This window comes from Halomonas sp. GFAJ-1 (assembly GCA_002966495.1).
GTDB lineage: Bacteria > Pseudomonadota > Gammaproteobacteria > Pseudomonadales > Halomonadaceae > Vreelandella.
Window position 1 is genome coordinate 2,418,950 of sequence record CP016490.1, and the last position, 57,671, is coordinate 2,476,620.

The following is a 57,671-nucleotide window of genomic DNA, read 5'->3' on the forward strand; positions in this document are numbered from 1 at the left end:
TCTTGGTAGTGCTTGGCGCAGCCGCGGCAGCAGGTGGTTACGTCTATTGGCAAAGCCGATTAGAGGCGCCATTAACCCTTGATGAACCTACTCTCTACCAAGTGCCAGCAGGCGCCGGTTTTAATCAGGTGGTGGGGGAGCTAGAGGCACAGGGAATTATTAGTGATGCGTGGGCCTTTCAGCTAATGGCACGAATGGAGCCCGAGCGCGTGCCGCGGCTAAGGGTGGGGGAGTACCAGCTTACGCCGGGCATGAGCGGGTTAGAGATGGTCGCGTTATTAGGTAGCAATAACGTTGTGACCTATCCGCTTACCATTCCCGAAGGCTGGACGTTTCGCCAGATGCGTGGTTTGCTCAGCGTGGCACCTAAGCTAGAGCAGCGCACCGCTGAATTAAGCGATGAAGAGGTGATGTCGCTATTAGGTCGTGAAGGTACCTTTCCCGAAGGCTGGTTTTTCCCTGACACCTACCGCTACCACCTGGGGATGAGCGATGTTGATATTTTGCGTCAGGCGCTTACTCGCATGGAACGTATCCTAGAAGAGGTATGGGAGGGTCGTGATGATGACCTTACGATTGATACGCCTTATGAAGCCCTGATTATGGCCTCATTAATTGAGCGTGAGACCGGCGCGCCCGAAGAGCGTCGTGAAATTGCCGGCGTATTTAAGCGGCGAATGGAGCAAGGAATGCGCCTGCAAACCGACCCCACGATTATTTATGGCATGGGGGAGCGTTATGAGGGACGTATTACTCGTGCGGATATACGCGAGGCCACGCCGTATAACACCTACGTGATCGATGGTATGCCACCCACGCCGATCGCAATGCCTGGGCGTGCCGCGCTAGAAGCCGCGGTTAATCCACTGCCTGGCGAGACGCTCTATTTTGTATCGCGAGGCGATGGTACGCACCATTTCTCCCGCACGCTGCGTGAGCACAATAACGCTGTTAATCGCTATATCCGTAACCGATGATTTTTTGAATACGATTTTATAAGCAGACTATTTTATGGTGTATCTGGCTAGTAAGGGGCTGCAATGACCAAGCGCGGACGCTTCATCACGCTAGAGGGTGGAGAGGGGGTAGGCAAATCTACCAATGTGGCGTTTGTGGAGGCTTGGCTAAAGGCGCGTGGCGTGGACGTGGTGCTCACCCGGGAGCCTGGAGGCACGCCGAGGGCCGAGGCGATTCGTGGGCTGCTGCTTGATCCCACGCAAGAAGAGCCACTTAATAGCGACGCTGAGCTACTGTTAATGTTTGCTGCCCGAGCCCAGCACTTGGCCCAAAAAATTGTGCCTGCGCTTGAGCGCGGTGCTTGGGTGGTTTGCGACCGGTTCACCGATGCCACCTTTGCCTATCAAGGCGGCGGCCGTGGCATTGCCCCTTCTCGCATTGCTCAGTTGGAGCAGTTTGTGCAAAAGGGGCTCTCGCCAGACCTGACACTTTTGCTGGATATGTCTCCTGCCGCTGCAAAAACGCGCTTAGAAGGGCGGCTACGTGACCAACACACCCAGCGTGACCGCTTTGAGCAAGAGCAGGAAAGTTTTTTTGAAGCGGTACAGCAGGCCTACCTAAGCCGAGCAGCGGCAGCGCCAGAAAGGTTTGCGATAATCAATGCCGAGCAGGCCCTTGACGACGTGCAGGCAGCGCTGGCAACAGTGCTGGAAGAGCGGTTAGCGCTATGGCGTTAACGGATGTGCTGCCCTGGCACTATGACACCTGGAAGCAGTTCGTTCGCTTAGCGAATGATGATCGTATGCCCCATGCATTGCTTATCAGTGGTGCACATGGCGTCGGGAAACAGCAGCTAGCGGACGCCTTAGTGGCGAAAACACTCTGCGCAAAGCCGACAGAACAAGCCTGCGGCCAGTGCCATAGCTGTGCCATGCTCGCCTCGGGCTATCATCCTGACTTGCTGCGCATCTCTCCTGAAGAGGGTAAGCGGCAGATTCGGATTGATCCGATACGTGATGTTAATCGCTTTGTGTCACAAACCGCACAGCAGGGCGGTTACCGGGTGATTGTCATATCCCCCGCTGAAGCGATGAACACTGCAGCGGCCAACGCCTTACTTAAAAGTTTGGAAGAGCCGGGTGAAAAAACGCTGTTTATTTTGCTCTCGGACGTACCCTCGCGGACGCTGCCTACTATCCGTTCCCGGTGTCAGCAGTGGCCGTTGGCAAGTGTGCCTTTTGAGGCGTGCCAAGGCTGGTTGACCGAGAAGCTGGGAAGCGACGAAGCGCTCTTTTGGTGGCGAGTATCTGGAGGGTTGCCACTGTTGGCTATAGAGTTGGCAATGCCTGATGAAAGGGCATTGCGCCACCAAATTCACGACTGCTTTGAGCAGTTGGTGCGCGGCGCAGAACCCGTTTCCGAGGCAGCAAGGCTCGATCGCCAAGCGATAGATGCCATCCTATGGTACGGTATTGCATGGCTTGAAGATCTCATTCGATTAGGCCTATCAGGCGAAACCACAGCGCTGCATAACCCTGATTTAGAGCCGCTTTATCGCCAAGCGGTTAAAAACGCCCGTGTACAAGACTGGTTTCGGCTATTGGATTATGCCCGCGAGCAGCGCCGCCTGCTGGCTGTGGGCGCCAACCCTAACCCACAGCTCGTCCTTGAAGCATGGCTGGTGCGTTGGTCGGCGCTGTTGCGCTCATAACTCCATTAGCTGCCAAGCGAGGTTATGATGGCTGCTCAAAAAGCTCTCTCTTTGACATTACCCGATGTGCCGACGCTGCTATCCGCTTATATGCCTTTTCTTGATCGGGGAGGCATTTTTGTGCCCACTAAAACGCCTTATGCCCTTGGCCAAGAAGTATTTTTGTTACTGACGCTGCCTGGGGAGAGCGAGCGGCTTTCGGTCACCGGGAAAGTGATTTGGGTCTCCCCGGAAGGGGTGAGCGGTCGCCGCATTCCTGGGATTGGTGTGCACTTCAGCCAGCAGGATTATTCGGTGCGAGATCGCATTGAAACACTCCTGGCAGGCCAGTTAGATAAAGCTCCTCCGTCGTTTACGCTGTGAATTGACGTAAGCGACACTTATTTATTCAAAAGCGAGACCTGTATGTTTGTTGACTCACACTGCCACCTGGACCGCTTATCTGAGCATACCCATGGCGGCGATATTTCGGCTACCCTAGCGGCGGCCCGGTCTGCCAATGTCAGCCAGTTTCTCGCTATTTCGGTGACCTTAGAAGAGCTGCCTGGTTTAGCAGCGATTGCCAGAGAGCACCCGGATGTGGCTATTTCTGCAGGCTTACACCCTCTGCACACCACGCCCAACGAACCGAGCGTTGACGATATTGTTGAGGCCGCTGAACAGTACGGTGCAGTAGCGATAGGTGAAACTGGGCTTGATTATCACTACCAAGACAGCGTCCCTATTGATATCCAACATGAGCGCTTTAAGCGTCATTTGCTGGCGGCGCGAGAACTGGAGTTGCCGGTTATTGTTCATACTCGCGATGCCAAACAAGAAACGCTCTCTCTATTGCGCGAGTATAGTAACCCCAAGGTGGGCGGTGTATTACACTGCTTCACAGAAGATATCGAGATGGCGCGGGAAGCGGTGCGCTTAGGTTTCTATATTTCGTTATCGGGCATTATTACCTTTCGCAATGCCGCCTCGCTTCGCGAACTGGCGCGACAGTTGCCGCTAGATCGCCTATTGATTGAGACTGATAGCCCCTATTTGGCACCTGTGCCTTATCGTGGAAAGCCCAACGAACCCGCTTGGGTGGTTGAAGTTGCTGCGTGTATTGCAGAGGCTCGGGGTATCAGCGTAGATGAGGTGGCTATGCAAACCACGGCTAACTTCTATCACTTGTTCCGCGCTGCTGCTCCAGATGCTCCAGAGAGTGTTAAGCAGGCGTTAGCGCAATCAGGCCTGTTGGTGTAGGTCGTCATTGTCACGAGGTGTGGACGGATGAATATTGATCGACTGCTACAGCATCAGCCAGGTTCGGCATCCATACCACCCGTTGACGAGTGGCAGCCGGCCCTTTCCGGGGATATCGATATTTTAATTAAGGCCGATGGCACTTGGCAGCACGAAGGACAGCCTTTTGCCCGAACGGCCATACCACGGTTACTGGCCAGCCTATTGCGGCACGATAGCGACGGCTACTGCCTGGTGACTCCTGTGGAGCGATGGCGCTTAAAGGTAGAGGATCTGCCGCTGGTCGCGGTAGAAGCGGATTTCCATGATGATGCCTGGTGGTTTACCACGCAGTTTGATGATGTTGTGCGTTTAGATGACCAGCACCCTATGACGCTGAGTACTACGCCTGAAGGCGAGCAGGTGCCTGAAATTGCTGTGCGCTTTGGGCTTGGCGCTCGCCTGCACCGTAATGTTTATTACCGTTTAATCGAGCAGGCTACGCCCTGTGTTGTTGCAAACGGCGGGACTCAACTACGTCTGTACAGCGCTGGCAACCCTTACCTGCTAGGGGAGCTAGCGCAAGAGATCGATGCCGATGATGTACCCAGCGAGGCGCCGTGAAGTTAACAGCTGAACAGCAAGCGGTAGTGACTCACAGCAAAGGGCACGCAAGGGTAGCCGCGGTGGCTGGGGCAGGCAAAACCACCACAATGGCAGCCCGTGTGCTGCATCTCCTGGCTAACGATGTCTCGCCAAAACGCATCCTAGTGCTGATGTTTAACCGCTCTGCCCGGGATGATTTTCAGCGCCGCTTATCTAGTATGGCCCCGAAAGGGCAGCCATTACCCGACGTGCGAACCTTCCATTCATTAGGGCATCGGCTGACACAGAGCCTATGTCGGTGGGGAGCGTTGGCGCCCCGACGTCTGCTCTCTGCCGAGTGGCAGCTGGAAAGGCTGCTTCGTCAGGCAAGCTTGAACGTACTTAGCGATGCGGTAGAGCGGCGTGATGCGGCCCTTGAGGGGGATCGCTTGGAAGCGCTGGCTCACTTTTGTGGCTTGGTAAAAGCGGAAATGCTGCCCGCCAACGCGTTATATGATCGCCTGAGCTATGAGCCGGATACCGACTATTTTCCAGCGGCGTTTGACGAGGCCGAGCGACTACTGCAAGCCGAAGGGGTGATGACATATGCCGACTTGCTCTATCGACCGCTCCAAACGCTCGAAGCGGATGGTGCTTTACGCCGCCGGGTGGAAGGCTTTCTAGATCATGTCATCATTGATGAGTACCAGGATATCAATACCGCCCAGCAGCGGCTGCTGGCGGTGTTGGCCGGACAAAGCGCGGATGTAATGGCCGTTGGCGACGCTAACCAGTGTATATATGAGTGGCGTGGCGCGCGGCCAGACACCATGTTGGAAAACTTTACCGCCACCTTTGGTGCTGCAACCGATTACCCGCTCTCTACCACCTTCCGGCATGGCCATGCACTAGCGCTAGCCGCTAATCACGCCATCATGCCTAATCTACGCCGTCCTGATCAACTCTGTTTGGCGGACGCTAATAACCCAGAAACGCGGATATCGGTTGGCCAAGGCAGTCGGTTGCTGCTGGACGCACTGATGGACTGGCAGGCCCAGGGGCGGGCGTTAAGCGAGGCTAGCCTGCTAGTGCGTAGCTGGGCGCTTTCGGTGCCCTTTCAACTGGCGTTATTGCAGGCTGGCATCCCATTTCGGCTGCTACGGGAAGACCGCTTTGTGTTTCGGCTGCCGCTGGTGCAAGCGTTGGCGGGTTATTTAAAACTGTCCCGCCGCCCGGAATTGCTGCATGACCCAGCACAGTTGCTGCTGCTTCTTTCACAGCCAACGCCGTTTGTCGCTCGTGAGCGGCTGCAACAGTTAGCGAATCAGTTGGCCACCACCCAGCGCTGGCCTGAGCGCCACGAGCCAGTGCTAGCAGCGCTCAAGCCGCTGCAGCGTCGTACCTTAAAAAAGCGCTGGGGGTTGTTATGCGAGCTTCCAAAACTCAGCGCATGGTCGCCCGCAAAGCTACTAAGCCATGTAGTAGAAACTATCGACGCGGAAAAAACCCTTAAGCGTGCTGCTGCAAGGCGAGATAAAGGCGAGGAGGATGTGCGCTTATTGGATGTGCTCATTGAGCAGGCAGAGAGCGTGCAAAACCCTGATGCATTTATTGAGCTGCTAGAACGCCCGGTAGAAAACCAAGCGAATGGAGTACTGATTAGTACGGTACATGGCGCAAAGGGGCTTGAGTGGCCGCTCGTGGCGGTGGCAGCCGTTAATGAGGAGGACTTTCCTCATTACAGCCGCGACAATCCGCTGAACGATGAGCGATTGGAAGAGGAGCGTCGACTTTTTTACGTGGCCATTACTCGCGCTCAGGAGCAGCTGCTGATGCTTCATGATGGTGGCGTCCACCGGCCAAGCCGTTTTATTGCTGAAAGTGCTTGGCAGGACAGTATGCGGGTAGCTGGCTGTTTGGCAACGGCTCGCCCGCCAGAGGCTGCTGTTCAGGTCGCTTCACCTGGTTTGGTTAAGCGTTATCTGGATCGACTGGACAGAGGGGATATCGAACTGGCGCCCCCGCAGGTGCAGGAGGCGAGTGCTGAGTACCGCGTTAATACGCATTTTTATCCAGGCCAGCGCCTGCTGCATGCTGTGTTTGGAGAGGGAGAGGTGGCTGCGGTCGAAGGAAACCCGTCAGACCCGGTTATTGATGTGCGCTTTGCCCAGGCTGGTCGTCGGCGGTTGATTGCTCGCCGTGCACCGATAGAACTATTAGAAGTAGGCTCAGTGCTAGTTAGATAAAAATTAGGTTAATTAGAGGACTGTTTTATTTAACCTACTTTTATCCGGATGTTTTATACCTCATTAATCATTTGACTTAGGGTAGGCCTGACGATTTAATGCTTTATAATTAATAGATATTTAATAAGAAGGTATTGTGCATGGTTAGGCAAGTTGCTCTGTTTTGCGTTGTTCTCCTCATAGCCTATACCAGCTCCGGAGTTGCTGATGACACTCATCCACGAGTAATATTTAATGGTTTTGGTACTTTAGGCGTGGTTCACTCTGACGAGTCCCATGCTGATTATGTGTCTGATATTTTCGCATCAAAAGGTGCCGGATATAGCGATGACTGGAGCGCACAGGTAGACAGCCGATTAGGGCTTCAGGCTACGCTACACGTAACGCCAAAAATTACCTCTATCGTTCAGGTGGCTAGCGAAAAACGCTATGATGGTTCTTACGCACCGGGTATTGAGTGGGCTAACATTCAATATGATTTAACCCCTAATTTTAATTTACGTGTAGGCCGCATGGTGCAAGGTACGTTCATGGCATCCGAGCATCGTAAAATTAACTATGCCACTCCCTGGGTACGACCGCCGCAAGAGGTGTATCGTTTAATTCCTGTCGCATATTTCGATGGTGTGGATATGCGCTATCAATATGCTGCAGGCGAAACTACCAATGAGCTACGTTTGAGCTATGGTGGGGGCAGCGTTGATTACCCAACTGGCAGTATAGATGCCTCCGATTCATGGGGGATCTCACATCGCACGCAATGGGGAGCCACCACGCTCTTTGCTAGCTACGGTGAGCTAAAAGTAAGCGTTGATGAGCTTTCCCAGTTTTTCGACATTTATCGATCATTTGGCCCCCCAGGAGAGTTAATTGCTAATCGGTATGAGGTTGAGGGAAAGCGGTCCAGTGTGATTAGTCTCGGAGTTGGCTATGATCCTGGCCCATGGTTTGTGATGGGAGAGTGGGCACGTTCTACATCGTCATCTGTGTTGGGTGATAATGAGGGCAGCTATCTTACCGCTGGATACCGTATTGCTAGCTGGACACCCTTTGTAGGTATATCGCGTGCAAGGGTAACTAGTAATACTTCTGAAGAGGGGCTAAATGCAGCGCTTTATCCTTCTCCATTTGCAGAAGGTGCAGTGCTACTCAATGATATTTTGAATGACGTGCTTGCTAGTGGCATGCAGCAACGAGGCGTGACACTGGGAACACGCTGGGACTTACGGCCGGGCATGGCGCTTACTGCTCAATATGACTATATCGATATGCGCTCAGATTCGCCAGGCGGGCTCATTAATCAACAACCGAAGTTTGATCCCGGTGGGCATATTAACCTGTTTAGCCTTGCGCTCGACTTTGTATTTTAAGGAGAGTGGCAATGCTTAAGCGACTTAATATGCTTGGTGCAAGTGTTTTGCTTAGTGTTATTGGGCATGCTGCGACAGCCGATGTTTTACTCGTAACCTCAGTTGAGGCACCTTTTACACGTTTGACCAGTAGTGAATTAACAGATATTTATTTAGGCCGACGCACACAAATCGGTAAAGGATTGGCAGTAATACCCTTGGATCAGTCAGGAAGCTCAATAGAGCGTGAAGTGTTTTACACTCGTTATATTGGGCAAACACCAGCACAGATTAAAGCGCACTGGGCTCGGCTTATTTTTACTGGACGAGGACAGCCTCCTCAAACATTTCGCGATAGCCAAGCAGTTATAGATAGGCTCGTTAGTGATAAAGCTGCGTTGGGTTATATTAATGCTGCTTACTTTGACGACCGGTTAAGAGTGGTACAAGTTGAGTAATCCCTTTTATTCACAAAACCCAAAAGCGGAGAGTGCGGCTCGGGCCCATGCTCATCGTCGGTTGCACCACCTTGCTAGTCCAGTCTGGCTGCTTAGCATGTTGGCATTGTTGCTATTGATCATTATTTGGTCGGGTACCTACTACTTAGTTAAAAAAGAGCAGTCAGCTGTTGAGCGACAAGCAGCGTTATCTGTAGGTGAAATTTTAGATACCTATGAAGCTCGCGTTGTGAGAGCGCTTCGGGAAATTGACACAACACTGAAGCTAGTCCGCTTCACTGCCAATAGTGTTGACAGTGAAGCGGCGCTAGATGTTTTACAGGCTCAAGAGCTTTTACCTCCAGCACTATTATTTACGGTAGGTGTAGTTAATAAGCAGGGGGTTGTTGTTGGAAGCACCAATTCATTATTGATTGAACAGCATTATATGCTGCCAATGCAGTCAGGGCGAGTTGACGACACTTTAGCAGTGGATCGAGTGATAACTGATGATGTGGTGCAGCTGATGTTTACTCGGCCACTAATTTCTGACCATGAAACAGTGTTGGGTTGGATTTTTGTTTCAGTCGAAGCTGACTTTTTTGTTAGTAGCTACGCAACTCGCTCTATGGGGCACCAGGGTATGTTAGCCGTGGTAGGAGAAGACGGCTTAGCACATGTTGCTAGAGCAGGCAGTGAAATTTATTCAGATGACGTTTTAGAGTTAACTCCATGGGTGAAGGGTGAGGGCGATACAGGTCAACCGCTCTTTCTGACAACTTGGAGGGACGAGGAACGCTATACAATGGTAAGAGAACTTTATAGTTTTCCTTTATCTGTCGTTGTCGGCCTTTCTAAAAATGAACAATTGGCGTCTGCACAGGCTATAGCCAAAAAATATTGGCAGCGGGCTAGCTGGGCAAGTGGTTTATTGCTTGCTGTTTTTACATCGCTAGGGCTCTTTAGTTGGAAGCTACAGCGAGAGCGTCAACGTGTAATAGAGGAGCGTATTTTACACGCTGAGCAGGTTGAGCACTTGGCGTTTCATGATGCGTTAACAGAGCTACCTAACCGAGCTTTTTTTAGTTATTTGGTGACACAGGCGGTCAGGCTTGGCGAACGCCATGGGGAGCCTTTTGCGCTGCTCTTTTTGGATCTTGATCGTTTCAAGCTTATCAATGATTCTTTGGGTCATGAGGCGGGTGACCATCTTTTACAGGAAACGGCTAAGCGTCTTACATCAGCGGTTCGTGCCAGTGATGTTGTAGCTCGGTTGGGCGGTGATGAGTTTGTCATTATCATGCATAAGGTTGATAGCCAGGCTTGTGTTAAGCCTGTTGCTGAAAAAATACTCGATTCCATCAGAGAGCCTTTTTCTCTAGCAGGGCACGAGTACCATGTTTCAGTCAGTATTGGAGTATCCTTGTTTCCCGTTGATGGGCTTGATGAGCAAACATTAATAAAAAATGCCGATGTGGCCATGTATAAAGCAAAGCAAGCAGGAAAAAATACCGCCTGCTTTTACACTGAAGAGCTTGGGTTGGAAACAGATGTTCGTTTAATGCTGGAGTCGGGTCTCCAGCGAGCGCTAGACCAAAAAGAACTTAAGTTGATCTATAAGACTAAGCATAACTCAAGTGATGGCGAGGTTATTGGTATTGAAGCGTTGTTGCGCTGGCAACATCCGACACTTGGTTTGCTCGAGCCATCACAATTTATTTCAATGGCTGAAGAGAGTGGTTTGATCGTTTCTATTGGTAGCTGGGCAATAGAACAAGCCTGTAAACAGAGTATGTTATGGCAAGAGCAAGGCGCACCAGCGCTAACAATAGCTGTAGATGTCTATGAACGGCAGTTTTATGATGAGGCTTTTGTGAAGAGCGTGAACGATATTGTAACCACTACGCAAATGATACCGGAATTGCTTGAGCTACAGGTTGCTGAAAGTACAATTTTGAAAGACGTCGAGTACACTGCTAAGGTCTTTGAAGAAATTAAAAAGATAGATGTTAAAATTATTGTAGATGATTTTGGGGTTAAGTATTCAAAGCTATCCAATTTAAAGGTTTTGCCACTTGATGTGTTAAATGTAGATACTGCGTTAGTTGATGGTTTGTCAGGCACTGATAACGATCAGCAGCTATCATTTGCTGTTATCAAGCTTGGTCAGTGCTTAAGTCCAAAAATATTTGCTAAAGAGGTAGGCTTCCAGCGCCAATCGGTGCTTATGCATGATTTGACTGCTCTTCAATTGAATGGTTTTTACAGCAGTGAAGCTTTTGAGAACAGAAAATTTTGAATAGTTCTAAGTGATTCTAAATAGACCGGTGTAAGACTGTATTTAATCAATAGGTGTGCTAAAAATGCCTCCTAGGCATATAATGCACAGGAGGCATAGACGTTGCTTTAAATGTTTCTTTACCTGCTACATATTAGGATAGTTGGGGCCGCCGCCACCTTCGGGTGCCACCCAGGTAATGTTTTGGGCGGGGTCTTTGATGTCGCAGGTTTTACAGTGGACGCAGTTCTGGAAGTTGATCTGGAACTTAGGCGCACCCTGCGCATCCTCAACGACTTCATAAACGCCTGCAGGGCAGTAGCGCTGCGCAGGTTCGGCGTATTCAGGCAAGTTGTCGCGAATGGGCAGCTCGGGGTCTGCTAAGCGCAGATGACAAGGCTGATCCTCTTCGTGATTGGTATTGGATAAAAATACCGAGGTTGGCTTGTCGAAAGAGAGCTTGCCGTCGGGCCTTGGGTAATCGATCTTTTCAAACTTGGCGGCAGGCTTCAGCGCACCGTGGTCGGTGGTGGTGTCATGCACGTTGGGAAGCTTATTGCCCAGCAACTGATTAACAAAGTTGTAGGCGCCGCCTCCAACGGTACCGTATTTATGAATGGCAGGGCCGAAGCTCGCGCTCTCTTTTAGCTCTTCATAGGCCCAGCTGGCTTCCCACTTAGTGGTGAAACTTGTCAGCTCTTGAGCGCCCTCGTCGCCGCCTTTAATAGCTTCAAAAACACTCTCCGCGGCTACCAAGCCCGACTTCATCGCCGTGTGCAGGCCCTTGATCTTGGAGAAGTTGAGCGTGCCTGCATCGCAGCCAATTAGCAGGCCACCTGGAAAAGTCATTTTGGGTAGGCAGTTAAGCCCCCCTTTGGTAATGGCCCGCGCGCCATAAGCTACCCGCTTACCGCCAGACAAGTACTGGCTGATAGTGGGGTGATGTTTTAGACGCTGAAACTCATCAAAGGGAGAGAGCCACGGATTTTGGTAGCTAAGGTCCATAATCAGGCCCACGACGACCTGCTGATTCTCTGCGTGATAGAGGAACCAGCCGCCGTGGGTGTTTTTATCCAGTGGCCAGCCAGACCCGTGTGCCACAAGCCCAGGCTCATGTTGCTCGGCGGGTACATCCCACAGCTCTTTAAGGCCAATACCGTAATGCTGTGGGTCGCGACCAGCATCGAGGGAGTACTCTTGAATTAACCGTTTGCCAAGGTGTCCGCGGGCGCCTTCAGCAAATAGCGTGTATTTTGCGCGCAGCTCCATACCCGGCATATGGCCGTCTTTCGGAGTGCCATCGGCGCTAACGCCCATATCACCTATTAGAATGCCGCGAACAACACCCTCTTCAATAATTACTTCCTGGGCAGCAAAACCAGGGAAAATCTCAACCCCGAGTGCTTCGGCCTGTTCGCCAAGCCAGCGACTCAAGTTCCCCGCGCTAATGACATAACGAGTAAGCTCGCCACCCGTGTTGTGCATGCTTTTTGGCACTAAAGCGTTGGGGATTTTCTGTGCTTTCTCAGCATCTTTAAGCAAGTAAACATCATCCCGGGTGGCGGGGGTGTTTAGCGGTGCACCGCGCTCTTCCCAATCGGGGAACAGCTCAGCTAATGCGCGAGGTTCAAAAACCGCGCCAGATAGAATATGAGCGCCTACTTCTGAGCCTTTCTCCACTACGCAGACCGTAAGCTCTTGCTCAGCCTCGTTAGCCTGTTGCATTAAGCGACATGCGGCAGACAGTCCAGAAGGGCCGGCTCCCACAATCACCACATCAAAGTCCATTACATCGCGTTCAACGTTTTCCACCCGGTTTCTCCTTATTCTCTTAACGGCCAACTTAACGATAAGTTAGCTGTGAGAACTAGCTTATGAAAAGCTGGTCTTAATTTAAAACGGTCGTTTGCTTCTGGTTATGCCCCATGATAGGCATAATACCCCTGTCAGGTCACCCCTACGATGGCAAAAGCAGCATTTCTCGATCGATCCTGGTCAACACCCGGGTTGGCTCATTGCGAATTAAGGTGGATTGATAGCAGCTACGACCAAGGCCGTAGACGATGAGTGTTGTTGCCCATAGGGTGGTTGTGGCAAATTGATGGGGTTTTTCATTTACAGACCTATCAAACGCTTGCATGAATTTTTTAAGCGGTGCTAATCGTCTTGCGCCGCTCCTATTTTTCATCGGTATCTTTTTTCGGTGCCGGGTCAGGTTAACGGCTTCTACGACAAGCCAAGCGAGGAACCTATGAAAGTACTCGTCGCGGTTAAACGCGTCATTGACTATAACGTCAAAATCCGTGTGAAAGCGGACCACTCTGACGTCGATCTTACCAACGTCAAAATGGCCATGAACCCTTTCTGCGAAATTGCTGTAGAAGAAGCGGTGCGCCTGAAAGAGAAGGGTGTTGCTACCGAAGTGGTTGCCGTGACGGTTGGCCCTAAAGCCGCCCAAGAGCAGCTGCGTACCGCGCTAGCGCTGGGCGCAGACCGCGCTATTCATATTGAAACCGACGAGCGGGTAGAGTCACTTGTCGTGGCCAAGCTGCTGGCCAAAGTTGTTGAAGAAGAGCAGCCAGGTTTGGTGGTGCTAGGTAAGCAGGCCATCGATACCGACAATAATCAGACTGGCCAAATGCTTGCTGCATTGACCAATCTGCCCCAAGGCACCTTCGCATCCGACGTCACGGTAGACGGCGACAAAGTTAATGTGACCCGGGAAATCGACGGTGGCCTGCAAACCATCGCGCTAACGCTACCCGCTATCGTCACGACGGACCTGCGCTTGAACGAGCCGCGCTACGCCAAACTGCCAGATATCATGAAGGCTAAGAAAAAGCCGCTGGATGTGAAAACCCCCGCCGATTACGGCGTTGAGGTGGCTTCCAAGGTGTCCCTGGTGAAAGTGGAATCGCCGGCTGAACGTAAAGGCGGTGTCAAAGTTGCCTCGGTAGATGAATTGATCGACAAACTGAAAAACGAAGCCAAAGTGCTTTAATAGGAGCTGATCTCATGAGCATTCTGGTACTTGCCGACCTCCATGAAGGTCAGCTTGCGGGCGCGACAGCCCACGTAGTTGCTGCTGCTAAGGCGATTGGTGGTGACATCGACGTGCTTGTTGCCGGTGAAGGCGTACAAGCCGCTGCTGAAGCGGCCGCGAAGCTTGATGGCGTAAGCAAGGTTCGTCTAGCGGACAACGCGGTATACGCCCATCAGCTTGCCGAACCAATGGGCGCTCTACTGGTTGAGCTGGCAGGCGCTTATACCCACGTGCTGGCTAGCGCCTCTACGACTGGCAAAAACGTACTGCCACGCTTAGCTGCACTAAAAGATGTTAGCCAGCTTTCCGACGTAATTGGTGTTGAGAGCGCTGATACCTTCCTGCGTCCCATTTACGCAGGTAACGCTATCGCCACGGTAAAAAGTGACGACGCGCTCAAGGTAATTACCGTGCGCACTACTGGCTTTGATGCAGTGGGCGCTGGCGGCAGTGCCGCTATCGAGACGGTTGACGTTGTGGTTGAAAACGCTCAGTCCAGCTTCGTAAAAGAAGAGCTGGCGCAGTCTGATCGCCCAGAGCTTGGCGGTGCTAAGGTAGTGGTTTCTGGCGGCCGCGGTATGGGCAACGGCGACAATTTCAAACTGCTCGATGGCATTGCCGACAAGCTGGGGGCTGCCATTGGTGCCTCGCGGGCAGCCGTTGATGCAGGCTTTGTGCCTAACGATATGCAGGTTGGTCAGACCGGCAAAATTGTCGCGCCGGATCTGTATATCGCAGTGGGTATTTCAGGCGCCATTCAACACTTGGCAGGCATGAAAGACTCCAAGGTGATCGTTGCGATCAACAAAGACGAAGAAGCGCCTATTTTCCAGGTTGCGGACTACGGTCTAGTGGGTGATTTGTTTGAGATTCTGCCCGAGCTTGAAAGCAAGCTATAAGCATCTGAATCTCAAGTATATAAAAGCCGGCTTCCTTAGAAGCCGGCTTTTTTAATGGGGTCAGATTCGATAAACTGGCAATAGTTGACTAAAGTACTTGGTCAAAGGCGCTGAACTAATTCACTGCTAGGCTTAGTGAGAAAAAAATGGTCCTAGCGGTTGAAAAGGGTGGGGCATGGCCGCACTTAACTAGTTGGACGCAAACAGGTTGAATGCAAAAAAAGCCACATAAGGAGTAGCTAACATGGCACATACACTTCCAGAACTACCTTACGCCTATGACGCGCTTGAGCCGCACATTGACGCGATGACGATGGAGATTCACCACTCTCGTCACCATAATACTTACGTGACTAGTCTCAATGCTGCGCTTGAAGGCACGGGCTTGGAAGATGTACCCGTCGAAGAGCTGGTAGCTGACCTTGATCGTGTACCGGAAGAGAAGCGTCAAGCCGTCATCAATCACGGTGGTGGCCACGCCAACCACTCTATGTTCTGGCAAATGATGTCCCCCAACGGTGGTGGTAAGCCGCAGGGCGACGTGGCAAAAGCCATTGATGCTGAGCTGGGTGGCCTTGAAGCGTTCCAAGAAGCGTTCAAAAAAGCTGCGCTTGGTCGTTTCGGTAGTGGCTGGGCATGGCTTTCTGTGACCCCCGAGAAAAAACTGGTCGTAGAAAACACACTGAACCAAGATAGCCCGCTGATGCACGGCAACACGCCGCTGTTGGGCTTGGATGTGTGGGAGCACGCCTACTACTTGAAGTATCAAAACAAGCGCCCTGACTACGTCTCTGCGTTCTTTAACGTGGTTAACTGGGAAGACGTTGAGCGTCGTTATCAGGCTGCCAAAGCCTAAGCTCATCCCCAGTAAGACCTAGAAAGAGAGGGCGCTGCCGATAGTGGCGCCGCTCATAAAAGCCGCCCCCTTGTGGGGCGGCTTTTTGGTTTTTAGATGCCAGTCTGGGCATGGCCTGTCAATAACCTGTGGATGAAAAATACCATATATGCTTGAATTGATTTTGTCATGAACTATATATAGTATGCGTGTCTCTTCCAGAGAGGTCGAGCATTAGATATGCTTTACCCGAAAAATACCGCTATGAAAAGGAAAAAATAGCCATGGAAATCCAAATTTATAGCAAGCCCGCTTGTGTTCAGTGCACCGCGACCTACCGCGCGCTGGATAAGCAGGGTATTGAATATACTGTTATCGATATTACCGCTGAAGCCGATGCCCAAAAAGAAGTTGAAGCGTTAGGTTATCGCCAGCTGCCGGTGGTGGTGGTAGGTGAAGAGCACTGGTCTGGTTTCCGCCCTGATCGCATCCAAGCGCTGGCGTAATTTACCGCCATGCAACCCGCTAATGTGGATGTTGAGCGTGCCGGTACGCTGGTGTACTTCTCCACCAAGTCGGAAAACACACACCGTTTTATGCAAAAGCTTGGTTTAAGTGCCCAGCGTCTGCCGCTCAATCGTGAAGAAGCAGCGTTACGCGTAGAACAGCCCTACATATTAGTCACGCCTACCTACGGAGGCGGCGCGGCGAAAGGGGCGGTGCCAGCGCAGGTGATTCGATTTTTAAACGATGAGCAAAACCGACACCTTATTCGCGGTGTTATTGCTGCTGGAAATACTAATTTTGGCGATGCGTATGGTCTGGCTGGGCGCATCATTGCGCAAAAATGCCAAGTGCCGCTGCTGTATCGATTTGAATTGCTTGGCACTGATGATGATGTCGTCAAGGTCCGCAAAGGAGTAGAAGAGTTTTGGAAACGACTAACGTAGCCCCAAAAAATGTTGTTGATGCAAAGCGGCCTGCTGCAGGGACTGGTGAGACGCGAACGCTGGATTACCACGCGCTGAATGCCATGCTCAATCTTTACGGTGCCAACGGCGAGCTACAGCTGGATAAAGACCGCGAAGCTGCGCGCCAGTATTTTTTGCAGCACGTTAACCAAAACACCGTGTTCTTCCACTCTCTGGAAGAGAAGCTCGACTACCTGGTCGAAGAAGGGTACTACGAAGCTGATATGCTGGCTCAGTACGACTTTGGTTTTGTTAAGGCACTGTTTGAACAGGCCTATGCCTACAAATTTCGTTTTCCAAGCTTCCTGGGCGCGTTCAAGTATTACACTAGCTACACGCTGAAAACGTTCGATGGCAAGCGCTACCTAGAGCGCTATGAAGATCGTGTATGCATGGTGGCACTGAGCCTGGCGCGGGGCGAGGAAGCGCTCGCCAAATCGCTGGTTGATGAAGTGATTAGCGGCCGTTTTCAGCCGGCCACGCCGACGTTCCTGAACTGCGGCAAGCAACAGCGCGGCGAACTGGTTTCCTGTTTCCTGCTACGCATTGAAGACAACATGGAGTCGATTGGGCGCTCGATCAACTCAGCGCTCCAGCTCTCCAAGCGCGGCGGCGGCGTTGCCTTCTTGCTGACGAATATCCGCGAGTCTGGCGCTCCCATTAAGCGTATCGAGAATCAGTCCTCGGGCATTATTCCGATTATGAAACTGCTGGAAGATGCTTTCTCTTACGCCAACCAGCTAGGCGCACGGCAGGGTGCCGGTGCGGTTTACCTGAACGCTCACCACCCGGATATTCTGCGTTTTCTAGATACCAAGCGTGAAAACGCTGATGAGAAAATCCGCATTAAAACGCTCTCGCTGGGTGTAACAATTCCAGATATCACGTTTGAGCTGGCCAAGCGCAACGACGACATGTACCTGTTCTCGCCCTACGACGTCGAGCGGGTGTACGGCGTGCCGTTTGGCGATATCAGTGTCACCGAGAAGTACCATGAAATGGTCGCGGATGCGCGCATCCGTAAGCACAAGATCAATGCGCGTGCCTTCTTCCAAACCCTGGCCGAGCTGCAGTTTGAGTCCGGCTACCCGTACATTATGTTTGAAGATACGGTAAACCGCGCCAACCCGATTGCCGGCCGGATCAATATGAGCAACCTCTGCTCTGAGATTCTCCAGGTGAATACGCCTACGGAGTATGACGACGATCTTGGCTATCGTCAGATTGGTCAGGATATCTCCTGCAACCTTGGCTCAATGAACATTGCCAAGGTCATGGATTCAGGCGATATCGGTACCAGCGTAGAAATTGCTATTCGTGGCCTCACCGCTGTTTCTGAGATGAGCAACCTGCGCAGCGTGCCATCCATCGCCGAAGGTAACGCGAAATCTCGAGCTATTGGCCTTGGGCAGATGAACCTGCACGGCTACCTTGCACGGGAACACATTTACTACGGTTCAGAAGAGGGTTTGGACTTTACCAATCTCTACTTCTACTGCGTTGCGTTCCATGCCATTCGTGCCTCTAACCAGTTGGCGATTGAGCACGGCGAAGCCTTTGCTGGGTTTGAAGACTCCACCTACGCAACGGGCACGTTCTTTGATAAGTACACCGATCAAGCATGGTTGCCGCGTACTGAAAAAGTGCGTGGGCTATTCGAGCGTAGTGGTATTGCACTGCCCACCCAAGAGGAGTGGCAAGCGCTTAAAGCCTCGGTGATGGCGCATGGTTTATATAACCGTAACCTCCAAGCGGTGCCGCCAACCGGATCAATTTCTTATATCAATAACTCCACCTCTAGTATTCACCCGGTGGCGGCGCGCATTGAGATCCGTAAAGAGGGCAAGCTGGGGCGCGTTTATTACCCTGCGCCATTCTTGAACGAGGCGAATTTTGATTACTTCCAAGATGCTTATGAGATTGGCCCGGAAAAAATCATCGACACCTATGCAGAAGCTTCCCAGCACGTTGACCAAGGGCTATCGCTAACGCTGTTCTTCCCGGATACCGCTTCCACGCGTGATATTAATAAGGCGCAAATTTACGCATGGCGTAAAGGGATCAAAACGCTTTACTACATCCGTTTACGCCAGAGTGCGCTGGAAGGCACCGAAGTAGAAGGCTGTGTCTCCTGCACACTGTAAGTGCGTAACGATTTTTAAAGAGAGCTATCTGATGACCATTATGCAACGTTTATCCCGGGTCAATGCGATCAACTGGAACCGTCTGCAAGACGATAAAGACCTGGAAGTATGGAACCGCCTGACCAGCAATTTTTGGTTGCCGGAAAAAGTGCCACTTTCCAATGACATTCAGTCCTGGAATACGCTGACGCAGCAGGAAAAGCAGCTAACGATCCGCGTATTTACCGGTCTGACACTGCTCGATACCATTCAGAGCAGCGTGGGCGCACCGGTGCTTATGGAAGACGCTCGCACTCCCCATGAAGAGGCGGTATACACCAATATCGCCTTTATGGAGTCGGTTCACGCGCGTTCCTATAGCTCAATTTTCTCCACGCTGTGTACCACACGCGATGTCGATGACGCCTTCCGTTGGAGCGAAGAGAATCCCACGCTACAGCTGAAGTCTGAGCTGATTCTTAAGCGTTACCGCTCAGACGACCCCTTGATGCGTAAAGTGGCCAGCGTCTTTCTTGAGTCCTTCCTGTTCTACTCAGGTTTCTACCTGCCCATGTACTGGTCGAGCCACGCTAAGCTGACCAACACGGCAGACCTGATTCGCTTGATCATTCGTGATGAAGCAGTACACGGCTACTACGTAGGCTATAAATTCCAGCAAGCGCTTGCCGAAGCAACACCCGAGCGCCAGCAGGAAGTTAAAGACTACGCTTATGAGCTGCTGTTAGAGCTTTACGACAACGAAGTACGCTACACCGAATCGCTGTACGACGAAGTAGGCTTGACAGAGGACGTGAAGAAGTTCCTTCACTATAACGCCAACAAAGCGCTGATGAACCTTGGCTTTGAGCCACTGTTCCCCAGCAGCGTTACCGACGTCGACCCGACCATCATGGCAGCGCTTTCCCCCAACGCCGATGAGAACCACGACTTCTTCTCCGGCTCCGGCTCTTCCTACGTAATCGGCAAAGCCGTCGCCACCGAAGACGACGACTGGGCGTTTTAAGCGTTTACAGCTGCATTCAGTTTGAAAAAGATGGTGAGTAGTGTGCTCGCCATCTTTTCATAACATTTTTTCCCTTTCTCCGCTTTTATCCCCCATCTTTCCGCCAAATCAGACGTTGATGTCACGTTGGCCGTCTCATTCACGCTAGATTAGATAGTCGTGCATTACATCGTATCTTTGAATGCTAATGATAAATATTGTCATTTATCTCATTGATGTTAGGCTATGCACTGCTGAAACGAAACGCAAATCGTTCTTATGTTCAATAATTTCTAGCGCGCCGTGAATGGCCGCGTGTCAATCAGTAACGGAGACGTAACGTGCTGAAAAGGCCTTTCTTTGCCCTGGGTGGGTGCTTGCTTGCCGGAGTGCTGGTCAGTGCTTCGCTACTGGCAAGCGATGAAACAGTAGGGCAGGCCTCCCAAAGTGTTGAGGCCCAGCAAGCCCAGTCGGCTATCCAGCAGCAAATCGACACCGCCGATGAAGAGACCCGCGCGGCCCTGGAAGAGCTTCGCCGTCTTGAGCGTGAAACCCGCCAAATGGACGCTGCCAACTCATCGCTTAGTGGTCGTTTAGCCAGTGAAGCTGAGCGCCAGCAACGCCTGAGTAGGGCGCTGGATACGCTGAGCGACACCCGAGCGGCGCTGCCGTTAATTGAGCAAGATATGACCCAGCAGTTAATCCGCTGGATTGAAACGGATCTGCCTTTTTTGCGCGACGAGCGGCTAGCAAGGGTGCAAACAGCGCAGGCTGGTTCAGGCGCAGAAAGCGTTGAGCGAATTACCGACCTGCTCGAAGCATGGCGCGTAGAGCTTGAGTACGGGCGCACTATTGATACCTGGCGTGGTCGGCTAGCCATTGAGGATATGCCTGCCCGTGAAGTGGAGTACCTGCGCGTGGGCCGTATCGGTTTTTACTACCTCTCCCCGGATGGCCGCGAAGGCGGTGTGTGGGACGTCGAGAGTGGTGCATGGCAAGCGTTAAATGAAAGCGCCCGGCGAGAAGTGCGCAATGGATTACGAATTGCTGATGATCAGCGCACCCCCGGTCTACTGCGTTTACCGCTTTCCATTACCGCTGATGAGCAACAGGGAGGTCAGCAATGAGTGGGTTACCTCAACCTTCGCTGAAGGCGTTTGCCACACTGCTGACGTTAATGCTCAGTCTGTTTTCCGGCAGCGCGCTGGCCCAGCAAAGCACCAGCCTTGATCCGGCAACCATAAGCTCACTGCGAGAAGCGCGCCAAGCGGCGGAAGCTCGCGATGAAGAGCGGCTGCGCTCATTTCTTGACGACCAGCAAGCACTAGAGGCGGCATTGGAAGAAGCGCGCTCGGCGCATCAGGTCGCCGAAGAGCAGCGTGATGCCTTACAAGCCCAGCAAAGCGAGCAGTCGCAGCAGGCAAGCGATCTTTCTGAGCGTCAAGCGGAGCAGGGTGAGGCGATCACCGCGCTGTTAGCCCGCTTGAGCCAGCACAGTAGTGAGGTGCGCAATGCGTTGAGCGATGAAAGCTGGCTCACCCTTGGCGATGCCGCGCTGCCACCGCGTTTAAATGAGGTAGACGTGCTTGAACGTCAGCACCTTGAAGCGGTAGTGGATAGCCTGGCAACACTCACCGCACAAACAGGCCGTGCTGAAAGGCTCTCACTTAATGTGGCAGATACGCGTGGTGTTATCGAGTCCCGGGATGTGGTGCGTCTGGCCGACTTTGCTGCTTTTACCGAGACGGCGCTGCTGCGAAAAGGAGGAAGCGACGATGAGCTTGCTGAAGTTCCCCGTACTCCTCGTGAAATGAGCGCTGTGCTGGCGGCTTACCACCAAGGCGAAAGCCGTGAGTTTACTATCGACCCGACACAAGGGGCTGTGCTGCGCGCGCTTGCCCAGCAGCCTAGCCTTTGGGAGCGCTTCCACCAGGGTGGCTATGTTGGTTACGTCGTTGTCGTGCTAGGGGTGTTTGGTTTGCTGGTGGCGCTGACCCAGTACATCTATCTACTGGTCGCGAGCGCTCGGGTTGCTCGGCAGCGTAAATCGCTCAGCCAGCTGCGTGGGGATAATCCGTTGGGCCGCGTGCTGCAGCGCTTTCAAGAGATGGATAAGCACCAAACGCCAGAAGCGCTGGAAGCGCGGTTGGATGAAGCGGTGCTGGCTGAGCTTCCGCGTATTGAGCGGGGTCAGCCAATCGTCAAGCTACTGGCAGCGATTGCGCCCCTTTTAGGGCTGCTGGGCACCGTGACAGGCATGATCGTCACTTTTCAGGCCATCACCGTTTTTGGCACCGGCGACCCACAGCTAATGGCGGGCGGTATCAGTCAGGCGTTGGTGACCACCGTATTAGGGTTAGTAACCGCCGTGCCGCTGCTGTTTGCGCAAACGGCGCTGGCTAGCCGCAGCCGTTATCTAACGCAAGTGATTGAAGGCGAAGCGAGCGCAACGCTGGCAGATCACCTTGAAGCCCAGTCAGCACCTTATGCCCCGGTGGTGAGCTAAGATGTTTACGCTGCCCCTTTGGCTTGAGCCTGTAGAGCGGCTAGTCGATGCCGGTGGTGCGGTGTTGGTCGTGCTCGCCTTCGTAGCTGTGCTGGTGTTTGGTATGGCGATAGAGCGCTGGTGGTATTACCGGATCACTTGGCGTGTCGCGCGACGCAGGCTAATTCGCCGCTGGGCAGCGCGTAGCGATCATCGTAGCTGGAGCGCACGCACGCTGCGCCACGTATGGGCTACTGCGCTAGTTGCCAAATTACGCCGCCCGCTGCCCTGGTTAAAGTTGTTAGTAGCGCTTTGTCCGCTGCTGGGGCTGCTGGGGACGGTCACTGGCATGATCGCAGTGTTTGATAGCCTTTCGCTGAGCGATACCCACCAGGCCCGAGCCATGGCAGACGGCGTGGCACGGGCCACGCTGCCCACCTTAACGGGGATGGCGATTGCGGTGGTGGGGCTGCTGTTCATTAGTCGTTTAGAGCACGTTATTCGTCGTGAAGATCAGCGTCTGCACGACCGCTTGGCGCGTGCCGTGGAGGAGAGTGATGCGTAGACGCCGTTCTGTAGATGCCACGGCCGATAGCAACGAGGTCAACTTAACCCCGATGCTGGATGTGGTGTTCATCATGTTGATCTTTTTTATTGTGACAACGAGCTTTATTAAAGAGAGCGGTATCGACATTAACCGTCCTGAATCTAGCGCGGCAAGCCCTCGGCCGGATGCGCAGGTGTTGGTAGCGGTAACGCCAGAAGGTGCGGTGTGGTTGGATGGGAAGCCTGTCGATATCCACCGGATTGGCCAGGAAGTGGCTGCCATGTTGACCGACGATGGGTCGGTGGTTATTCAGGCCGACCGTGAGTCCACAACCGGGTTGCTAATTGAAGTGATGGACCGTTTAAAACAGGCTGGTGTTGACCAAGTGGCCGTAGCCGCGAGCCGGAGCGCCCCATGATTCGTCATGTGCTTTCCTTGTCCGGCGGGGTGGCATTGGCTGTTGGACTGTTTTGGCTGCTGGCGTTATTAGTAACGCCGCCGGAGCGTGCGTTAGAAAAGCCGGAAATGACGCTATCCATGAATATGGTGGAAGCACCAGAGGTTGCTCCAGAACAAGAGACACCACCCCCCCAGCCTGCAGATGCAGCGCCTGCGGCCGCGCCGCCTCCTATGGCGATGCCCGAGCCTCCCCCGATGGCGGAAAGCGCTATCACGATGCCGGAGGTTGAGCTGCCCGAAGAGCCTGTGGAGCCGCTAGAACTCGATAGCGAGTTGCCTGAACTTACTGAAGTTACCCCAGAGCCTACGCCGCCAACACCGCAGCCAGAGCCTGCGCCGCAAGCACAGCCAGAACCGTCGCCAATCCCCTCCACCGCGCAGCGTGAGGCGGCGCCCCAGGCCGAGCCTGCACCCTCTAGTGAGCCGGTTAGCGTGGGCCAGGTGGCGCCTACAAACCGCGTTAATCCTACGTATCCTCCTCGCGCGCAGCGCCGGGGAATGGAAGGGTTTGTCGAGGTGGCGTTTGTTATTCGTCGTGATGGCAGCGTTGATAGCAGCACAATCCAAGTTACTAATGCGCAGCCTCGGCGCGTGTTTGAAGATGCCGCGCGTGAGGCGATTGCTCGCTGGCAGTTTGAGCCCAGCCAGCAGCTGCGGCGCGCCACGCAGCGTATTGAGTTTCAGCTGAGGTAGTTAAATGCAGCGTTTAAGTTATATGCAGCGTGTGGTTGGCATAATTCTGTTAAGCCTCTGGGCTTCGTTTGCCCCTGCAAGTGAGCCTTTGCCGAGCGATATCATTCAAGATCTCAATACGCTTCAGCAGCAGCTGACGGATGCTGGCGCGAGTGATGGAGGTTCCGAAGCATTGGACACTCTTATTGCCCGGGCAACGGGACAGGCTGCTCGTTTGCAAGGGGGTAACCGCTCGGACCAATGGGCCAGCGCGCTTTACTCTCAGCTTGCGGCAGGTGCCATGGCACGCCAAGGGCGGCAAGCAGAAGCCGCCGAGCAGTTGGCCAATGCCCGCAAGCGTAGCGGTGTGCCCGCAAGCCAGCTGGCTAGGTGGCAGCGTGAAGAGGCTGGGTTGCGGCGGGCGGCAGGTCAGCTCGGTGAGGCCATTGCGCTGTATGAGCAGTGGTTGGATAGCCATGCGGATGCACACGTGAGCTGGCAATTGGTGTATCTATTGGCCCAAGAGGAGCGCTGGGAACGCGCAGCCGAGTACTTGGCGCCCTTGCTTGAACAGCGCGATAGCTTAAATGAAGCACGGCAGTCATTGGTGCTTGCCGTGCTGCGCAATGCCGGGCAAAACGATGCCGCGCTAGCGTGGCTGCTGGAGGGCCTTGATAGCCAAAGTGCCCCTGAGGCGTGGCGACAGGCGGCTGGGCTTGCGCAGCAGGCAGGCCAGCCAGGGGTTGCCGCAGGTGTATGGGAGATGGCGTGGCAGCTAGGCAAATTCACCCAACCAGAAGAGCGACTGCTGTTAATCCAACTCCATTTGGCAGGGGGCACACCTGCGCGGGCGGCGGAGCATCTCACTGAAGCGTTGCAAAATGAAATGCTGCCTCAGGATGAGCAAACGCTAAGGCTGTTGGCCACTGCCTGGCAACAAGCGAAGCATGTTCAAAACGCCCTAGCGTCATGGAAAGACGTAGCCGAATACACTCGGCAAGCGCGAGATTGGCGACAGGTTGGTCAGCTGGCTTACAGCTGGGGAGAACACGCGTTAGCTGAGGAGGCTTTTATGAACGCAGCGAGCCTGGGCGACTCTTCGACGAAGCAGTGGTAAGCCTATTGTAAATAACCTCTGCCTAGCTGAAAAAGGTTGTGTTATAAGATGAGAGGCAAGCTTAAGTAATGCTAAGGGGCCTGGGTAGGGTCGGGCTTTTACTCTAATCAAAATAAAGAAATGCTATGAATAAAATTATTCGTCGGGGCCATCTCCGTGCATTTGCGATAATAACAACGGGGTTGTTAGCCGCAGGCCACTCTTATGCTCAAGAGCGCAATCTAAGGCTTTCTCCAGGTTTTATGCCAGATCCAATGCAGCGTACGTTTGTATCTGGTGGGGAGCAAGAGGCCAGTCAGATATTTGGCCGTGATATGCGAGAAATAGCATGCTCTGGCAGTATTTCGCAAACGCCTGATCATGTCATGACGCTAACAGATGACTTTGATTTTTTACGGGTGTGGAATCAGTCAGATGCTGATACTACCCTTATTATAGATGGTCCGGGCCGTTTCTTACTTTGTGACGATGATGGTGGTCGCGGCTTAAATGAGTTAATAGAACATCGTGATTGGAGGGCTGGGGACTATCGTATTTATGTCGGTAGTTATGACGGAGGTGCCCATAGTTACGACCTGTTTGTAAGCGAGCTTTCTGGCGGCTCGCAAGGTCACGCTGATACCCATGATAGTCGCCATATTTCGATTGCGCCTGGCTTTACGCCTGACCCATGGCGAGTAAGCTTTGTATCCGGCGGGGCGCAGAGTGCGGCGTCTATTTTTGAAACAGACATGCTCGGTAACCATTGCCGAGGCAATATTGCTAGCACGCCTGATCATGAGATGACACTAAGTGCTTCATTTTCTTATTTGCAGCTTTGGACGCAGGCTGATGGTGACACCACCTTAATTATTGATGGCCCAGGAAAGTTTTTGCTATGCGACGATGACAGCGGTAATGGCTTGAATGAGCATATTGAGCATGCAAATTGGCCAGCCGGTGACTATCGCATTTACGTAGGAAGCTACAGTGATAGTTATTTGAGTTATCAGCTGAGTATTTCAGAACTACGTTCTTATGGCCCAGGCCGCTAGTACTTCTTTCCGCCGGGTAACCGTATAAGCCCGGCGGTAGTTACTGGCGGTCTAATGTTGAGCAAGGTGAAGTGAAAAATCGCTCCAGATCGGCGCATGATCAGAAGGGCGCTCCATGCCGCGTAGCTGATAATCGATACCGGCGCTGGTCACACACTCCGCAAGGGGTTGTGTCACTAAAATATAGTCAATGCGCAGGCCGCGCTTTGGCTCCCGGTCAAAGCCTTTTGAGCGGTAGTCAAACCAGCTAAACCAAGCATCATTCTCTGGGTAGCAAAGCCGGTAGCTATCGCTTAACCCCCAGGCTTTAATACCCTCAAGCCATTCGCGCTCTACGGGCTGAAAGCTGGCTTTGCCTTCACGTAACCAGCGTTTGCGACTAGCTTCGCCAATGCCTATGTCTTGATCTTCAGGGGAAATATTAAAATCACCCATGATGGCAAGGCGCTCGTCAGGGCTGTGTTGATTGTTAAGCAATCGGGACAGCTGCTGATAAAAGCGCTCTTTATGGGGGAATTTGGTAGGGTGAGCAATATTTTCGCCCTGGGGGAAATAGCCGTTCCATACGGTCACCGGCTGGCCATCGTCGGCCAGCAGCCGCACGCCAATCATGCGCCGCTGGGCATCCTCTTCGTCATCGGGAAAGCCATAAAAAACCGCCTCAGGCGTTTGGCGGCATAGTAAGGCAACTCCGTAATGGCCTTTCTGCCCATAATAGAACACGTGATACCCCATGGCTTCTACGTCGGCCAGAGGGAACTCACTGTCCTGCACTTTGGTTTCCTGCAGGCCAATAACATCAGGCTGCTGAGTATCAATCAGCGCTTGAAGCTGATGCAAGCGTGCCCGGATACCATTGATGTTGAACGAGACCAAACGCATTAAGAGTTCTCTCCAGAAGGGTTTTCCGCCTCTTTGTCCGGGTGAATCGAAATGGTCTGCCCCTCTTGCTGGCGGGCCAATTTGCGAACTGCCTGAAGCTTACGCTGCTGCTGCTTTTTTGCTACAAAACGGCGTGAAGAGGTAACTTGGTCTGGGTTCTCGTGGCGCCATTTTTTATAATCTTTACGACGCCCAGTACGGATAGTGACTTTATCCGCCAACGAACGGGTCTTTTTCTTACGCGTCATGTCGCGCTCCTTGGGTTAATTTATGCGTCATTCTAACAGGCTAGCGCACTCCTTCGACAGCAGAGCGCGCTCTTATCGCCAACCCCTGGTACAATGCGCACTTCGTGATGCCTAACATCCACAGCAATGGACAGATACACAGCCTATGAGCGAGTCGGAACAGACCACAGCATCGGCCCAGAACCGCAAGCCTAAACGCCGCCGTCGGAAACCGCGTCGTCGTCAGTCGAACTGGGATCTTCGTCAGTTTCAGGTGCCCGCCGTGGCCGGCAAGTGGCGCTTCCATGACTTTGATCTGCCGCTGCCGTTAATGCGCGCTATTCATGCTCAAGGGTTTGAATACTGCACGCCCATTCAAGCGGAAGCCCTTCGCCAAACGCTGCTGGGCGGCGATATTGTTGGCAAGGCGCAAACCGGAACGGGTAAGACTGCTGCGTTTTTAATTTCAGTAATGGCCTACTTTTTGGAAGAGCCAACACCGGATGGGCAGAAACCAGGTGCGCCCCGCGCGCTGATCATTGCGCCCACCCGTGAATTGGCGCTGCAAATCGAAAAAGATGCCAAAGCCCTAGCTCGGTTTACCCAGCTAAATGTCGCCAGCGTTGTGGGCGGTATGGACTACCAAAAGCAGCGTGAAAGTCTAGGCAGCAAGATCGATATCTTGGTTGCCACGCCTGGCCGCCTGCTAGATTTTCATCAGAAACGCGATATCGATCTTTCAGAAGTGGAAGTGCTGGTGTTGGATGAAGCGGATCGCATGCTTTCCATGGGCTTTATTCCCGATGTGAAACGGATCATTCGCTATACGCCTAAAAAAGAGGAGCGCCAAACCTTCCTCTTCTCGGCGACCTTCACCGACGATATTCTGAGCTTGGCTAGCCAGTGGACGCTCGATCCTGCCCACGTAGAGATTGAAGTGACCGTTGAGAACCAAGCGGACATCGACCAGCGCGTCTACTTGGTGTCTGATGATGATAAAGAGCGCCTGCTGGTGAATTTGCTTGAGCAAGAGAGCTTCGAGCGAGTCATGGTGTTTGGTAATCGCCGTGATCTCGTGCGTAAGCTGGATAGTCTTCTCAAGAAAGCGGGCGTTAGCGTTGCCATGCTGTCGGGAGATGTACCGCAGAACCAGCGTATCAAAACCCTTGAAAGCTTCCGCGAGGGAGAGATTCAAGTGCTGGTGGCCACTGACGTAGCCGGGCGCGGCATTCATATTGAAGACGTCAGCCATGTGATCAACTACACCTTGCCGGAAGACCCGGAAGACTACGTTCATCGTATTGGCCGTACTGGCCGTGCCGGAGCAAAAGGCGTTTCGATTAGCTTTGTAGGTGAAGAGGATGCGTTCTCCTTGCCTGAGATCGAACGCTATATCAATGGCAAGCTTCCCTGCGAGCACCCGCCGGAAGGCATGCTGTAACACGCATGCTGGACAACGGCTTAAAAAGCGATATTCAGCAAGCCTACCGTAGCGTGGTGGAAAAGCTAGAGCTGACACCACGCTACGGGCAGCGGTTAATGATCGCAGAAATTGCCCGTACGCTCGGGGGGATTGAGCAAGATAGCGAAGGTAAGCGCACCAACGACAGCCATGTCTGTGTGCTGGAGGCGGGTACCGGTACCGGGAAAACCCTCGCCTATTTAATTGCCGCGCTGCCCATTGCCAAGGCCCAGGGCAAACGCCTGATCGTCTCCACTGCTACGGTTGCGCTGCAAGAGCAGGTGTTGAACCAGGACCTGCCCTCCCTTGCTAGCCATAGCGGTATTGCATTTCGCTACGCCCTTGCCAAAGGGCGTGGGCGTTATGTGTGTGTGGCGCGCCTTGATCAAGCCCTGGAAGGCAGTGAACCTAACCCCACTCTCTCGCTATTTGAGCAGTCGCTCCAGGCGGAAAGCAGCGACTTTAACGTGATCGCGAGTGATATGGCGGAGTCTTACGGTAAAGGGGACTGGGAAGGGGATCGCGATAATTGGCCGCAATCCATCGACGATGCCCTCTGGCGGCGCTTAACGGTAGATCATCGTCAATGTACCGGCAGGCGTTGTGGGCATTTTGGCGCTTGCGCATTCTTTCGTTCCCGGCGTGAGCTTGAAGATGCCGATGTTATCGTTGCTAACCATGATCTAGTGCTAGCCGACTTGGCGCTCGGTGGTGGTGCTATTTTGCCAGACCCCGCAAACTGTATTTTTGTGTTTGACGAAGGGCATCACCTGCCCGATAAAGCGCTGTCTCATTTTGCCCACCGCTTTGCGGTGCATGGCTGTTTGCGCTGGTTAAAAACCCTCAAAAGCAGTTTGACGGATCTCCACCAGGGGCTGGCAGTGCAGCCAACGGTGGCGCGCTTACTGGCTAGCTTGCCAGAATTAATGCATGGCTTAGAGCCTGCGCTGGGTGATGTGTTCAGCGTTGGGCATCAGCTGGCAGGGCGGCCCAATGGGCTAGGTGATGAAGAGACCCTTCATCAGTTCCGCTTTGAAAACGGCCAGATTCCCGATGCGTTGCGTGAGCAGGCGCAGCAGTTGCTGGTTATGTTTGCAACGCTATCGCGCTGCTTAGAAAGCATCAGCGATATTCTTAGGGAAAGTCTCGATCCAGACAAGCAAACGGGCTTGGATCGAGAGCAGGCTGAAACGTGGTTGCCGTTGGTGGCGCTGCTTCACGGCCGTGCACTCGAGGCCCATGCGCTTTGGCAAGCATTTAGCGAGCAGGACGCTGCCAATGCGCCGCCCAGCGCTCGCTGGCTCTCGCTTAGTCGGGTGGCGGGTGAACCAGAAGTGGAGTTCTCGGCAAGCCCTGTTTCAGCGGCCCATACCTTGGCCAAGCACTTATGGGGGCGGTGCCATGGTGCAGTGGTGACATCAGCAACGCTCACCGCGCTGGGGCGTTTTGAGCGTATTCAGGAGCGTGCTGGGTTAGCTAACCGTTACCGTTATCAAGCGCTGCCTAGCCCGTTTGATTATGCTAATGCGATTCTTCGCGTTCCCAAAGAGGCCACCGACCCAAGCGATCGTGATGCCCACGAGGGCGCGATTGTGCGTTTTGTGGAGCAGCTAGGCGACAAAGAGGCCGTATTGGTGCTGTTCTCTTCACGGGCGCAGCTTCGCGCGGTAGAAAAAGTCCTGTCGGTTGAAACCAAAACGCGGGTGCTGGCCCAGGACGCACTGCCCAAGCGCGAGTTGATTGAGCGCCATCGCGATGCCGTGGACAGACGTGAGGGCAGCATTATTTTTGGCTTGGCAAGTTTCGCGGAAGGTATTGACCTGCCCGGCGACTATCTTACCCATGTGGTGATCACACGGCTGCCGTTTGCGGTGCCTGATGACCCGGTAGGCGCGACATTGGCAGAGTGGATTGAGAGCCAGGGCGGTAACCCGTTTATGCGCATCAGCGTGCCGGATGCGTCTATCAAGCTGGTACAAGCCTGTGGGCGGCTGATTCGAAAAGAGAGTGATCGCGGCACTATCACGCTGCTGGATCGGCGGGGGGTCCACCGTTCAAACGAGAAATCATGTAAAAAAGCCCCGCTGGGCAGGCCGCAGCGGGGCGTTACTGTTACTGAAACTGTTATTAAAACTGTAATTAAAAGAGTGGTTAAGCGATGCGCTTAGCAAGCGCTGGCGCCAGTTTCTCGTTCATGCGCGTAAAGGTTTCAACCGTTGTATCCCAATCGATGCAGGCGTCGGTGATAGAAACACCGTATTGAAGATCGCTTAAATCTGCAGGCACTTTTTGATTGCCCCAACCAATATTGGATTCAACCATCAGGCCGATAATAGAGGTGTTACCTTCTAAAATCTGATTGGTCACGTTTTCCAGTACCAGCGGCTGCAGTGCGGCATCTTTGTTTGAGTTCGCGTGGGAGCAGTCGATCATGATGTTGGCGGAAAGGTTAGCTTTTTTAAGCTCTTTTTCGGCCAGTGCCACGCTAACGCTATCGTAATTAGGCTTGCCGTTGCCGCCACGCAGCACGACATGGCCGTAGGCGTTGCCACGGGTGCGGATAATAGCGACTTGGCCCGACTGGTTAATACCCAGGAAATTGTGTGGGTGAGCGACGGACTCTAACGCATTAATCGCAACGTCCAGGCTGCCGTCGGTGCCATTTTTGAAACCTACGGGGCAGGAGAGGCCGGAGGCCATTTCACGGTGGGTTTGCGACTCAGTGGTGCGTGCGCCGACGGCTGACCAGCTGATGCAGTCTTGCAGGTACTGGGGCGAAATGGGGTCGAGCGCTTCAGTTGCTAGTGGTAAGCCCATTTCGGCTAAATCCACCAGCAGCTTGCGCGCAATATGTAAGCCTTCATCAATTTCAAATGAGTCATTTAGATGCGGGTCATTGATTAAGCCTTTCCAGCCAACCGTGGTGCGAGGCTTTTCAAAATAGACGCGCATCACAATGTACAGGCTATCGCTTACTTGGTCGGCCAGCTTGCGTAAACGGCGGGCGTAATCCAGCGCGGCGTCAACATCGTGAATAGAGCATGGCCCTACGACGACAAGTAGACGGGGGTCTTTACCGTCTAAAATATTCTGGATGGTAGTGCGCCCTTCAATTACCGAACGCTCGGCGGTTTCGGTCAGAGGGATGGCGTCTTTTAGTGCTTCGGGGGTGGTAAGAACGTCCTGGGCAAGGACGTTAAGGTTACTAACCTGCTGATCAGACATCGTGCTACCTGTATGCGCGGTGGGCTTAAAGTGGCCTCTACTATGGCGTGTCAGGGGAGTAAAAATCAATTGTTGCGGAACTTGAATATGCCGGAAGGTGTCAGCCTCAGCGTTTGGTGAGCAGAAGCCAACGTTTTCATTGCCAGATGACTAGCGCAAGGTTCCCGCTAACACAGCTAAGCGCTTGATGCGCTGAACAGAACGCGTAACACTAAGCACCATTGAAGATTAATCGCATAAAGAGCAGAGGGCGCAACGTTGCCATCTGATGTCATCATTATTATTAAACAATGCCCAAGGGACGCTATGCTGCTTGCTGTGAATGCCCACGTTAAAGGGCGAAAAACACCCCAGGTTCGATGTATGTCGTACAAGCAGGAGGAGCGTGTGAATGGGCACCCGTGAAACAGACCAACAGCTTGTTGAGCGTGCCCAAAAAGGTGATACCCGCGCTTTTGATCTACTGGTGAAAAAATACCAGCACAAGATTATTGGTTTGATTGGACGTTATGTGCACGATCACTCAGAGGTGCAGGACGTCGCTCAAGAAGCGTTTATTAAAGCGTATCGGGCGCTTGGCAAGTTTCGTGCAGAAAGTGCGTTTTATACGTGGATGTACCGGATAGCGATAAATACAGCGAAAAATCACCTGGTCTCCCGGGGGCGGCGGCCGCCAGGGAGTGACTTGGATATTGTCGATGCCGAAATTGTCGATCAAAGCGGCCGCTTGGCAGATGCCGAGTCCCCTGAGGCGGCCATCTCGCGTGACCAGCTTGAGGCGGCTGTTTATGAAGCTATCGAGAAACTGCCGGAAGATTTGCGCACTGCTATCACGTTACGAGAGTTAGACGGTCTTGCCTACGAGGATATTGCTCAGATAATGCAGTGCCCGGTAGGTACTGTGCGTTCGCGTATTTTTCGCGCGCGTGAAGCGGTTGATGAGCATATTCGTCCGCTGGTCACTACGGCGCGTAACAGTCGCGAGGAGTAACGGTAGAGGCGTAATCGCTCTGGCAGGGCATTGTTTTTGATCAAAATCGCTAGTGCCCAGCCGTTGATAAATGGCGATATTATCTGGCTGTCACATTATCTTACGTTTTTTCTTTTTTTGTGAACTGTCTGGCAAGAGAAGCGTCATAGCCCTGAACAAGAGATTTGAAATAGGGACTTTGGACTAAGATTTTGCAAACAGTTTTGCAGTAGGGTCTTGGCCTATGGAGCGACCGACGTGTTCTGTATTGCTTGCAGAATAACTGCGGTGCTCCTTCTAACACAGTGTGAGGGTGTGAAGTATGAGTCAAAACACACGGGAATCGCTTTCGGCGTTAATGGATGGCGAAAGTGATGAGCTTGAGCTACGCCGAGTGTTGAAGTCGCTGCCTGATGACAGTGATGCGGCAGAGACATGGCGACGTTACCATTTAGCGCGCAGCATGATGCAGCGTGAGCGCGACGTGGACGTGAGTGTTGATCTCTCCGCAGGTATTATGGCGCGATTGCGTGACGAGCCAGCGCCATTGCTAGACGATGAGCAGAAGGGCACCCCAGCCAAAGCCAATGGTGTTTCATTTGCACGTGGAGCCGGTGTTGCCGCAGCTGTATCGTTAATGGTAATTACAGGCGTACAGTTTTTCGGCAGTAATGGCAGCACCTCTGGGCAAGGTACTGGCGACTTAGCAGCGACACCTGCTGTGGGCGCACAAGTACAGCCGGTTAGCCTAACATCCATGCAGCCCGCTACTATGTCTCAATCCGACATGCCAATGTTTGAACCCACACCGTTTCGTATTAACGGTCAGGGTGGGAGCGGGTTAATGAATGTCAGCGAGGCTGGCTTCTCTGCACCCTCCATGCCACAAAATGTGATGTCGCAGCAGGGCACGTCGATTGATATTGATCAAATTCGTTTGCTTCAGTCATACCTAGAGCAGCATGCTCAAGGTGCTGCTAGCGGCAATGCAGATAGCTGGATGCCTTTGATGCGCTCCTCATCTGTTACAGAGCCCCTTGGCCAGCGCTAACCGCTAAGCCGAGATGTGTAACGGATATGAGTAACGTAGGTAAGGGAATAGCTAATAGAGGTATGTCGGCATCTGCTTTTACCAAAAAAGGTATCCCTGTGAAAAAAGTGTTTGCGCTTAGTTTATGTGTGTTAAGTGCAAACTTTTTTTTAGTTCCAGCAGAAGCAAGCAGTCATGATGCGTCAGCTGCTTCTAGCGTTTGTGCTTCAACAGTCTCTCAAGGCACTCCTGAAAGTGTCGAGCAGTGGCTTGTGTACAGCAGGTACGCAAGCCACTGTTATTTATTTCAAGCAAGAGCCGTTTCTATAGATGCGCTGGGAGTGCGCACGCTAGCGCTATCCCACCGGATTCATGAAGGCGTTCGTCAGCAAGTGGTTCAACACCTTGATGGCCCCTCTGTTAGCGTTGAGCGCCGCTCACATGTTGGGCGGCTGGCATGGTTTGATGCCAGTGAGAGTGATTCACCGTCTACGCTTGAAGCCTGGGCCACACATATTGCAGATAACTACGCTATTACGCTTGAAAACGACGCCAGGGTAGCTGGGCGCTCAGCTGTTCAGCTAAACTTTTTGCCCCACGATGACGAGCGCTATCATCATGGGTGGTGGGTGGATCAAGAGACGGGTCTGTTATTAAAATCTGTATTAAGTGATTCTCAGGGCAGAGTACTTGAAACCTTTCAGATGACTCAGCTCCAATCCCCTGAACCCTACAGTGGTTCGATTAGTGGTGACAATGCCTACGCAATGCCTGATCCAGGCTGGCAGGTTACTTGGTTGCCCGAAGGGTTTGTGGCACAACCTATCGAAGGTGGTGCCAGGGAAACTGAGCATCGTTTTTTTAGTGACGGCTTAGCCTCTTTAAGTATATTTGCAGTCCCGGTAACGCAAACAGCGCTTGAACCGGGTATCCACACCCTTGGCGTGTCTACTGTGGCTGTTGAGTTTGCCACGATAGGCGAGCAGCGCTGGCAGTTGATAGGCATTGGCGAACTGCCGCCAGCACTGCTGCTTCGAATTGTACAATCTGTTGAGTTTGAATGAGCGCTCCGGTAACTACCTATGACTGACTCCTGCTCTGAATTGCTGCGCACTGGCACGGTGGTGGGGTATGTGCCGCGCCAAGGTATTACCGTTGATGTATCAGTGAGGGCAAGCTGCGAGCAGTGTGCCAAAGGTCGTGGATGTGGAATGGGGCTGATGGCTCGCCGTCAACAGCAGCAGCTTGTAGTGAAGCCCAGCTGCCCTCCTGAACAGTATGAGCAGCGCTACCCTTTAGGTGCTTCCGTTACGTTTAGCGTACCTAAAAACGACCTGACTGCAGTCGCGCTACTGGTTTATACCTTGCCGCTATTAATTGCATTGATACTGTCAGGCTCAGCTGCCTGGGCGGGAGCTTCAGAGTGGCAGAGTGCCGCTGTTTTTTTTGGGGCATTGATCAGTGGTACTGTTGCCCTTAAATATGGCATGAGCGGGCGTACGGAACGCTTTCGCCCTCGATTGGTCAGTTAATAGTCCTTGTAACTCACAGTGAGTTGCTTCCCCTTCGTATGGTGTTTGCTTGACTAGGAGCTGTTGCATGAAGCGCTTGGTTCTTCCCTCTACCCTGTGGCTATGCTTAGTTGCGCTACTTATGATGGGCCAAACTGCCCATGCGCAAAGCCTTCCAGACTTCACTGAGCTGGTTGAAGATGCAGCTCCTGGTGTTGTGAATATTTCCACTAGCCGAACCATCCAGCGCGGCGGTCCTGCCGGGCATGGGTTTGGTGGACAAGAACTTCCCGAAATATTTCGGCACTTCTTTGGTGACAGCTTTCCCATGCCGCCTGGGGGCAGCCAGGGCAGAAGCCAGGAGCGCCAATCCCTAGGGTCGGGCTTTGTGATTAGTGCAGATGGCTATGTGCTAACGAACGCGCATGTGGTGCAGGATGCCGATGAGATATTGGTACGCTTGAACGACCGTCGTGAGCTGACAGCCGAACTGATTGGCAGCGACAGCCAAACGGATGTCGCGCTGCTCAAAATCGATGCTAACAATCTTCCTGTGCTGAATTTGGGTGATTCAGACGAGCTTAGAGTTGGTGAATGGGTTGCCGCCATTGGCTCACCGTTTGGCTTCGACTACTCGGTCACTGCCGGTATTGTGAGCGCGATTAATCGTACGCTGCCGCGTGACGCGTACGTTCCCTTTATTCAAACTGATGTGGCGATTAACCCTGGTAACTCGGGCGGTCCACTGTTTAACCTCCAGGGCGAAGTAGTCGGGATCAACTCGCAAATATTTACCCGCAGCGGCGGTTTCATGGGGCTCTCTTTTGCTATCCCTATCAACGTTGCTATGGATGTGGCCGACCAACTGCGTGAAGATGGTCAGGTCAGTCGGGGCTGGCTGGGTGTGATGATTCAGCCCGTTTCCAGGGACTTAGCCGAATCTTTTGGCATGGATGAAGCGATTGGCGCGCTGATTGCCGACCTCGACCCTGAAGGCCCTGCGGCCCAAGGTGGCCTTCAGGCTGGCGATGTAGTGGTAGAAGTCAACGGTGAAGAAGTTGATCGTTCCAGCACCTTGCCGCGCTTAATTGGCCGTGTAGCACCAGGGCGGGAAGTAGAGCTTACGCTTATGCGCGATGGCGAGCAGGTGACTGAAACGGTTGAACTCGGCAACTGGCCGGATTCCGAAGCAGCTCAACGGCCGTCCGGCAGTAATGATCAAGTGCGTTTAGGGGTTTCGGTAGCAGAAATTGATGAAGCTACCCGCGAGCGTTTAAATATTAGCGGCGGTGTTGAGGTTCGTCAGGTTGAAGCCAATAGCGTGGCCGCCCAGGCTGGCCTACGCCCGGGCGATGTGTTGGTGAGTATCGATCATCGCAGTGTGTCCTCCGCTGATGAGCTGCTGCGCATCGTTGAAGAACTGCCCAGTGACCGTGCTATTCCGCTACGCCTATACCGCGATGGCCGCTCACTGTTTGTAGCTTTACGCCTAGAGTAACCCCTCTAATATCCTTCCAGTCCGGCGGTTCTCGCCGGACTGCTGTTCCTATCCCGCGCATATCGCTACAATAGCGCTTATCTTTTTGACGAACATTGGCAATTTGGTGGTGCGGGCAAATACTATGGCCTGCGCTCGTTGGCCAAATAGAGCCAATCACCACTTGCGCACCCATAAGGTAGAGCACACTCGATGTCTCAAGACGTTTCCAGCGGAAAGCTTAAGCATATTAGAAATTTCTCCATCATCGCCCATATCGATCATGGTAAGTCGACGCTATCAGATCGTTTGATTCAAACCTGCGAAGGTTTAACCGAGCGTGAACTCAAAGAGCAAGTGCTCGACTCCATGGACATTGAGCGCGAACGTGGGATTACCATTAAAGCTCAGTCGGTCACGCTAGATTACACCGCTGCCGATGGGCAGGTGTATCAGCTTAACTTTATCGATACGCCTGGCCACGTTGATTTTTCTTACGAGGTTTCTCGCTCGCTCTACGCTTGTGAAGGTGCATTGCTGGTGGTGGATGCTGCGCAGGGTGTAGAGGCTCAATCGGTCGCCAACTGCTATACCGCTATTGAGCAGGGACTTGAAGTCCTACCTGTACTAAACAAAATCGATTTACCCCAAGCGGACTGTGACAAGGTTGCCCAGGAGATCGAAGAAATTATCGGTCTTGATGCGACTGATGCCTGCCAAGTATCAGCTAAAAGCGGAATTGGTATCGATGCTCTGCTTGAACGGTTAGTTCGCGATATTCCACCACCGAAAGGCGACCCAAATGCGCCACTGCAAGCGCTGATTATCGACTCCTGGTTTGATAACTATTTGGGGGTTGTTTCGCTGGTTAGGTTATTTGATGGCACGCTGCGTAAAGGTGATAAGATCCGCATCAAATCGACAGGCCGCGACTGGGGTGCCACAGAAGTGGGTATCTTCACTCCTCAACGGAAGCAGACCGACATTTTACGTGCTGGCGAAGTAGGTTTTATTGTCGCCGGTATTAAAGAGATTCACGGGGCGCCGGTGGGTGACACTATTACCCATACCAAAACGCCCGACGTTCCACGCCTGCCAGGTTTCCAAAAAGTTAAGCCCCAGGTTTATGCAGGTATGTTCCCTGTCAGTGCAGATGATTACGAAGACTTTCGTGATGCACTTGAAAAACTCGCGCTTAACGATGCCTCGTTAGAATATGAGCCGGAAAACTCTGATGCTCTTGGCTTTGGCTTTCGCGTGGGCTTTCTTGGCACGCTGCACATGGAGATTATCCAGGAGCGGCTTGAACGTGAATATGATATTGACCTGCTTACCACCGCACCCACGGTTGTTTATGAATTAGCCATGAAAAATGGCGATGTGTGCTACATCTCCAACCCGTCTAAATTGCCTGATATGGCCGACGTGGACGAGATGCGTGAACCTATCGTGCGTGCCAGCATCCTGGTGCCTCAAGAGTACGTGGGTAACGTGATTGCGGAGTGTGAGCAGCGCCGTGGAACGCAGTTGGATATGCAATTCCTGGGTAATCAGATTCAGTTGACCTATGAGTTGCCGATGTCCGAAGTGGTCATGGACTTCTTTGACCGCTTGAAGTCGATTTCCCGTGGTTATGCATCGCTTGAATATAACTTCGAACGTTTTGAAGCAGCTAAGTTGGTTCGTCTGGACGTGTTAATTAACGGCGATAAAGTTGACGCGCTGGCCGTTATTATCCATCGCGACCATGCCCATAACCGTGGCCGTCTGCTAGTGGAGAAGATGAAAGAGCTTATTCCTCGGCAGATGTTCGATGTGGCTATTCAAGCGGCCATCGGCGGACAGGTCGTCGCTCGCTCAACGGTGAAAGCGCTTCGTAAAAACGTGACGGCCAAATGTTATGGCGGCGATGTAAGTCGTAAAAAGAAACTGCTTGAGAAACAGAAAGCCGGTAAGAAGCGAATGAAACAAGTGGGGCGCGTTGAAATTCCCCAGGATGCCTTCCTTGCTGTGCTCAAGGTTAACGACTAGGGAATCTAACCCCCCATGGATTTTTCATTACTACTGGTACTGGCTGTCGCAATTTCGGGCTTCGTCTACTTGCTGGATGTGCTTTGGCTTCGCCCTAAACGACGTCAACGCGTTGCCACTGCTGAAGCGGCAACTACTGATGGGCTGGATGCGCCCACCCGTGAAAAGCTGTTAAAAGAGCCCTGGCCGGTCGATTATTCGCGCTCTTTTTTCCCTGTGCTTTTGGTCGTCCTGGTGGTGCGCAGCTTTATTGTTGAGCCGTTTCAAATCCCCTCGGGATCGATGAAGCCTACCCTTGAGGTAGGTGATTTTATTCTTGTGAATAAATTCGCCTATGGGCTGCGTCTACCCGTAGTGCATAACCGCTTTTTCGAAGTGGATGACCCGGAGAGGGGCGATGTAATGGTATTTCGCTTCCCCGACGAGCCAGCCGTTAACTTCATTAAGCGAGTCGTCGGGCTGCCCGGCGACAGTGTCCGTTATGAGGGTAAGCAGCTATATATTAATGGTGAGCCGGTTGGCAAATCGCTGATTGAAGAGGGGCCTGAACGCTCGCCTCAGCAGCTACTGTTAGAAGAGCGTCTGGGTAGCGTTAGCCACTATATTTATAACAACCCCCGAGACCCTGGTCCGCAAATGCGCGAAGTTGTCGTGCCTGAAGGTCACTACTTCACCATGGGGGACAACCGAGACCACTCCAACGATAGCCGCTACTGGGGCTTTGTGCCGGAAGAGAACATCGTTGGGCGTGCCTTTGCAGTTTGGATGCATTGGGATGGCGGGCTACCCAGTTTCTCCAGCGTGCGTCGTATTGAGTGACGCTGTATATGTTGCAAACCGATTATGTTGCAAGCCGATAGTGTGGTTATCTTAGTTAACGTCAATGACGTAGGAGCACTGTGAGTAATCCCTTAACCGCTTTTTGCCGACGAATCGGCCATACCTTTGGCGACCACTCGCTTTTGGAACTGGCCATGACGCATCGTAGCTACGGTGGTCGTAACAATGAGCGCCTGGAATTTTTAGGTGACTCTATCGTCAACTTTGTGATTGCTGAAGCGCTGTTTCAACGATTTCCCCAGGCCAGAGAAGGGCAGCTGTCACGTTTGCGTGCCCGTCTGGTGAAGGGGCAAACCCTGGCGGAGTTAGCTCGCGAGATGGCCTTTGGCGAGTGCTTGCGGCTTGGCTCTGGCGAAATGAAAAGCGGTGGCCACCGCCGCGAGTCCATTCTAGCGGATGCCGTTGAGGCCGTGATTGGGGCGATCTATCTTGATGCGGGTATGGATACGGTTCGCGAGCGTGTGATGGCTTGGTACGCTGAGCGCCTAGAGAGTATCTCATTGCAAGACACCCAGAAAGATCCTAAAACACGCTTACAAGAGTTCTTGCAGTCGCGCCAAGCGGCGCTGCCGCGCTATGAAGTGGTCTCTGTAAAGGGAGAGGCGCATGCCCAGACCTTTACCGTGGAGTGCTACATTGATTTGTTGAGCGAGCATACCACGGGTAAAGGCCCTAGCCGCCGCCATGCGGAACAGCAGGCAGCTGAAGAAGCCCTTTCCCACCTTGAAAAAAATCCTGGAGATAAATCATGAGCCAAACCTGCGGATTCGTGGCCATCGTTGGTCGGCCTAACGTAGGCAAATCAACCCTCATGAATCGAATTCTAGGGCAAAAGATCTCTATTACCTCGCGGCGGCCGCAAACCACTCGCCACCAGGTAATGGGGATTAAAACGGTTGATGAGACCCAGTTTATTTATGTGGATACGCCGGGCATGCACATCATGTCCAAAGACCGTAATAAAGCCATTAATCGCTTTATGAACCAAGCGGCCACCCAGGCGCTGCGCGATGTCGACTGTGTGGTGTTTATTATCGACCGCACCCGCTGGACCGAGGAAGACCAGGCGGTATTGAAGCGCTTAGAGCACGTGAAGGCGCCGGTCATTTTGGCGGTTAATAAAGTGGATCGTCTCACTGATAAAAGCGATCTACTGCCTTGGCTGGCTGAAGTGGGCGCCCGCCGTGAGTTTGCGGCAGTGGTACCCATTTCCGCCAAGCATGGTACCCAGGTAGACACGCTAGAAGAAGAAGTGGCCAAGCATCTGCCGGAAAGTATTCACTTTTTCCCCGAAGACCAAATCACCGATAAGAGCCTGCGCTTTATGGCAGCCGAGCTGGTGCGTGAAAAAGTGATGCGCCAGTTGGGTGATGAGCTGCCGTACCAGATGACCGTGGAGATTGAAGAGTTCCGCGAGACCGAGCGAGTTACCCACATCAGCGCGCTGATACTCGTTGAGCGCCAGGGGCAAAAAGTGATTCTGATTGGCGAAAACGGTGATCGAATCAAGAGCATTGGCCGCGAAGCGCGTTTGGATATGGAGCGAGCGCTAGGTACCAAGGTAATGCTTAACCTGTGGGTGAAAGTGAAGCGCGGCTGGTCGGATGACGAGCGCGCACTGAAAAGCTTGGGTTACGACCTCGATTGAGTGCTGCAATGTCGGCGGAGCCCGCGTTTTTACTGCACCGCAGGGCTTACCGTGAAACCAGTGCGCTGGTGGATCTTTTAACGCTTAATCACGGGCGTATCCGCGCTGTTGCCCACGGAGGGCAGCGGCCCGGCTCTAAATCTCGCCAGCGTCTGCAGCCGTTTACGCCGCTATTCGTGGCTTGGCGGGGTGAGCAGGAGCTTAAACGGTTAACCCTGATGGAGTCCCGTGGGCAAACAGCGCTGCTAGCAGGCGAAGGGCTGCTTTGCGGCCTCTATGCCAATGAGATTGCGACACGGCTACTCCCCCTGGAGTTAAGCGCCCAAGAAGTCTTTGCCTACTACAGTGCTTTGTTAGAAGCGCTGCCTACGCCCGCCGAGCGTGCCCTTGGTTTGCGTAGGTTTGAGTGGTCGCTGCTTGAGGTTTTAGAGGCGACGCCGCGTTTTTGTTCGCCGGAAGGTCATCCGCTGGACCCACAAACCCGCTACCGCTTTGATGCGTTAAGCCGTGCTTTTCAACCTGCTGAGAAGGGGATTGAAGGTCGCACACTGCGTTATATTGAGCAGGGCGATTGGCAGTCAACAGGGTTAGCCAGCGCTTTAAAAGCGGTAATGCGGGCAGCGCTTGCGCCTCATTTGGGTGCAACTGCACTGCGCTCAAGAGAGCTGATGCTCGATCTAGCCCGCCGTCGACAGCGTTAAACACTCCTTTTTAGGCGCTACTTTTTAAGCACTACTTTTTAGGCACTACTCAGTTAGCGAATATCAGCTGCACATTATTGGAGACATGGTATGCACCCCCCGAGGATTTTATTGGGCGTTAACATTGATCACATTGCGACGCTGCGCCAAGCGCGTGGCACTCGCTACCCAGACCCCGTACAGGCAGCACTTCTCGCCGAAGAGGCAGGGGCTGACGGTATTACGGTGCATCTACGTGAAGACCGGCGCCACATACAGCCCAGGGATGTGCGTTTATTGGCTGAAATGCTCAATACGCGTATGAACTTGGAGATGGCCGTCACCGAAGAGATGCTTCAGCTGGCAGAAGAGATACGCCCCGCGCATGTATGTCTGGTGCCCGAAAAGCGCGAAGAACTCACTACCGAAGGTGGCTTGGACGTAGTCGGCGGGTTTGATCTGATTGCCAACGCCTGTAAGCGCCTTAAGGCGGCTGGCTGCGATGTCTCTCTCTTTATTGACCCCGATGAGGCGCAGATTGATGCCGCCGTTCGCGCCGGTGTACCTACCATTGAACTGCATACAGGTGCCTATGCAGAAGCACAGCCAGGCAGTGAAACGGCTAATGCTGAATATGAGCGCCTAAGTAATGCGGCGATTCACGCGGTGTCTTCAGGCTTAGTGGTAAACGCCGGTCATGGTCTGCACTACCACAACGTTGAAGCTATTTCGGCATTACTCGGTCTTAACGAGTTGAACATTGGTCACGCGATTATTGCTAGAGCACTGTTTGTAGGGCTAAAAGAGGCCGTGCAAGAGATGAAGCGCTTAATCATCGCAGGCCAAGAAGCAGGTTTAATGGCGGCGTTAGATGCCCATGAGCACGAACACGAGCATGACCATCAGCACAGCGGCTGTTGTGGGCATTGATCTATGAGCATGGGTGTTAATCAGTGATTGTGGGTATTGGTTCTGATATTGCGCGGGTAGAACGCTTTGCTCGCGCTATCCAGCGACATGGGCCACGTTTTGCAGCGCGTATTCTAGGGTCTCAAGAGCAATCCGTTTGGCGTCAAAAAGGTGAGCCGGAGGCCTACCTAGCTAAGCGTTTCGCTGCTAAAGAGGCCTTCGTAAAAGCCCTTGGACTTGGTTTGCGCAGCGGTATGCAGTGGAGTGATATCCAAGTCGTCAATGACGCATTAGGTAAGCCAAGCTTCGTACTGACCGGCGAAGCACAGCGCCTGTTTCAAGCCAGCGGCGCGACTACCGCTCATGTAACCCTTAGCGATGAGGCGGACTACGCGGTGGCTTTTGTGATTCTCGAAGCCTAGGGCCTAACCAAGGTATCGCGCTGGGCCTGGAGTCGCTCCATGGCGTTGTATAGCTCATTAAGTAAGCCTTCAGCGTTATTTAAACCGCTGGTGCGCAAGCGCGTCTCTAAGCTTTCCACCAGCAAGGCTAGCTCTGGGGCACCACAGTAGCGGCTGGCGCCGTTTAAGCCGTGCACCCAGTCTAACAGCGTCGTTAAGTCGTGCGCTTCGTAGGCACTGCGCATCTTCTGCTGGCTCTCCGCCAGACTATCGACTAAACGTTTTAACTGCTCTCTAGCTAGATGCTCTTTACCCCCTGCTAAGCGTGTGCCTAGCACTAAGTCAATAACGGGTAGCTTGTCGGGTGCAGGCGGCAACGCCTGGGCAGCACTCGGCTCAATGTGGGTTTTCTGTGCCAGCGGTGCAACGCCTAAAAAGCGTTGCAAGAGTTGCTGAAGCTGCGCTTCGTCCACCGGCTTGATCAGTACATCGTCTAACCCCTCTGTTAGCCACTGTTGTCGCTCGCTGCCAAGCGCATGGGCCGTAACCGCAATAATCGGGCAGCGCGCCCAGCTATTATTGATACGGCGGAGCGCTTTGGTGGTTTGAACGCCATCCATCCCTGGCATGCGAATATCCATGAGTACTAAATCAGCGGTTTCCTGGCGAGCATACTCAAGCGCTTCCTGGCCGCTTGCGGCGAGCGCGATCTTAATATGCTCATTCTCCAGCATGGCTTTTAACAGCTCACGATTAGGGGTGTTGTCATCCACGATAAGAATGTTTAGCAACGATGAAGGCAGCGTGCGTACCGTCGTTGGGGAGTTAATCTGTACTGGTTGGCTGGGTTGTAACAGTTGCTTAATGGTGGTGACCAACTGTGCGCGGGTAAAGGGCTTACACAACATCTCACCGCCGTTTGGCAGCACCCATTGAGGTAAATCCAAACTGGAGGTGTTGGCCAGTATCAACGTCGGGCAAAGCGTTTCGGCAATGACAGATTGCCAGTAGTTTTTGCGATCGCCTGCAAAGTCTTCGGCTTCTAGCCCTAAAATGATTAGCTCTTCATTTCCGGCTTCAATAAATGTCACTGGATTGGCTCCCCATCGCTCTAGCAGGTGTTCAAGCACATGGCGAGTAGCGAGGTGGGGTTCGTGGATTCGTATGGTGGGGTTTGCCAAGGCTATTTCGGGCGGCCGTTCGTCGGCTAAATGCGCCAGCAAAGGAAGCGTAAAAGAGAACGTAGCACCGTGGCCAAGCTCACTGTTGACGCTAATTGTTCCCCCCATGCGCTCAATCAGCTGCCGACAGATGGTTAAGCCCAAGCCGCTGCCACCAAATTGGCGCGAGTGACTAGGCTCAGCCTGCGAAAACGCGCTAAATAACTGCTTTTGCTGCTCATCGCTTAACCCAATGCCTGTATCGCTGACGCTAATATTCAGCACCACATGCCGGCCTTCCAGAGTGTCTAGCATCACCCGAACAATGACTTCTCCTTTTGTGGTGAATTTTAAAGCATTGCTGATAAGGTTGCTGAGCACCTGATGAATACGTAGTGGGTCGCCGCACAGCGGCGTAGGCACATCATCGTAAACCATCGCGACCAGATGGAGCCGTTTCCGCTGGGCTTCCGGAGCGTAGAGACCAACGACTTCATCGACCAGCGCGACAACATCCACCTCAACCTCTTCTAAGGTAAGCCGGTCGGCTTCCAGCTTGGAAAAATCGAGCACATCATTAACCAGCATAAGCAAGTTATCGCACGCCCGGTGAACGTGCTCTAGCCACTCCTGTTGGCGGGCATCCAGCGTTGAACGGCCGAGTAAACGACAAAAGCCGATAATGCCATTGAGCGGCGTGCGAATTTCATGGCTCATGTTGGCTAAAAATTCCGATTTCACCGCGTTGGCGCGCAGGGCGCTGCGGTGAGCAAGGTCGAGCTTGATATTTTGTTCTTCAATGGTCTCCATGGACTCTTGAAGCTCACTGGTAGCCTGCTCGATTTGGTTCTGCATATCCTGCTGCGCCTGCTGTAAGTGCTCAGCTAGGCTATTAATATGCCCGGTGAGCTGTTTAAGCTCGCGGGGATTTGCCTCCGACAAATACAGTCGATAATCCCCTCGAGATAAACGGTAAAGCGCTTGGTTGGCTTCTTCAATGGGGCGGGTGGTATAGCGGCTGATAGCATAGGCGATCAAAAAAAGCAGTAAGCCCAGCAGCATGCCGCCTAAACTGAAACTGGCGATTTTTTTATAGCGCTCTAACGTAAGCGCTCGCGTTTCCATTTCGGCCTCTAACCAGCCAGTGCCCGAGCGGCGTGTGTGATCACTAGAGTGCGCGGTGAGTGGCACCTGCAGTCGCCAGACCTCCTCTTCCTGAGTCACAGATGTGGCATCAGGCGCATGGAGGCGTGGGGGCGGGGGCATAGAGCGGCCAAGCACTAAGAGACGATTACCTTGTTCATCAAACAGCGTAACGGCGCGAAAACCACGGTGCTCTAGGAGCTGTCTGGCAATATCCTCAAGGCGTTGGAGGTCGCCATCGATCATTGCACTGCCCAAGCTCGGGGCAGTCAGTTCGCCAGCGCTAACCAGGCGCTCTTTGAGTACCTTACGGCCAGTCAGGTCGCTCTGTACCACCAGCAAGATGGCCATGAAGGCGTAGACCAGCAGAGGAAAACCCAGTAGGGCAAACAGCAGGCGCGTGTTCAAAGACATGTAAGAAGCTCGTTGATTCAATGAGGTTGCCTGTCCACTCACAGGCAGCACCGATATAATGCAGCATAACGGTTACGATAAGGAACGTAAGATGAATTATCCCACGTTAGAAGATGTGGTTGGCAATACGCCCCTTGTGCGCTTAAAGCGAATTACCGCTGGCCGCAACAATACGTTGCTAGCCAAGCTGGAAGGCAATAACCCGGCGGGTTCTGTTAAAGACCGCCCGGCACTTTCGATGCTCAGTGAAGCCGAAGCGCGTGGAGAAATTACGCCAGGCGATACGTTAATCGAAGCAACATCGGGTAATACGGGGATAGCTCTTGCCATGGCGGCAGCCATAAAAGGCTACAACATGGTGTTGGTGATGCCTGAAAATGCCTCGGCTGAGCGTAAGCAGGCCATGGCGGCTTATGGCGCTAAGCTGATTTCTGCCAGTAAAGAAGGCGGTATGGAAGAGGCGCGGGATATTGCCGATGCGATGATAGCCAGAGGCGAGGGCAAGCCACTAAACCAGTTTGCCAATCCAGATAACCCACTGGCGCATTACCGCACAACCGGCCCCGAGGTTTGGCAGCAAACCGGCGGCGAGGTGACGCACTTTGTTAGTTCGATGGGCACCACTGGCACCATTATGGGGGTTTCCCGCTATCTTAAAGAGCAGAAAGAAGCGATTCAAATCGTTGGGCTTCAGCCCGCTGACGGCGCCAGCATTCCTGGCATTCGCCGCTGGCCACAAGAGTATTTGCCCGCGATTTTTGAAGCGCCCCGCGTCGACGTCACGCTAGACATCGGCCAGCAAGAAGCCGAAGCGCACATGCGCCGTTTAGCCCGTGAAGAGGGCATTCTAGCCGGTGTGTCATCTGGCGGTTGCTTGGCGGGTGCGCTGCGCATTGCGGAACAAACGGAAAATGCCGTTATTGTGTTTATTGTGTGCGACCGTGGTGATCGTTATCTCTCAACAGGCCTGTTTGCCCCGGAGGTATAGATGGCAATGTTGGGAAAACGGCGGCCCCCCCGCCCCGCCTCAGGGCACTCGGGCTTGGCGCGTACGCCTAGCGGTAAAGCACTGCAACCGAGCGATGCCGTAAAAAGTGATGCCTCCGCACCGCTGGTCATTGAGCGTTTAGCCCATGACGGGCGTGGTGTCGCCCATAACGCAGCGGGTAAAACCGTATTTGTTAGCCAGGCGCTGCCCGGTGAGCAAGTAGTAGTAGGGGTGCACGTGACGCGCAAACGTTTTGATGAAGCGCATATCAAAACGCAGCTCACTACCTCTGCGCAACGTGTGGTGCCGCCGTGCCCCCATTTTGGTCAGTGCGGTGGCTGCGATCTGCAGCATTTAGATATCAACGCCCAGCGTGCCCATAAGCGCGAAGTAGTCACCGAATTAATGGCCCGACAGGGCATTACGCTTGAGTCCATCGCCGCGATTAACGGTAGCCATGAAAGCTATCGGCGGCGAGCGCGGCTGGGCGTTAAAGTCGACGGGAGCGGCAGCGTGCTGCTTGGCTTTCGTGCGCCCCATAGCCACCGCTTGGTGGATATTCAGCAGTGTTATGTGCTGGTGCCGCAGTTGCAGGCGCTAATAGGGCCTTTACGGCAGCTGCTAGCCACGTTAGAAGCGCCGCGCCAAGTGGGCCATATTGAGCTTGTCGCCACGGAAGATGTCACGTTAATACTGGTTCGCCAGTTAAAGGAGCACGCTCAAGATAACGCCCGCTGGCAATGTTTTGCTGATCAGCAGCAGGTAAGTTTAGGTGCGTGGTTAGGGCGCGAAGGCCCATCACTGCACTGGTATGGTGCAGCACCGCAATTGACAGATACGCTAACGCCCACTGCATCAGAGAGCGACTTGAGCAATACCCAGGCAAACTCTGCTCTAAACTTACAGTTTGCGCCCGGTGATTTCCTTCAGGTCAACGCGGAGGTCAATCAAAAAATGGTGGCCCAGGTGGCTGAATGGCTCTCTCCAGTCCAGGGGCAGCGGGTCGCTGATCTATTTGCGGGAATAGGCAACTTTAGCCTTCCTTTAGCAGCGGCAGGGGCCAAGGTGCACGCCGTGGAGGGTAATCCCGCGATGGTTGAGCGCATCGCCGCCAATGCTCGTCTAAATCAGCTTGCCGTTTCTGTGCAACAGGCAGATTTAAGCGACGCAAAAACGGTACACGCCTTATTAAGTGAGCAGCCAATAGAAGCGCTGGTGCTTGATCCGCCGCGTAGTGGGGCAGAAGCGATTTGCCAAGCCTTAGGCCGACATAAAGTACCCAAAGTGGCTTACATTTCCTGCGACCCGGCAACCTTAGCCCGGGATGCGGCACACCTTGTGCATGCAGGTTACCGCGTCAAGCAAGTAGCGGTAGCAGATATGTTCCTGCACACTGCTCATATGGAAACGCTGATGCTGTTTGAATACGGGGGCTAGTTTGCCCATTGCATCAAGCCTCGGTGGCGGCCCGGCGAACGCCGTCACCCTGAAAGGATGATATTGCCATGGTGAAAGTGCGTGAAGACCAACCGCTCACTCAAAGCGGAAAAGTGGATATACAACAATGGTTAACGCGCCTTCAAGAGGATGTGCGCCTACGTGAACCCGAGAGGCTGCTGCAAGCCTGCGAACTGGCCGAACAGTTAGAGCGCGAGGCACCTAATACTCACCGCGTGTGGCTCTCGGCAGGCTCTAGTTTTCGTATGGGGCTTGAGATGGCCGACATACTGGCTGAGCTTAAGCTTGACCAGACAACCCTTGAGGCCGCCGTACTCTACCGTGCGGTGCGTGAAGGGCTACTCAGTATAGACGCAGTGACCAAGCGTTTTGGCAGTGAAGTCGCCCAGCTCATCGACGGTGTTTTACAAATGGCGGCTATTAGCTATCCATTGACACCCAACCATGCCATGGGCCAGCACAATCAGCAGGAAAACCTGCGCAAAATGCTGGTTAACATGGTGGGTGATGTGCGCGTCGCGCTGATTAAAATTGCTGAACGCACCTGCGCGCTGCGCCAAGTCAAAGATGCGCCCCGGGAAAAATGCCTTCAAGTTGCCCGTGAAGTGGCGGACATCTATGCGCCGCTTGCCCACCGTTTGGGGATTGGCCAAATTAAATGGGAGCTTGAAGACCTCTCGTTTCGCTACCTGCATGAAGACGATTACAAAGCGATTGCGAAGCTATTGGCCGAAAAACGTCTGGATCGTGACCGTTATATCCATGACGTCGTGGAAACCCTCAAAAGCTTGATGGAAGCCCAGAACATACTGCGTTACGACGTTAGCGGTCGAGCGAAGCACATCTACTCCATTTGGCGCAAAATGAAGCGCAAGCGGATCGACTTTTCCCAGGTACACGACGTACGTGCAGTGCGAATCTTGGTACCAGAAGTGACCGACTGCTATACCGTACTGGGAATCGTTCACTCATGCTGGCATCACGTGCCCAACGAGTTTGATGACTATATCGCCAACCCTAAGAAAAACGGCTATCAGTCACTGCATACCGCTGTCATGGGGCCAGATAATAAGGTAATCGAGATTCAAATTCGCACCTTTGCCATGCACGATGAGGCAGAGCTAGGCGTCTGTGCCCACTGGCGCTATAAAGGCCACGATACCAATGCCAAAAGCCGCAGCTACGAAGAGAAAATCGCCTGGCTGCGTCAAGTATTGGAGTGGCAAGACGAAGTGGGCGGTTTTGGTGATCTTCGCGAAGGACTCTCAAGCGATGTTGCGCCCGATCGCAACTATGTATTTACCCCGGATGGTCACGTCATCGACCTACCGCGTATTGCCACGCCTATCGATTTCGCCTATCGGGTGCACACTGAAATTGGCCATCGCTGCCGAGGTGCCAAGGTCAATGGGCGTATTGTACCGCTGACCTATAAGCTAAAAACCGGCCAGCAGATTGAAATTTTGACGGCTACCAAGGGTGGCCCAAGCCGCGACTGGCTCAACCCAAACCTGGGCTATGTGCGCACTTCCCGAGCGCGGGCCAAAATACAAGCGTGGTTTAAATATCAGGCCCGGGATCAAAACCTTGAGGAAGGGCGCGCTCTGTTCGAGCGGGAAATGCGCCGTTTGGATGTGGAAGGGCTAGACCTTATCCAGCTGGCCAAAGCCGTTAACTACCAAAACGCTGATGATATGTATGCAGCGCTGGGGGCGGGCGATCTACGTATTGGCCAAGTGCTTCACCAAGCTCAGCAGCTATTTGGTGAAACCGACGACCAAGAACAGCTCCAACGGCTACTGGCTAAGCCACGCCGCCAGCCCAGTAAAGCCACTCAAAGTGATATTACGGTGCTAGGGGTGGGCAACCTGAAAACCAGTATGGCGAACTGCTGTAGCCCGGTACCCGGTGAACCTATTGTCGGCTTTATTACCCAGGGTCGAGGGGTGACGGTGCACCGTCAGGAGTGTGCCAATATTCTTCAATTGCGCATGGATGAGCCTCAGCGCATTATCGAAGTTGAGTGGGGCGAGCGCGCCCATACCCGCTATCCGGTGACCATTGAAATTCAAGCCTGGGATCGTTCAGGTCTGCTACGGGATGTCACGGGGCTTCTGGGCAATGAAAAGGTGAACGTGCTTGCGGTGAATACCCTGACCGATACGGATGAGGGTATTGCCCGGCTGCGTATTACCCTGGAAGTAGATGGTCTTGAATCCCTAGGCCGGCTCTTCTCACGGCTTCAGCAGCTGCCTAACGTGACCGAGGTGCGCCGATTGCGTAACGCCGATCCAGAGAAAAGTACCCGTAAGGGAGGGGCCTAATGCGTTACCGCTTAGATGACCTGTTAACGCTGATGCAAGTGTTGCGCGATACCCAACAGGGCTGCCCGTGGGATATTAAGCAGAACTGGGACAGCATTGTGCCCCATACCCTAGAAGAGGCCTACGAGGTTGCCGATGCCATTGAACGCCGTGCCTATGATGAGTTGCCCGGCGAGCTAGGCGACCTGCTCTTTCAAGTGGTGTATTACGCTCAGTTTGGCGCAGAAGAGCAGCGTTTTGACTTTCACGACATCGTCGATACGCTGACCGCGAAAATGCTGCGACGCCACCCGCACGTGTTTCCCGACGGCACCCTGGCATCTCGGCGTCCGCCGGGGGTGAATGCAGAGGATGTACAAACCCAGCAGGTAAACTCACGCTGGGAAGCGCTGAAAGCGGGTGAACGCGCTGAGCGTGCCCAGCAATCTGTTTCGGTACTCGACGATGTGCCGCGTACACTGCCTGCGCTGAGCCGTGCGTCAAAACTTTCCAAACGCGCTGCCCGGGTCGGTTTTGACTGGCCGGATGCCCGCGGAGTACTGGATAAAATTCGTGAAGAACTGGCGGAAGTGGAAGAGGCGCTTGCCGCCGATGATCTCCCGCATGCTCAAGAAGAAGTGGGCGACTTACTATTTGCCGTTACTAATTTAGCGCGCACTCTGGGAGCCGATCCTGAACAGTGCCTGCGCGCCACCAACAGTAAATTCGAACGCCGCTTTCGCTACGTTGAACGCGCGCTTGCCGAAGACGACTGCCCGATCAGTGAGGCATCGCTTGACGAGATGGAAGCCCACTGGCAAGCCGCAAAAGGCCAAGAACAACAGTTAACCTCTTAAACTATCAACGCGTCCCCGCAAGGAGGCCATGCCAATGAGTCACGACCTACACGAATCGCTACGCGATAACGTACGTATTTTAGGCGATAGCCTAGGACGTACCATTGCCGACGATTTAGGCCAGGCATTTGTCGATAAAATCGAAACCATCCGAGCCCATGCTAAGCGGGGTCGCCAAAGCGATTCATTGCAGCAACGACAGCTGATTGAGTACTTGCGTCAGCTCCCAGAGCGGGATCTGTTGCCGGTGACCCGCGCGTTCAACCAGTTTCTAAACCTGGCCAATATTGCCGAGCAGCACTACCGGGCGCGCTTTCGCCGGGTGGAAGACTACAAGCCCGGCTCTCAGCCGGTGCTGGGTGAGCTGTTAAATCGTGCCCAGAAGGCTGGTAATTCCCCGCGCAAGTTGGTTGAGACCCTCGCTAATATGCGCGTGGAACTGGTACTAACAGCACACCCAACAGAAGTTATTCGCCGCACGTTAATTCAAAAATACGACGCCATTGATGAGTGCTTAACCGCGATTGAAAGCTCTGAAGACTACCCAGAGCGGGGTGCGCGCGCCCAAGGTCGCCTGGAAGAGCTCATTAGTCAGGCTTGGCACACCGATGAGATCCGTCATGAGAGGCCAACCCCCGTGGATGAAGCCAAATGGGGCTTTGCGGTGATTGAAAACTCCCTGTGGCAAGCGGTACCGGATTTCCACCGCGACCTAGACAGTCTGCTGTTGGAAACGGCCGGGGAGCGCCTTCCGTTGGACGCTGCGCCAATACGCTACGCTTCCTGGATGGGCGGCGACCGTGATGGTAATCCAAACGTGACGGCGAAGGTCACCCGTGAAGTATTGCTGCTAGGCCGCTGGATGGCCGCCGATCTCTACCTGCGTGACCTTGAACAGTTGAAAACCGAACTCTCTATGTGGAAGGCCAATAGTGCCCTGAAAGCAGAAGCAGGTGACGTGGCTGAACCCTATCGGGAGGTGTTAAAACGCCTGCTGACGAGAATGGAAGCAACGCGGGACTGGGCCAAGGCGGAGTTAGATGATCGCAATTATGAGGGCGGGCCAATTATTGAAACCCGCGACCAGCTCTATTCGCCGCTGTTAGCCTGCTACCGCTCGCTGTGTGATGTTGGCCTGGATACCATCGCCAACGGCGCCTTGCTGGATACCCTGCGCCGCGTAGCGGTATTTGGTGTCACCCTCACCAAGCTCGACCTGCGCCAAGAAGCGAGCCGCCATGCGCAGGTTATTGAAGAGCTGACCAGTGCGCTGGGTCTTGGTCACTACCGTGAATGGGATGAAACCAAACGCCAAGAGTTTTTGCTTGGCGAACTCGCCTCGCGGCGTCCGTTGATTCCGCGCCGCTGGGAGTGCTCTGCTGAGTCCCGTGAGGTGCTCGATACGTTTAAGGTAATTGCGCAAGAGCAGTCAGAGGCGCTGGGTACTTACATTATCTCTATGGCAGCAGAGCCTTCTGACGTGCTCACCGTTGCGCTGCTGATGAAAGAGGTCGGGGGGCAAGTAACACTTCCCATTGCACCGCTGTTTGAAACGCTTAACGATTTGAATCATGCGGGTGACGTGATTGACCAGCTGCTGGCGATACCGGGCTACCGCGCGCTGATTGATGACCGCCAAGAAGTCATGATCGGTTACTCCGATTCGTCGAAAGATGCGGGACAGCTTGCTGCCGCTTGGGCACAGTACCGCGCCCAGGAAGCGCTGGTGAATGTGTGCGAAAAGCATAGCGTAGACTTAACCCTATTCCACGGTCGCGGTGGCACCGTTGGCCGCGGCGGCGGTCCGGCCCACGCGGCGATACTTTCCCAGCCCCCCGGCTCGGTGAACGGTAGCCTGCGAGTGACCGAACAGGGCGAGATGATTCGCTTTAAGTTCGGTCAGCCGGATATTGCCCTGCGGTCCATGGAAATTTATGCCTGTGCGGTGCTAGAAGCCACGTTACTGCCGCCACGTACGCCTGAGCCCCATTGGCGGGAGGAGATGGATCAGTTGGCTAAGGTCGCCCACGCCGCTTATGTGGGCGTGGTGCGTGAAGATCCTGATTTCGTTCCATACTTCCGTGCGGTAACTCCGGAAGGAGCGTTGGGCAGGCTACCGTTGGGCTCACGGCCCACCAAGCGCCGCCAAGATGGTGGTGTGGAAACCCTGCGAGCGATACCGTGGATTTTCGCCTGGACGCAGATTCGCTTAATGCTGCCCGCGTGGCTGGGTAGCGGTGAAGCGTTTTCGCGGCGGCTAGAGCAGCCCGGCGGTCGTGAAGTGTTGCAAGAAATGCGCAATGAATGGCCGTTCTTTGGCACCTATCTAGACATGCTTGAGATGCTATTGGCCAAGGCTGATGTAGCGATTGCCGCTTACTACGAGCATCGGCTGGTGGATGAGCCGTCGCTAAAAGCCCTGGGTAAAAGGCTGCGTGAGCGTTTTGAGCGGCTGGAAGAGGCTGTGCTCGATATCCTCCAGCAGGAGAAATTGCTGGAAAATACGCCGCTCATTCGCCAGGCAATTGATGTGCGTAATCCTTACATCGACCCGCTTCACGGCTTACAAGCGGAGCTTTTGCAGCGTAACCGCGATGCCGATGGCGCCATTAGTGCAGACCTATCCCGCGCGCTAATGGTGACCATGGCGGGCATTGCGGCCGGCTTACGCAACACAGGTTAAATTCGTCATCCTGTCCACTAGCGCCGCTACCCTTGGGTGGCGGCGCTTTTTTAATCGACTACCGTTGGTTGGCGCTTTATGTCGTTACGAAAATCTACTCGAATTAATAAATACATCAGCGAAAGCGGCCTCTGCTCCCGCCGTGAGGCTGACCGCTATGTGGAACAAGGCAATGTCTGGATTAATGGCCGCCGTGCGACCACCGGCGACCAAGTAGTGGCGGGTGACCGGGTAAAAGTTAACGGTCAGGACATTGAGCCTCAGGAGGAGGAAGATTTAGTCCTTATCGCGCTTAACAAGCCGGTGGGTATTGTCAGCACCACGGAGTCGGCGGAAAAAGACAACATCGTTGAGTTCGTAAAACACGGCACGCGTATCTTTCCCATTGGGCGCCTGGATAAAGACTCCCAAGGGCTTATTTTCCTCACCAATAATGGCGACTTGGTGAATAAAATTCTGCGCGCTAATAACAACCATGAAAAAGAGTACGTGGTCACGGTCAACAAGCCGATTACCGATGAGTTTATTGCCGGTATGCAGGGTGGCGTGCCGATCTTAGGGCAGGTGACCAAAAAGTGTAAGGTCGCTAAAGAGTCGACGTTTGTATTCACTATTACGCTGGTACAAGGGCTAAACCGCCAGATCCGCCGCATGTGTGAGTATTTCGGCTACGACGTTACCCAGCTGGTTCGCACACGCATCATGAATGTCTCGCTAAAAGGCTTGGCGCTGGGCGACTGGCGGGATTTAACGCCGAAAGAGATCGATACCATCATTAGGCTTACCGAGACCTCTGATCCTGTACCGGAGAAGAAAAAGCCAGTCAGCAGGCCCAACTATAGCGCTCGTTCAGACGCTGGAAAGGGAAACCAACCGGCAGCTAAAAAGGCCCAGAAGGGGGCTAAGCCAAGCGGGAAAGTTCGTAAAGATCCAAAAGGTAAAGCCGCAGGCCCAGCAAAAGCCCACGCGAAGGCTAAACCTGCCAGTGGTAAGCCCGGTATAAAAGGGAAAGCTGGCGCTAAAACGGTGGGTAAGGGGCGAGCCGGAAGAGGCAAGCCTACAACGGGTGGCAAGCCATCGTCGCGCCGTAAGTAGCGTCCGCTACATGTTATGCGCTTTTCTCGAAAACGTGATTGAGCACTTCTATTTTGATTCTTGTAGCTGTTTTTTATGTTGTTGTCAGCGTTATTGCTTATACCGTTTACGCCGTTGATAAAAAAGCGGCCATTAAAAAGCGCCAGCGGGTGAGCGAGAAATCGCTGCATCTGCTGGCGCTGGCAGGCGGCTGGCCGGGCGCTTGGTTTGCCCAACAGCGCCTGCGCCATAAAACCCAAAAGACAAGCTTTCGACTTATGTTTTGGATGACCGTAGCGCTGAATGTAGGAGGTCTGTGGGTATTAATGCCTTTTATACTTGGCCATTAGGTGTGAAAAGAAAGTTGGCTATTAGCTCTTTTCCGCCTTCGGTGGCAAACGACTCCGGGTGAAATTGTATGCCGTGTATTGGATAGTCCCTATGTTTCACGCCCATTAGCTCAAACTCACCAACTGCCTGCCAACTGGCACGCTGCTCAAACTTATCAGCCGTTAGTTCGCCCACGGTGGCGGTGACTTCCAGGCACTCGGGCAGGGAGGCCGCATCAGCAATCAGTGAGTGGTAGCGCATCACCTCAAGCTGGTCGGGTACGCCGTTAAATACCGAGCGGTTGTTGTGGTTAATGGGGCTGATTTTGCCGTGCATGGGCAGTGGGGCGTTAATCACCTTGCCGCCAAACACATGGACGATGCCCTGCATGCCCAGGCATACGCCTAACAAGGGCGTGGTTTTGCCGAGTTTCTCGATCACTTCAGCACAAACCCCAAAGTAGCGCGGGTCATCCGGGGAGCCTGGGCCGGGGGAGATGATGATGCGGTTGGGAGCCATTTCCTCAATGGCGCTGAAATCGATCTGATTATTACGTTTGACGATGATTTCAAAGTGAGGAAGCTCGCCGCGATTCTTCTCTGTAGTGAGAATTTCACCGATAAACTGGTAGAGGTTATAGGTGAAGGAGTCGTAGTTATCGATAATTAGCACCTTCATGCTTGGCTCTCCATATCCGCGCTCATAAAAGGGGCAAGGGCTTTGCGAGTGCCGGCAAATTTGCGGCGAATCTCTTCGTATTCATCGTCGGCGTTACTATCAAATACGTTCCCGCCGCAGGTTTGCACGTAAGCGCGTTCACCGTTCACAAACACCGTGCGAATGGGAATAGCAAAGGTGCAGTCGCCGTTAAACGAGAACTGGCCCACCGCGCCGCCGTAAGGGCCACGACCGTCATTTTCCAGGTCGTCGATGATTTTCATAGCCTCGATTTTTGGCGCACCGGTTAGTGTGCCCGCCGGGAAGTTGCTGGCAAGAGCCGTAAACATATCTTCACCTTCGGCGATAATCCCTACAATTTCGCTGGAAATATGCTGCACATGGCTGAAGCGCTTAATGTCCATCAGGCTGCGCACTTTTACCGTGCCGAACTGGGCGACGCGGCCGATATCGTTGCGGTGCAGATCCACAATCATATTATGCTCAGCGATCTCTTTCGGGTCGTTAAGCAGCGCTCGGGCAAGCTGGGTATCCTCTTGAGGCGTTTGGCCGCGCAGGGTGGTGCCCGCAAGAGGAAAGGTTTCCATTTCCCCCTGGCGCAGCCGGAACAGCAGCTCAGGGCTTGCGCCAATCAGCTTCTGTTCGCCAAATTTAACGTAGTACATCTGTGGTGAGGGATTAATCGTGCGCAGTTGGTCGTAGAGCGCGAGGGTGTCGCCTTCAATACGGAAGCGCTTTTTAAAGCCCACTTCGCACTGGAATACTTTGCCGTCGATAATATCCTGCTTTACCTTGGCAACCGCCTCGGCGTGTTCGGCTTTGCTCATGGTGTCGCCCAACGCAGTAATGTGCAGCGGGCCTGCCGGTTCGTCGTCGGCGTCGATCAGCGTTTGCAGAAACGCGTAGCGGCTATTGTCGTAGTAGAAGTAGGTGACCTCGCCGGTCATTTTGTCGAGAATCAGACCATCTTTATACAGCCCAAAGCGAAAGGTATCGAAGTCGTCACTGGCTTTCAGAGTGAGTGAGGGTTCGAAGTACTGCATGGCGTCGTAGCCAAGATAACCGCTTAGCCCGCCCGCATATTTACGAGAAATAATATTTTGTGGGATCAGGCTGCGCAGCAGTTCATAAGGGTTGTCACTTGGGTAGCGGTTGGCGTTGCCGTCGCGGTCTTCAATGGTCAGCGTGTTGCCGTTGGCGTACAGAATGTATTCGGGGTCGAAGCCTATAATGGAGTGACGCGCTATGTGGCTATCTTCGCCCAGCGACTCCAGCATGTAGCAGTTATCAAACTGTCGTTCAATTTTTTGAAACAGGGCAA

The 57,671-nt window shown here is 53.4% G+C and carries 51 protein-coding genes and 1 pseudogene (2 of these 52 running past the window's edge); 45 read left to right on the forward strand and 7 right to left on the reverse strand.

The genetic code is table 11. The annotated features are described in order from the left end of the window. The 10 genes from BB497_10875 to BB497_10920 all read left to right on the forward strand — a co-directional run. Positions 1–977, forward strand: partial view of a BCR, YceG family protein gene (locus BB497_10875; protein AVI63160.1) — the 3' portion only. 31 nt of this gene lie to the left of the window's left edge; the window shows 977 of its 1,008 coding nt (coding positions 32–1,008); the start codon falls outside the window, past its left edge; the stop codon is at positions 975–977. A 63-nt stretch (positions 978–1,040) separates the two neighbouring features. Continuing rightward, positions 1,041–1,694 (forward strand): dTMP kinase, encoded by a 654-nt coding sequence (locus BB497_10880; protein AVI63161.1) that lies wholly within the window; start codon positions 1,041–1,043, stop codon positions 1,692–1,694. Next, positions 1,685–2,668: a DNA polymerase III subunit delta' gene (locus BB497_10885; GenBank protein AVI63162.1), complete on the forward strand. Its 984-nt coding sequence runs from the start codon at positions 1,685–1,687 to the stop codon at positions 2,666–2,668. Before BB497_10880 ends, BB497_10885 begins: the two co-directional genes overlap by 10 nt. Before the next feature lie 27 nt (positions 2,669–2,695). Continuing rightward, complete coding sequence (locus BB497_10890; GenBank protein ID AVI63163.1) at positions 2,696–3,031, forward strand: pilus assembly protein PilZ; 336 nt, start codon at positions 2,696–2,698, stop codon at positions 3,029–3,031. A 42-nt stretch (positions 3,032–3,073) separates the two neighbouring features. Next, positions 3,074–3,907, forward strand: a complete 834-nt coding sequence (locus BB497_10895; GenBank protein ID AVI63164.1) for a hydrolase TatD — start codon at positions 3,074–3,076, stop codon at positions 3,905–3,907. 27 nt (positions 3,908–3,934) lie between these two features. Beyond that, positions 3,935–4,510 carry a hypothetical protein gene (locus BB497_10900; GenBank protein AVI63165.1) on the forward strand — a complete coding sequence of 192 codons (576 nt, stop codon included), beginning with the start codon at positions 3,935–3,937 and terminating at the stop codon, positions 4,508–4,510. Further along, entirely contained in the window at positions 4,507–6,717 is a 2,211-nt protein-coding gene (locus tag BB497_10905) for a DNA helicase UvrD (GenBank protein AVI63166.1), read from the forward strand. Before BB497_10900 ends, BB497_10905 begins: the two co-directional genes overlap by 4 nt. Positions 6,718–6,857: 140 nt before the next feature. Beyond that, positions 6,858–8,087: a porin gene (locus BB497_10910; GenBank protein AVI63167.1), complete on the forward strand. Its 1,230-nt coding sequence runs from the start codon at positions 6,858–6,860 to the stop codon at positions 8,085–8,087. 11 nt (positions 8,088–8,098) lie between these two features. Beyond that, positions 8,099–8,524: a phosphate ABC transporter substrate-binding protein gene (locus tag BB497_10915; GenBank protein AVI63168.1), complete on the forward strand. Its 426-nt coding sequence runs from the start codon at positions 8,099–8,101 to the stop codon at positions 8,522–8,524. After that, positions 8,517–10,802, forward strand: a complete 2,286-nt coding sequence (locus tag BB497_10920; protein AVI63169.1) for a diguanylate cyclase — start codon at positions 8,517–8,519, stop codon at positions 10,800–10,802. The genes BB497_10915 and BB497_10920 overlap by 8 nt, the downstream gene beginning before the upstream one ends. 126 nt (positions 10,803–10,928) lie before the next feature. Here BB497_10920 and BB497_10925 read toward each other — a convergent pair whose 3' ends face one another. Next, positions 10,929–12,593, reverse strand: a complete 1,665-nt coding sequence (locus tag BB497_10925; GenBank protein ID AVI63170.1) for an electron transfer flavoprotein-ubiquinone oxidoreductase — start codon at positions 12,591–12,593, stop codon at positions 10,929–10,931. A gap of 439 nt (positions 12,594–13,032) precedes the next feature. Between BB497_10925 and BB497_10930 the strand changes: the two genes are divergently transcribed. The 14 genes from BB497_10930 to BB497_10995 all read left to right on the forward strand — a co-directional run bounded on the left by BB497_10930 (position 13,033) and on the right by BB497_10995 (position 25,969). Continuing rightward, complete coding sequence (locus BB497_10930) at positions 13,033–13,782, forward strand: electron transfer flavoprotein subunit beta (protein ID AVI63171.1); 750 nt, start codon at positions 13,033–13,035, stop codon at positions 13,780–13,782. Positions 13,783–13,796: 14 nt separating this feature from the next. Continuing rightward, positions 13,797–14,723, forward strand: a complete 927-nt coding sequence (locus BB497_10935) for an electron transfer flavoprotein subunit beta (GenBank protein ID AVI63172.1) — start codon at positions 13,797–13,799, stop codon at positions 14,721–14,723. Positions 14,724–14,967: 244 nt separating this feature from the next. Beyond that, positions 14,968–15,579 (forward strand): superoxide dismutase, encoded by a 612-nt coding sequence (locus BB497_10940; GenBank protein ID AVI63173.1) that lies wholly within the window; start codon positions 14,968–14,970, stop codon positions 15,577–15,579. A 263-nt stretch (positions 15,580–15,842) separates the two neighbouring features. Beyond that, positions 15,843–16,064 carry an NrdH-redoxin gene (locus BB497_10945; protein ID AVI63174.1) on the forward strand — a complete coding sequence of 74 codons (222 nt, stop codon included), beginning with the start codon at positions 15,843–15,845 and terminating at the stop codon, positions 16,062–16,064. Between the two features lie 9 nt (positions 16,065–16,073). Then, positions 16,074–16,508, forward strand: coding sequence for a ribonucleotide reductase assembly protein NrdI (gene nrdI / locus BB497_10950; GenBank protein AVI63175.1), 435 nt, complete (start codon positions 16,074–16,076; stop codon positions 16,506–16,508). 83 nt (positions 16,509–16,591) lie between these two features. Continuing rightward, positions 16,592–18,673, forward strand: coding sequence for a ribonucleotide-diphosphate reductase subunit alpha (locus tag BB497_10955; protein AVI64339.1), 2,082 nt, complete (start codon positions 16,592–16,594; stop codon positions 18,671–18,673). 31 nt (positions 18,674–18,704) lie between these two features. Further along, positions 18,705–19,676, forward strand: coding sequence for a class 1b ribonucleoside-diphosphate reductase subunit beta (locus BB497_10960; GenBank protein AVI63176.1), 972 nt, complete (start codon positions 18,705–18,707; stop codon positions 19,674–19,676). Positions 19,677–19,996: 320 nt separating this feature from the next. Beyond that, the gene (locus BB497_10965; protein AVI63177.1) at positions 19,997–20,782 is read left to right on the forward strand and encodes a hypothetical protein; all 786 of its coding nucleotides are present in this window, start codon (positions 19,997–19,999) and stop codon (positions 20,780–20,782) included. Beyond that, positions 20,779–22,161, forward strand: a complete 1,383-nt coding sequence (locus BB497_10970) for a flagellar motor protein MotA (protein AVI63178.1) — start codon at positions 20,779–20,781, stop codon at positions 22,159–22,161. Before BB497_10965 ends, BB497_10970 begins: the two co-directional genes overlap by 4 nt. 1 nt (position 22,162) lies before the next feature. Further along, complete coding sequence (locus tag BB497_10975; GenBank protein ID AVI63179.1) at positions 22,163–22,705, forward strand: flagellar motor protein MotA; 543 nt, start codon at positions 22,163–22,165, stop codon at positions 22,703–22,705. Further along, positions 22,698–23,105: a biopolymer transporter ExbD gene (locus tag BB497_10980; protein AVI63180.1), complete on the forward strand. Its 408-nt coding sequence runs from the start codon at positions 22,698–22,700 to the stop codon at positions 23,103–23,105. Before BB497_10975 ends, BB497_10980 begins: the two co-directional genes overlap by 8 nt. Next, positions 23,102–23,839 carry an iron transporter gene (locus BB497_10985; protein AVI63181.1) on the forward strand — a complete coding sequence of 246 codons (738 nt, stop codon included), beginning with the start codon at positions 23,102–23,104 and terminating at the stop codon, positions 23,837–23,839. Before BB497_10980 ends, BB497_10985 begins: the two co-directional genes overlap by 4 nt. Positions 23,840–23,861: 22 nt before the next feature. After that, positions 23,862–24,935 (forward strand): hypothetical protein, encoded by a 1,074-nt coding sequence (locus BB497_10990; GenBank protein ID AVI64340.1) that lies wholly within the window; start codon positions 23,862–23,864, stop codon positions 24,933–24,935. Between the two features lie 125 nt (positions 24,936–25,060). Continuing rightward, a complete protein-coding gene (locus BB497_10995; GenBank protein ID AVI63182.1) occupies positions 25,061–25,969 on the forward strand; it encodes a hypothetical protein in 909 nt (302 codons plus the stop codon). A gap of 51 nt (positions 25,970–26,020) precedes the next feature. Here BB497_10995 and BB497_11000 read toward each other — a convergent pair whose 3' ends face one another. Both BB497_11000 and BB497_11005 read right to left on the reverse strand, forming a co-directional pair. Further along, the gene (locus tag BB497_11000) at positions 26,021–26,851 is read right to left on the reverse strand and encodes an exodeoxyribonuclease III (protein AVI63183.1); all 831 of its coding nucleotides are present in this window, start codon (positions 26,849–26,851) and stop codon (positions 26,021–26,023) included. Beyond that, complete coding sequence (locus tag BB497_11005) at positions 26,851–27,099, reverse strand: hypothetical protein (protein ID AVI63184.1); 249 nt, start codon at positions 27,097–27,099, stop codon at positions 26,851–26,853. Before BB497_11005 ends, BB497_11000 begins: the two co-directional genes overlap by 1 nt. A 145-nt stretch (positions 27,100–27,244) precedes the next feature. Between BB497_11005 and BB497_11010 the strand changes: the two genes are divergently transcribed. Continuing rightward, entirely contained in the window at positions 27,245–28,519 is a 1,275-nt protein-coding gene (locus BB497_11010; protein AVI63185.1) for an ATP-dependent RNA helicase RhlB, read from the forward strand. 5 nt (positions 28,520–28,524) lie between these two features. Then, positions 28,525–30,594: pseudogene (locus BB497_11015) on the forward strand (ATP-dependent DNA helicase DinG). A gap of 97 nt (positions 30,595–30,691) precedes the next feature. On the opposite strand, the gene BB497_11020 reads toward BB497_11015, so the two are convergent. Then, the gene (locus BB497_11020; protein ID AVI63186.1) at positions 30,692–31,765 is read right to left on the reverse strand and encodes a 3-deoxy-7-phosphoheptulonate synthase; all 1,074 of its coding nucleotides are present in this window, start codon (positions 31,763–31,765) and stop codon (positions 30,692–30,694) included. Positions 31,766–32,156: 391 nt separating this feature from the next. On the opposite strand from BB497_11020, the gene BB497_11025 reads away from it, so the two are divergent. The 12 genes from BB497_11025 to BB497_11080 all read left to right on the forward strand — a co-directional run bounded on the left by BB497_11025 (position 32,157) and on the right by BB497_11080 (position 43,283). After that, on the forward strand, positions 32,157–32,756 hold the full coding sequence (locus tag BB497_11025) for an RNA polymerase sigma factor RpoE (protein ID AVI63187.1): 600 nt from the start codon (positions 32,157–32,159) through the stop codon (positions 32,754–32,756). Between the two features lie 301 nt (positions 32,757–33,057). Continuing rightward, a complete protein-coding gene (locus BB497_11030) occupies positions 33,058–33,786 on the forward strand; it encodes an anti-sigma factor (GenBank protein AVI63188.1) in 729 nt (242 codons plus the stop codon). Positions 33,787–33,848: 62 nt separating this feature from the next. Beyond that, positions 33,849–34,829, forward strand: coding sequence for a nucleoside transporter (locus BB497_11035; protein ID AVI63189.1), 981 nt, complete (start codon positions 33,849–33,851; stop codon positions 34,827–34,829). A gap of 18 nt (positions 34,830–34,847) precedes the next feature. Further along, positions 34,848–35,297 carry a Fis family transcriptional regulator gene (locus BB497_11040; GenBank protein AVI63190.1) on the forward strand — a complete coding sequence of 150 codons (450 nt, stop codon included), beginning with the start codon at positions 34,848–34,850 and terminating at the stop codon, positions 35,295–35,297. 67 nt (positions 35,298–35,364) lie between these two features. After that, a complete protein-coding gene (locus BB497_11045; GenBank protein AVI63191.1) occupies positions 35,365–36,774 on the forward strand; it encodes a serine peptidase in 1,410 nt (469 codons plus the stop codon). A 192-nt stretch (positions 36,775–36,966) separates the two neighbouring features. Then, complete coding sequence (locus tag BB497_11050; protein AVI63192.1) at positions 36,967–38,784, forward strand: elongation factor 4; 1,818 nt, start codon at positions 36,967–36,969, stop codon at positions 38,782–38,784. Between the two features lie 15 nt (positions 38,785–38,799). Further along, positions 38,800–39,603 (forward strand): signal peptidase I, encoded by an 804-nt coding sequence (locus tag BB497_11055; GenBank protein AVI63193.1) that lies wholly within the window; start codon positions 38,800–38,802, stop codon positions 39,601–39,603. An 80-nt stretch (positions 39,604–39,683) separates the two neighbouring features. Next, positions 39,684–40,376 (forward strand): ribonuclease III, encoded by a 693-nt coding sequence (locus BB497_11060; GenBank protein AVI63194.1) that lies wholly within the window; start codon positions 39,684–39,686, stop codon positions 40,374–40,376. Next, positions 40,373–41,272, forward strand: a complete 900-nt coding sequence (locus BB497_11065; protein AVI63195.1) for a GTPase Era — start codon at positions 40,373–40,375, stop codon at positions 41,270–41,272. Before BB497_11060 ends, BB497_11065 begins: the two co-directional genes overlap by 4 nt. A gap of 8 nt (positions 41,273–41,280) precedes the next feature. Then, entirely contained in the window at positions 41,281–41,973 is a 693-nt protein-coding gene (locus BB497_11070) for a DNA repair protein RecO (protein AVI63196.1), read from the forward strand. 90 nt (positions 41,974–42,063) lie between these two features. Continuing rightward, positions 42,064–42,882, forward strand: coding sequence for a pyridoxine 5'-phosphate synthase (locus BB497_11075; GenBank protein ID AVI63197.1), 819 nt, complete (start codon positions 42,064–42,066; stop codon positions 42,880–42,882). Positions 42,883–42,905: 23 nt separating this feature from the next. Further along, complete coding sequence (locus BB497_11080) at positions 42,906–43,283, forward strand: holo-ACP synthase (protein ID AVI63198.1); 378 nt, start codon at positions 42,906–42,908, stop codon at positions 43,281–43,283. Here BB497_11080 and BB497_11085 read toward each other — a convergent pair. Beyond that, positions 43,280–45,979 (reverse strand): hybrid sensor histidine kinase/response regulator, encoded by a 2,700-nt coding sequence (locus tag BB497_11085; protein AVI63199.1) that lies wholly within the window; start codon positions 45,977–45,979, stop codon positions 43,280–43,282. The two genes, BB497_11080 and BB497_11085, sit on opposite strands and share 4 nt — an antisense overlap. A gap of 91 nt (positions 45,980–46,070) precedes the next feature. Between BB497_11085 and BB497_11090 the strand changes: the two genes are divergently transcribed. The 7 genes from BB497_11090 to BB497_11120 all read left to right on the forward strand — a co-directional run bounded on the left by BB497_11090 (position 46,071) and on the right by BB497_11120 (position 55,692). Continuing rightward, positions 46,071–46,967, forward strand: coding sequence for a cysteine synthase B (locus BB497_11090; protein AVI63200.1), 897 nt, complete (start codon positions 46,071–46,073; stop codon positions 46,965–46,967). Further along, complete coding sequence (locus tag BB497_11095; GenBank protein AVI63201.1) at positions 46,968–48,404, forward strand: 23S rRNA (uracil(1939)-C(5))-methyltransferase; 1,437 nt, start codon at positions 46,968–46,970, stop codon at positions 48,402–48,404. A gap of 68 nt (positions 48,405–48,472) precedes the next feature. After that, positions 48,473–50,749 carry a GTP diphosphokinase gene (gene relA, locus BB497_11100; protein AVI63202.1) on the forward strand — a complete coding sequence of 759 codons (2,277 nt, stop codon included), beginning with the start codon at positions 48,473–48,475 and terminating at the stop codon, positions 50,747–50,749. Continuing rightward, positions 50,749–51,585, forward strand: coding sequence for a nucleoside triphosphate pyrophosphohydrolase (locus BB497_11105; protein ID AVI63203.1), 837 nt, complete (start codon positions 50,749–50,751; stop codon positions 51,583–51,585). Before relA ends, BB497_11105 begins: the two co-directional genes overlap by 1 nt. A gap of 34 nt (positions 51,586–51,619) precedes the next feature. Then, positions 51,620–54,268 carry a phosphoenolpyruvate carboxylase gene (locus tag BB497_11110; GenBank protein ID AVI63204.1) on the forward strand — a complete coding sequence of 883 codons (2,649 nt, stop codon included), beginning with the start codon at positions 51,620–51,622 and terminating at the stop codon, positions 54,266–54,268. Positions 54,269–54,346: 78 nt separating this feature from the next. Further along, positions 54,347–55,363, forward strand: coding sequence for a 23S rRNA pseudouridine synthase F (locus BB497_11115; protein AVI63205.1), 1,017 nt, complete (start codon positions 54,347–54,349; stop codon positions 55,361–55,363). A gap of 53 nt (positions 55,364–55,416) precedes the next feature. After that, positions 55,417–55,692, forward strand: coding sequence for a cold-shock protein (locus BB497_11120; protein AVI63206.1), 276 nt, complete (start codon positions 55,417–55,419; stop codon positions 55,690–55,692). On the opposite strand, the gene BB497_11125 is transcribed toward BB497_11120, so the two are convergent. Together BB497_11125 and BB497_11130 are read right to left on the reverse strand one after the other, a co-directional pair. Then, positions 55,676–56,350: an anthranilate/aminodeoxychorismate synthase component II gene (locus BB497_11125; protein AVI63207.1), complete on the reverse strand. Its 675-nt coding sequence runs from the start codon at positions 56,348–56,350 to the stop codon at positions 55,676–55,678. The two genes, BB497_11120 and BB497_11125, sit on opposite strands and share 17 nt — an antisense overlap. Next, on the reverse strand, positions 56,347–57,671 hold the 3' portion of the coding sequence (locus BB497_11130) for an anthranilate synthase component I (protein ID AVI63208.1). The gene runs 97 nt beyond the window's last position; only the last 1,325 of its 1,422 coding nucleotides appear in the window; the start codon falls outside the window, past its right edge — the gene reads right to left on this strand; its stop codon occupies positions 56,347–56,349. Before BB497_11130 ends, BB497_11125 begins: the two co-directional genes overlap by 4 nt.

Coding starts and splice junctions, on each gene's coding strand:
- BB497_11010 (AVI63185.1), top strand. CDS start 27,245: ATGAGCGAGTCGGAACAGACCACAGCATCGGCCCAGAACCGCAAGCCT.
- BB497_10985 (AVI63181.1), top strand. CDS start 23,102: ATGATTCGTCATGTGCTTTCCTTGTCCGGCGGGGTGGCATTGGCTGTT.
- BB497_11040 (AVI63190.1), top strand. CDS start 34,848: ATGACTGACTCCTGCTCTGAATTGCTGCGCACTGGCACGGTGGTGGGG.
- BB497_11045 (AVI63191.1), top strand. CDS start 35,365: ATGAAGCGCTTGGTTCTTCCCTCTACCCTGTGGCTATGCTTAGTTGCG.
- BB497_10915 (AVI63168.1), top strand. CDS start 8,099: ATGCTTAAGCGACTTAATATGCTTGGTGCAAGTGTTTTGCTTAGTGTT.
- BB497_10890 (AVI63163.1), top strand. CDS start 2,696: ATGGCTGCTCAAAAAGCTCTCTCTTTGACATTACCCGATGTGCCGACG.
- BB497_10880 (AVI63161.1), top strand. CDS start 1,041: ATGACCAAGCGCGGACGCTTCATCACGCTAGAGGGTGGAGAGGGGGTA.
- BB497_10955 (AVI64339.1), top strand. CDS start 16,592: ATGCTCAATCTTTACGGTGCCAACGGCGAGCTACAGCTGGATAAAGAC.
- BB497_11005 (AVI63184.1), bottom strand. CDS start 27,099: ATGACGCGTAAGAAAAAGACCCGTTCGTTGGCGGATAAAGTCACTATC.
- BB497_11095 (AVI63201.1), top strand. CDS start 46,968: ATGGCAATGTTGGGAAAACGGCGGCCCCCCCGCCCCGCCTCAGGGCAC.
- BB497_11020 (AVI63186.1), bottom strand. CDS start 31,765: ATGTCTGATCAGCAGGTTAGTAACCTTAACGTCCTTGCCCAGGACGTT.
- BB497_11115 (AVI63205.1), top strand. CDS start 54,347: ATGTCGTTACGAAAATCTACTCGAATTAATAAATACATCAGCGAAAGC.
- BB497_11000 (AVI63183.1), bottom strand. CDS start 26,851: ATGCGTTTGGTCTCGTTCAACATCAATGGTATCCGGGCACGCTTGCAT.
- BB497_10960 (AVI63176.1), top strand. CDS start 18,705: ATGACCATTATGCAACGTTTATCCCGGGTCAATGCGATCAACTGGAAC.
- BB497_10900 (AVI63165.1), top strand. CDS start 3,935: ATGAATATTGATCGACTGCTACAGCATCAGCCAGGTTCGGCATCCATA.
- BB497_11025 (AVI63187.1), top strand. CDS start 32,157: ATGGGCACCCGTGAAACAGACCAACAGCTTGTTGAGCGTGCCCAAAAA.
- BB497_11125 (AVI63207.1), bottom strand. CDS start 56,350: ATGAAGGTGCTAATTATCGATAACTACGACTCCTTCACCTATAACCTC.
- BB497_11050 (AVI63192.1), top strand. CDS start 36,967: ATGTCTCAAGACGTTTCCAGCGGAAAGCTTAAGCATATTAGAAATTTC.
- BB497_11105 (AVI63203.1), top strand. CDS start 50,749: ATGCGTTACCGCTTAGATGACCTGTTAACGCTGATGCAAGTGTTGCGC.
- BB497_11075 (AVI63197.1), top strand. CDS start 42,064: ATGCACCCCCCGAGGATTTTATTGGGCGTTAACATTGATCACATTGCG.
- BB497_10940 (AVI63173.1), top strand. CDS start 14,968: ATGGCACATACACTTCCAGAACTACCTTACGCCTATGACGCGCTTGAG.
- BB497_11110 (AVI63204.1), top strand. CDS start 51,620: ATGAGTCACGACCTACACGAATCGCTACGCGATAACGTACGTATTTTA.
- BB497_10935 (AVI63172.1), top strand. CDS start 13,797: ATGAGCATTCTGGTACTTGCCGACCTCCATGAAGGTCAGCTTGCGGGC.
- BB497_11070 (AVI63196.1), top strand. CDS start 41,281: ATGTCGGCGGAGCCCGCGTTTTTACTGCACCGCAGGGCTTACCGTGAA.
- BB497_10885 (AVI63162.1), top strand. CDS start 1,685: ATGGCGTTAACGGATGTGCTGCCCTGGCACTATGACACCTGGAAGCAG.
- relA (AVI63202.1), top strand. CDS start 48,473: ATGGTGAAAGTGCGTGAAGACCAACCGCTCACTCAAAGCGGAAAAGTG.
- BB497_10995 (AVI63182.1), top strand. CDS start 25,061: ATGAATAAAATTATTCGTCGGGGCCATCTCCGTGCATTTGCGATAATA.
- BB497_11065 (AVI63195.1), top strand. CDS start 40,373: ATGAGCCAAACCTGCGGATTCGTGGCCATCGTTGGTCGGCCTAACGTA.
- BB497_10930 (AVI63171.1), top strand. CDS start 13,033: ATGAAAGTACTCGTCGCGGTTAAACGCGTCATTGACTATAACGTCAAA.
- BB497_10945 (AVI63174.1), top strand. CDS start 15,843: ATGGAAATCCAAATTTATAGCAAGCCCGCTTGTGTTCAGTGCACCGCG.
- BB497_10990 (AVI64340.1), top strand. CDS start 23,862: ATGCAGCGTGTGGTTGGCATAATTCTGTTAAGCCTCTGGGCTTCGTTT.
- BB497_11035 (AVI63189.1), top strand. CDS start 33,849: ATGTCGGCATCTGCTTTTACCAAAAAAGGTATCCCTGTGAAAAAAGTG.
- BB497_11090 (AVI63200.1), top strand. CDS start 46,071: ATGAATTATCCCACGTTAGAAGATGTGGTTGGCAATACGCCCCTTGTG.
- BB497_11085 (AVI63199.1), bottom strand. CDS start 45,979: ATGTCTTTGAACACGCGCCTGCTGTTTGCCCTACTGGGTTTTCCTCTG.
- BB497_11030 (AVI63188.1), top strand. CDS start 33,058: ATGAGTCAAAACACACGGGAATCGCTTTCGGCGTTAATGGATGGCGAA.
- nrdI (AVI63175.1), top strand. CDS start 16,074: ATGCAACCCGCTAATGTGGATGTTGAGCGTGCCGGTACGCTGGTGTAC.
- BB497_10895 (AVI63164.1), top strand. CDS start 3,074: ATGTTTGTTGACTCACACTGCCACCTGGACCGCTTATCTGAGCATACC.
- BB497_11055 (AVI63193.1), top strand. CDS start 38,800: ATGGATTTTTCATTACTACTGGTACTGGCTGTCGCAATTTCGGGCTTC.
- BB497_10975 (AVI63179.1), top strand. CDS start 22,163: ATGTTTACGCTGCCCCTTTGGCTTGAGCCTGTAGAGCGGCTAGTCGAT.
- BB497_10980 (AVI63180.1), top strand. CDS start 22,698: ATGCGTAGACGCCGTTCTGTAGATGCCACGGCCGATAGCAACGAGGTC.
- BB497_10970 (AVI63178.1), top strand. CDS start 20,779: ATGAGTGGGTTACCTCAACCTTCGCTGAAGGCGTTTGCCACACTGCTG.
- BB497_10910 (AVI63167.1), top strand. CDS start 6,858: ATGGTTAGGCAAGTTGCTCTGTTTTGCGTTGTTCTCCTCATAGCCTAT.